The organism is Runella sp. (genome assembly GCF_027484545.1).
Lineage (GTDB): Bacteria > Bacteroidota > Bacteroidia > Cytophagales > Spirosomataceae > Runella.
Window position 1 is genome coordinate 1 of sequence record NZ_JAIXST010000021.1, and the last position, 45,686, is coordinate 45,686.

At 42.7% G+C, this 45,686-nt stretch carries 44 protein-coding genes; 20 read left to right on the top strand and 24 right to left on the bottom strand.

From position 1 onward, the window contains the following. Positions 1-102: 102 nt before the first annotated feature. The gene (locus Q0081_RS01635; RefSeq protein WP_298348531.1) at positions 103-861 is read left to right on the top strand and encodes a transposase; all 759 of its coding nucleotides are present in this window, start codon (positions 103-105) and stop codon (positions 859-861) included. 1 nt (position 862) lies between these two features. Beyond that, complete coding sequence (locus tag Q0081_RS01640; RefSeq protein WP_298348533.1) at positions 863-1,078, top strand: hypothetical protein; 216 nt, start codon at positions 863-865, stop codon at positions 1,076-1,078. 18 nt (positions 1,079-1,096) lie between these two features. On the opposite strand, the gene Q0081_RS01645 is transcribed toward Q0081_RS01640, so the two are convergent. From Q0081_RS01645 to Q0081_RS01680, 8 genes are all read right to left on the bottom strand, one after another. Beyond that, complete coding sequence (locus Q0081_RS01645) at positions 1,097-3,640, bottom strand: putative Ig domain-containing protein (RefSeq protein WP_298348535.1); 2,544 nt, start codon at positions 3,638-3,640, stop codon at positions 1,097-1,099. 22 nt (positions 3,641-3,662) lie between these two features. Then, positions 3,663-4,166, bottom strand: a complete 504-nt coding sequence (locus Q0081_RS01650) for a hypothetical protein (protein ID WP_298348537.1) — start codon at positions 4,164-4,166, stop codon at positions 3,663-3,665. Positions 4,167-4,369: 203 nt separating this feature from the next. Continuing rightward, positions 4,370-4,984 (bottom strand): DJ-1/PfpI family protein, encoded by a 615-nt coding sequence (locus Q0081_RS01655; protein ID WP_298348539.1) that lies wholly within the window; start codon positions 4,982-4,984, stop codon positions 4,370-4,372. An 85-nt stretch (positions 4,985-5,069) separates the two neighbouring features. Next, positions 5,070-5,981 carry an EamA family transporter gene (locus tag Q0081_RS01660; RefSeq protein ID WP_298348541.1) on the bottom strand — a complete coding sequence of 304 codons (912 nt, stop codon included), beginning with the start codon at positions 5,979-5,981 and terminating at the stop codon, positions 5,070-5,072. A 107-nt stretch (positions 5,982-6,088) separates the two neighbouring features. Continuing rightward, positions 6,089-6,856 (bottom strand): peptidoglycan editing factor PgeF, encoded by a 768-nt coding sequence (pgeF, locus tag Q0081_RS01665; protein WP_298348543.1) that lies wholly within the window; start codon positions 6,854-6,856, stop codon positions 6,089-6,091. After that, on the bottom strand, positions 6,840-8,183 hold the full coding sequence (locus tag Q0081_RS01670) for a Fic family protein (RefSeq protein WP_298348546.1): 1,344 nt from the start codon (positions 8,181-8,183) through the stop codon (positions 6,840-6,842). The genes pgeF and Q0081_RS01670 overlap by 17 nt, the downstream gene beginning before the upstream one ends. A gap of 39 nt (positions 8,184-8,222) precedes the next feature. Next, entirely contained in the window at positions 8,223-8,879 is a 657-nt protein-coding gene (gene pyrE / locus Q0081_RS01675) for an orotate phosphoribosyltransferase (protein ID WP_298348548.1), read from the bottom strand. A 90-nt stretch (positions 8,880-8,969) separates the two neighbouring features. Next, positions 8,970-9,782, bottom strand: coding sequence for a universal stress protein (locus tag Q0081_RS01680; protein ID WP_298348549.1), 813 nt, complete (start codon positions 9,780-9,782; stop codon positions 8,970-8,972). A 228-nt stretch (positions 9,783-10,010) separates the two neighbouring features. Here Q0081_RS01680 and Q0081_RS01685 point away from each other — a divergent pair, with 228 nt between their 5' ends. The 3 genes from Q0081_RS01685 (at position 10,011) to Q0081_RS01695 (ending at position 12,343) form a co-directional block, all read left to right on the top strand. Then, entirely contained in the window at positions 10,011-11,570 is a 1,560-nt protein-coding gene (locus Q0081_RS01685; RefSeq protein WP_298348551.1) for a bifunctional response regulator/alkaline phosphatase family protein, read from the top strand. A 180-nt stretch (positions 11,571-11,750) separates the two neighbouring features. Next, positions 11,751-11,990, top strand: coding sequence for a hypothetical protein (locus Q0081_RS01690; RefSeq protein WP_298348553.1), 240 nt, complete (start codon positions 11,751-11,753; stop codon positions 11,988-11,990). Continuing rightward, positions 11,969-12,343, top strand: coding sequence for a hypothetical protein (locus Q0081_RS01695; RefSeq protein ID WP_298348554.1), 375 nt, complete (start codon positions 11,969-11,971; stop codon positions 12,341-12,343). The genes Q0081_RS01690 and Q0081_RS01695 overlap by 22 nt, the downstream gene beginning before the upstream one ends. A gap of 96 nt (positions 12,344-12,439) precedes the next feature. Here the strand turns inward: Q0081_RS01695 and Q0081_RS01700 are convergent, their stop codons facing one another. The 3 genes from Q0081_RS01700 to Q0081_RS01710 form a co-directional block, all read right to left on the bottom strand. Then, positions 12,440-14,227 carry a gliding motility-associated C-terminal domain-containing protein gene (locus Q0081_RS01700; protein WP_298348555.1) on the bottom strand — a complete coding sequence of 596 codons (1,788 nt, stop codon included), beginning with the start codon at positions 14,225-14,227 and terminating at the stop codon, positions 12,440-12,442. 91 nt (positions 14,228-14,318) lie between these two features. Continuing rightward, positions 14,319-14,969: a DUF3226 domain-containing protein gene (locus Q0081_RS01705; protein WP_298348556.1), complete on the bottom strand. Its 651-nt coding sequence runs from the start codon at positions 14,967-14,969 to the stop codon at positions 14,319-14,321. After that, the gene (locus Q0081_RS01710) at positions 14,966-16,039 is read right to left on the bottom strand and encodes an ATP/GTP-binding protein (protein WP_298348557.1); all 1,074 of its coding nucleotides are present in this window, start codon (positions 16,037-16,039) and stop codon (positions 14,966-14,968) included. Before Q0081_RS01710 ends, Q0081_RS01705 begins: the two co-directional genes overlap by 4 nt. 181 nt (positions 16,040-16,220) lie before the next feature. Between Q0081_RS01710 and Q0081_RS01715 the strand changes: the two genes are divergently transcribed. Next, positions 16,221-16,751, top strand: coding sequence for a 5' nucleotidase, NT5C type (locus tag Q0081_RS01715; protein ID WP_298348558.1), 531 nt, complete (start codon positions 16,221-16,223; stop codon positions 16,749-16,751). An 88-nt stretch (positions 16,752-16,839) separates the two neighbouring features. Here Q0081_RS01715 and Q0081_RS01720 read toward each other — a convergent pair whose 3' ends face one another. From Q0081_RS01720 to Q0081_RS01745, 6 genes are all read right to left on the bottom strand, one after another. Then, positions 16,840-17,643 (bottom strand): acyl-CoA desaturase, encoded by an 804-nt coding sequence (locus Q0081_RS01720; protein ID WP_298348559.1) that lies wholly within the window; start codon positions 17,641-17,643, stop codon positions 16,840-16,842. 90 nt (positions 17,644-17,733) lie between these two features. Beyond that, positions 17,734-18,411, bottom strand: a complete 678-nt coding sequence (locus tag Q0081_RS01725) for a DUF4159 domain-containing protein (RefSeq protein WP_298348561.1) — start codon at positions 18,409-18,411, stop codon at positions 17,734-17,736. 78 nt (positions 18,412-18,489) lie between these two features. Then, entirely contained in the window at positions 18,490-18,930 is a 441-nt protein-coding gene (yiaA, locus tag Q0081_RS01730; RefSeq protein WP_298348604.1) for an inner membrane protein YiaA, read from the bottom strand. Between the two features lie 6 nt (positions 18,931-18,936). Next, on the bottom strand, positions 18,937-19,347 hold the full coding sequence (locus tag Q0081_RS01735) for a LytTR family DNA-binding domain-containing protein (RefSeq protein ID WP_298348563.1): 411 nt from the start codon (positions 19,345-19,347) through the stop codon (positions 18,937-18,939). Between the two features lie 128 nt (positions 19,348-19,475). Further along, entirely contained in the window at positions 19,476-20,222 is a 747-nt protein-coding gene (locus Q0081_RS01740; protein WP_298348565.1) for a 16S rRNA (uracil(1498)-N(3))-methyltransferase, read from the bottom strand. Next, a complete protein-coding gene (locus tag Q0081_RS01745; RefSeq protein ID WP_298348567.1) occupies positions 20,222-21,424 on the bottom strand; it encodes a VWA domain-containing protein in 1,203 nt (400 codons plus the stop codon). Before Q0081_RS01745 ends, Q0081_RS01740 begins: the two co-directional genes overlap by 1 nt. A 278-nt stretch (positions 21,425-21,702) precedes the next feature. On the opposite strand from Q0081_RS01745, the gene Q0081_RS01750 reads away from it, so the two are divergent. The 5 genes from Q0081_RS01750 to Q0081_RS01770 all read left to right on the top strand — a co-directional run bounded on the left by Q0081_RS01750 (position 21,703) and on the right by Q0081_RS01770 (position 30,202). Next, positions 21,703-22,149 (top strand): response regulator, encoded by a 447-nt coding sequence (locus tag Q0081_RS01750; RefSeq protein ID WP_298348569.1) that lies wholly within the window; start codon positions 21,703-21,705, stop codon positions 22,147-22,149. A 14-nt stretch (positions 22,150-22,163) separates the two neighbouring features. Beyond that, positions 22,164-26,750, top strand: a complete 4,587-nt coding sequence (locus Q0081_RS01755; protein ID WP_298348571.1) for a chemotaxis protein CheB — start codon at positions 22,164-22,166, stop codon at positions 26,748-26,750. A 164-nt stretch (positions 26,751-26,914) separates the two neighbouring features. Then, complete coding sequence (locus Q0081_RS01760) at positions 26,915-27,901, top strand: tetratricopeptide repeat protein (protein ID WP_298348573.1); 987 nt, start codon at positions 26,915-26,917, stop codon at positions 27,899-27,901. A 218-nt stretch (positions 27,902-28,119) separates the two neighbouring features. Beyond that, complete coding sequence (locus Q0081_RS01765; protein ID WP_298348606.1) at positions 28,120-28,818, top strand: sensor histidine kinase; 699 nt, start codon at positions 28,120-28,122, stop codon at positions 28,816-28,818. Positions 28,819-28,963: 145 nt separating this feature from the next. Further along, positions 28,964-30,202, top strand: a complete 1,239-nt coding sequence (locus Q0081_RS01770) for a serine hydrolase domain-containing protein (RefSeq protein WP_298348575.1) — start codon at positions 28,964-28,966, stop codon at positions 30,200-30,202. Between the two features lie 87 nt (positions 30,203-30,289). Here the strand turns inward: Q0081_RS01770 and Q0081_RS01775 are convergent, their stop codons facing one another. From Q0081_RS01775 to Q0081_RS01785, 3 genes are all read right to left on the bottom strand, one after another. Next, positions 30,290-31,132 (bottom strand): AAA family ATPase, encoded by an 843-nt coding sequence (locus Q0081_RS01775; RefSeq protein WP_409034037.1) that lies wholly within the window; start codon positions 31,130-31,132, stop codon positions 30,290-30,292. Between the two features lie 177 nt (positions 31,133-31,309). Then, positions 31,310-31,633 carry a type II toxin-antitoxin system PemK/MazF family toxin gene (locus Q0081_RS01780; RefSeq protein ID WP_298348579.1) on the bottom strand — a complete coding sequence of 108 codons (324 nt, stop codon included), beginning with the start codon at positions 31,631-31,633 and terminating at the stop codon, positions 31,310-31,312. Then, the gene (locus Q0081_RS01785) at positions 31,627-31,884 is read right to left on the bottom strand and encodes an AbrB/MazE/SpoVT family DNA-binding domain-containing protein (protein WP_298348581.1); all 258 of its coding nucleotides are present in this window, start codon (positions 31,882-31,884) and stop codon (positions 31,627-31,629) included. Before Q0081_RS01785 ends, Q0081_RS01780 begins: the two co-directional genes overlap by 7 nt. A 141-nt stretch (positions 31,885-32,025) precedes the next feature. Between Q0081_RS01785 and Q0081_RS01790 the strand changes: the two genes are divergently transcribed. Next, positions 32,026-32,691 carry a DUF3267 domain-containing protein gene (locus Q0081_RS01790; protein WP_298348583.1) on the top strand — a complete coding sequence of 222 codons (666 nt, stop codon included), beginning with the start codon at positions 32,026-32,028 and terminating at the stop codon, positions 32,689-32,691. A 59-nt stretch (positions 32,692-32,750) separates the two neighbouring features. Beyond that, positions 32,751-33,332 carry a Uma2 family endonuclease gene (locus Q0081_RS01795; protein WP_298348584.1) on the top strand — a complete coding sequence of 194 codons (582 nt, stop codon included), beginning with the start codon at positions 32,751-32,753 and terminating at the stop codon, positions 33,330-33,332. Here Q0081_RS01795 and Q0081_RS01800 read toward each other — a convergent pair. From Q0081_RS01800 to Q0081_RS01810, 3 genes are read right to left on the bottom strand one after another with little or no spacing between them, the layout of a single operon-like run. After that, positions 33,312-33,989, bottom strand: coding sequence for a polysaccharide deacetylase family protein (locus tag Q0081_RS01800; RefSeq protein ID WP_298348586.1), 678 nt, complete (start codon positions 33,987-33,989; stop codon positions 33,312-33,314). The genes Q0081_RS01795 and Q0081_RS01800 overlap by 21 nt on opposite strands. A gap of 43 nt (positions 33,990-34,032) precedes the next feature. After that, the gene (locus Q0081_RS01805) at positions 34,033-35,196 is read right to left on the bottom strand and encodes a glycosyltransferase (RefSeq protein WP_298348588.1); all 1,164 of its coding nucleotides are present in this window, start codon (positions 35,194-35,196) and stop codon (positions 34,033-34,035) included. Positions 35,197-35,204: 8 nt separating this feature from the next. After that, positions 35,205-35,666 carry an Lrp/AsnC family transcriptional regulator gene (locus Q0081_RS01810; protein WP_298348589.1) on the bottom strand — a complete coding sequence of 154 codons (462 nt, stop codon included), beginning with the start codon at positions 35,664-35,666 and terminating at the stop codon, positions 35,205-35,207. Positions 35,667-35,904: 238 nt separating this feature from the next. Between Q0081_RS01810 and Q0081_RS01815 the strand changes: the two genes are divergently transcribed. From Q0081_RS01815 to metH, 4 genes are all read left to right on the top strand, one after another. Next, positions 35,905-36,639, top strand: coding sequence for an OmpA family protein (locus Q0081_RS01815; RefSeq protein WP_298348591.1), 735 nt, complete (start codon positions 35,905-35,907; stop codon positions 36,637-36,639). Between the two features lie 102 nt (positions 36,640-36,741). Beyond that, the gene (locus Q0081_RS01820) at positions 36,742-37,380 is read left to right on the top strand and encodes a porin family protein (protein WP_298348592.1); all 639 of its coding nucleotides are present in this window, start codon (positions 36,742-36,744) and stop codon (positions 37,378-37,380) included. 248 nt (positions 37,381-37,628) lie between these two features. Then, positions 37,629-38,336: a murein L,D-transpeptidase family protein gene (locus Q0081_RS01825; protein WP_298348594.1), complete on the top strand. Its 708-nt coding sequence runs from the start codon at positions 37,629-37,631 to the stop codon at positions 38,334-38,336. Positions 38,337-38,370: 34 nt separating this feature from the next. Then, on the top strand, positions 38,371-42,201 hold the full coding sequence (gene metH, locus Q0081_RS01830; protein ID WP_298348596.1) for a methionine synthase: 3,831 nt from the start codon (positions 38,371-38,373) through the stop codon (positions 42,199-42,201). A gap of 84 nt (positions 42,202-42,285) precedes the next feature. Here the strand turns inward: metH and Q0081_RS01835 are convergent, their stop codons facing one another. After that, positions 42,286-42,786 (bottom strand): pyridoxamine 5'-phosphate oxidase family protein, encoded by a 501-nt coding sequence (locus Q0081_RS01835; RefSeq protein ID WP_298348598.1) that lies wholly within the window; start codon positions 42,784-42,786, stop codon positions 42,286-42,288. A gap of 195 nt (positions 42,787-42,981) precedes the next feature. Here Q0081_RS01835 and dtd point away from each other — a divergent pair, with 195 nt between their 5' ends. The 3 genes from dtd to Q0081_RS01850 all read left to right on the top strand — a co-directional run bounded on the left by dtd (position 42,982) and on the right by Q0081_RS01850 (position 45,577). Beyond that, positions 42,982-43,434, top strand: a complete 453-nt coding sequence (gene dtd / locus Q0081_RS01840; protein WP_298348600.1) for a D-aminoacyl-tRNA deacylase — start codon at positions 42,982-42,984, stop codon at positions 43,432-43,434. A 159-nt stretch (positions 43,435-43,593) separates the two neighbouring features. Beyond that, a complete protein-coding gene (locus tag Q0081_RS31775; protein WP_336912767.1) occupies positions 43,594-45,111 on the top strand; it encodes a carboxypeptidase-like regulatory domain-containing protein in 1,518 nt (505 codons plus the stop codon). A 1-nt stretch (position 45,112) separates the two neighbouring features. Next, positions 45,113-45,577, top strand: a complete 465-nt coding sequence (locus tag Q0081_RS01850; RefSeq protein WP_409034036.1) for a TonB-dependent receptor domain-containing protein — start codon at positions 45,113-45,115, stop codon at positions 45,575-45,577. Positions 45,578-45,686: the final 109 nt, after the last annotated feature.

Here is a 45,686-nt window from a genome sequence, read left to right on the forward strand (position 1 = left end):
TCGATAAACCTTTTCCATTTGGCGAGTTCAATGCTGAACATATTCGTCAAAAAGGGACGGGTTATCATGCCATACTATTTGATCCAAGCCATATTCGTAAAAGTGGCAAACACACCTTCGGAAAAGGTTATTTTTGCGGGGCCGCCCGTGCGGTCAGGCTGTGATAATGACACCAAAGCTGGATTGGAAATAGGTGGTATTGCCCTAGGCGATGTAATCAACCACACTGCCTTTCATTACGAGGCCATTCAAACACCTAATCAAGAAAAACTTAAAGAACAAAACACCAATTTACTGCAACACTATGCCCATTTATTGATAGAGCGAAAAGACGAGTTAGCCGCTTTTTCGTCGCTTTTGGCGGTTGATTGTTATTTCTCCAAACGTTCATTCGTTGATAATATCCTTGAAAAAACAGACTTTAATATCATTTCTCGACTTAGAGATGATGCCGTTCTTTACTATTTATATACTGGTCAAGCCACAGGCAAGAGAGGTCGCCCGCAGCTCTATGATGGGAAAATAAATGTAAGGAATCCTGCTCTTAATCATCTGAATATTGCTTACCAAGACAACCAAATCAGAATCTTTTCGGGGATAGTTTACGTCAAATCATTACAACGAAAAGTCAAGATTGCTATCGTTCACTATTTTGATGCTAATAAGACGCAAGCCAAGGCTGTCAAAACCTATTTTTGTACCGATAGCAATCTCTCCGCTTGGCATATCGTAAAAATTTACAAGCTAAGATTTCAAATAGAGTTCCTGTATCGAGACGCTAATCAATTCACAGGCTTAGAACAATGTCAGGCACGTACTGAGCAAAAACTTCATTTTCACCGCGCGGGCGGCCCCGTTTAACATGGCCTTAACCACAGTTTCTATTGCCAAGTCGGCTCACTATTTGAATCTGCCCATTGAACAAAGAGAGGCATTCTCAATGTCTGATGTGAAGACCATTTATCACAACAAATTATTACTGGATAGATTTTTTGACGTGTTTGGTATTGACCATGACAAGCATAAAAATAATCCCAAAGTCAAAGAACTATATCATTTCGGCACTATTGCCGCTTAAAGCATTACAAACTATTGATTATTGTTTCACCACCTTAAAAACACGCCACGTACCGTCTTCCTTTTGCAGTTTTAAAAAATAAATACCTGGATTAAGATTGAGAAGTCTCAGATTCAATGAAAGAAGCAAATCTGTTTTGAAAATTACCCGTTCACTGAGAGGGATTGTTTGCCCGGTGAGTGTTACCAATTGAATTTGAGGATAGACAGTAGCGGCAGGAAGTTTAACATTTAAAAAATCTCCCACGGGATTGGGATAAACCGCCCAATCGTCTATCGGAACAGGTTTCTTTGTAGTCGGGTCGGTAGGTATGATTTCAAATTTGTACGTAGTGGAAGCAATCAGTTCTTTCCTGAAATAAGCAGTACCCTTCAGAAAATACGTACCCGCCACTGTAGGAAACCCGCCATCGCCGTCAAAGAGTGAAAAAGGCGAACGGCTGGTTTGAGTTGTCTGAAAATTCGGCCCTGAAAGTTCTAAATCGAAGGCATCAAAAACCGCATCACAGGAAGCATATACATTCAGTAATGACGGAAGCTCTGCTCCCAACAAAACGTCATTTTTTTGTAATCGTTTGAGCAAAAAACGCTGCCCCGGCTTACCAGCCTGTATCAAATCAAACAGCACCGTAGGGTAATTGATGGTAATTTTAAAAACTGTCTGAACGACTGCCTCTTCATCATCGTACGCCTTGACCGTAATCAGGTATTCTCCAACGGCATCGGCCAATCCTCTGATTTCGCCACGGCGATATTGCGCCCACGAAGGCAATCCGGTTACTTCAATACGACTGATAAATCCGTCGGCGTCAAAAAAAGTACTGTCCGAAATGGGCAGAATAAGCGGTTGTTTATACAACCCAACGGCATTTGGGATTTGCTTTCGAACGGTGGGAGACCGATTAGACTTCCCTACATTGTCCACAATAATGGTAAACGACGTTTCTACCGAAGCAGCATCGTCATCCGTGGCGCGAAGCGTCATATTGAAAATACCCGTGCGAGGAGGTATTCCCGAAAAAGTAGTATTCGTAAATTTCAACCAATCGGGAAGCCCCCGTATTTCAACCGTATTGATGGCACCGTCTGAATCAATAAATACTTCGGGACTGAGGTGGTAGGAAAAATTACTGTTGACTCGGATGGTTTTGGTGGGAAGTGCATTTTTAACAAACGGTGCGCGATTAATAGACCCTTGCAAAGAATCGGCCAACAAATCTTCTACCATCTTTATGTCGACCGGTTGACGGTTGGATTCAGGCCCAGCACGATTGGCCCATTCGCCATAGACACCACCGCTGAAATACCCAAATTCCAACACCCGTGACAGACTGTAATTCATGGAAGCTTTTGTATTCACCTCCGTATAAGGTGTTTTCAGCCACTTCGTAACTGAGTTTTGAAGAATAGGGCGCATTACCTCCAATACCGCAGGTGTCCCAATCACGATGCTTATCCAACGGGCACCGTGTACAAAATTCTCATCAATTTGCTGAATAATATCTTCTGTTTTGTACTTAGTATCTGGAAATACCTCATTCAGCACCCATTGCCCCGGAAATACGTTGCTTCGTAAAATATCAATTGAAAAACGATTGTCATACAAGACATCATCGTTGATTTTCACTCCGTCCGTCGTACGGTTAAGGTCACGAAAGGCGAGGCTTCCCGAAATATTACTGAGTTGGTCAAAGACAGAACCAAAATCAGTGATAACCCGATAGGTGCTGTTTACCTCTTTGATGGTTTGGGTAGTTTGCTCAATAAATTGCCTGAGCATCGCGTGTCTGAAGACGTACCAATCCTTTCCTGATTCTCCCCAGAATACCTGCTCTCGATTGACGAGCGAAGTAGGTGGCATGACCGCGTCAAAACTTGTATATTCCGTTCCCCAAAATACGTTGAGACGGGCAATTTTTTTGTATTTCCGACTCAACCAAATCCGAAACTCCTGCTGCATCACGGGAGCGTAATCATAGACAGTTCCATAAACGGAACCCGCGGGAGCATTTTCAAAAAAGTAGCCTATTTCCTGCGTAGGTGTCGTACAAACCGATACCCACGAAATGACTCCCTGTTGTTGAAGGTTATTATAGCGTTGGCAAACTTCTTTCACAAAAGCCCTCACTTTTTCAACGGATGGCCGATGTGCATAGCTAAAAAATGTACTGCTGTACCCAGCTGCCAAGGCACGTCCCTGTTGGTCGCGTTGGCGGTCTTCCGCATTCCAAAAGCCTTGGGTACGCCCTTCGTTGCGGGCTACATAGATACGCAAGGCGATTTTCGCACCTAATTTTTGGGCAAGAGCGATTTGGTTGTCGTATTTACGCCAATCGGGTGTAGAAGTAGCGTTTGTATAGACTTGGTCCCAATGAATGGTAAGATGAACGGCATTACATCCTGCCTTAACTCCGCCCTCAAGCAAGTCTAAGTCAGCATCCAAGCTGCGATCCAGATTTAAAAGCAAAATGGCCAAATACCGTTGCTGGTCGTTGGCCATTGCAATTGGAGAAAATAAAATAGAAGCAATCCACAAGCTCCACAAACACCACCGCTGCCTCATCGTTTTCCGTTTAAAAGGCTGATTACAGCGCTTTTTTACCCGTCATCTTGAAAGTGTAAACGTAAGCGCGCCCCAATGAATCTTTTTCATTGGAAACCTCTTCAAAAGTAATGGCGTTTTTTCCAATTGTACCAATTTTCACACCCGTATCCAGCATATCAAACTCGCCAGGAGACGCATCAATTTTCTTTAATTCAATGCTGTTAAAAGCATCCGTAGTTTTCTGAGGAGCTTTGCCGGCAGCTGTATATTTTACAGTTTGTACAAAGGAGATAGTTACAATATTAGAGGCTGATTTTGCCACATCCAAAACGGCACTTAATTCATACCCCGTTCCTTTGATAGGCAAGGCTGTCGTGTAGGATTGTTCTGTAGTAGCCGTTGCGTATTTATAAGATTCTACAATTTTGTCCACTGTATAACTACCAATTACCTGTTCAGCAGGTTCAGGTTCCGGTTCAGCTTTAGAACATCCACCCAAAAGGGCTACCGCAAGAAATAAAGAGGCATAAATGTACTTTTTCATGGTGATTTCTAAGTTAAAAGTGGCGTTTTTAGCTTCTATTGAAACTTTTGTTAGTTTATCCCTTAAAAAGGGGGAGTTATAAATTCTATTTTAAATGTACTGTTAAAACTTTAGCAAAGTATCAAAACTTTGTAATATTTGCAAATGCTACCACTTTTCTTTACGATTTGTCAGCTCAGGTACACTCTCAGTGATTAGAAAAATCAAGACTGCCAATAATCGTACTGTGCATAACGTGCAGCTTCATTGGCAACCTCTTTTCCCAACAATTTACTAACCACGTAGTACGACATGTCAATTCCTGCCGAAACACCGGCCGATAAAATCACTTTTCCATTGTCTACATAGCGAACATTTTCCACTACCTCAATGGCAGGAGAAATAGCCCTTAACGAATCCAGTGCTTTAAAATGGGTAGTTGCCTGTAAACCCTCTAAGAGCCCGGCTTGTCCCAAAATGAGTGCACCTGTACAGACCGAAAGCACCAACTCAGCCTGTAAACTTTGCTTCTGCACCCATTCCAACACCACCGGATTATGCATCTCTCGTCGGCTGCCAAAAGGGGTACCGTCGGCCGTAATACCCCCACCACCCGGTATCAGAAAAATATCAGGCACGGGGCAATTGTCCAACAAAAAATCAGGAAGTACGGTCAATCCATTTCGGGCTACCACGGGCGATTTTTCGGCTACGGTATACACATTAAACGGTTTTTCGGGGAAAGTGCGAAGTCCTGTCACACTAAAAACTTCGTAAGGACCCGCGAAGTCGAGTACCTCAACTTCATCAAATAGAAAAATGGCTATGTTGCGAGACATGGGGAAAAGGGTCAAAGTGTAAAGTGTAGGGGTTAAAGTGTAAAGGTAAAAACCGTAAACTGATTGGGTGCTCCGTGTGAATTGTTTACTGTTTACTGTTTACTGTTCTTTTCCTGCCTATTGTTATTAAAACTACGCCTACTAAAACAACGAAAGAGGCAAGTAAAGAGCGGCTGCTAAGTTTTTCGTTGACAAAAATCCAACCCAAAATGACGGCTATCACGGGGTTTATGTACGCATAAGTAGCCGTGAGGGTAGGCGGCGCATGATGCAGCAACCACACGTAGGCCGAATAACCCACAAAAGACCCCATAATGATTAAATAAGCAAGAGCTGCCAGCGTTTTGTCGTCTATTCTTGACAAAGCTTCCACTCCGGTTGGTTCCAGTAACAAACTCAAGATGAGCGAAAACACACCGCCTCCCAACATCTGAATAGCCGTGGTTTGCATTCGGGGCGGCATTTCCAAATAAGGGGATTGCAACGAGCCCCAAGCCCAGGTAATAGAGCCGATAAAGACCAGAAACGCGGGGAACAAAGGTATTTCCCGGTTACTTAATTGGCCCGAAGGATTCAGCAATATGTACATTCCAACCAACCCTAACGCAAGTCCCACGACTGTAATCCAGGAAGGTTTTTGTTTGGCAAAAAAGTAGTAATCCAAGCCAACCATCCAACCCGGAAGTGTCGCTACCAGCAACGCCACCAAGCCCGACGGCATAAAACCAATCGCATACGCTACGGCACAATTGCCTACACCACTCAACAACAATCCTATCCAAGCCGCTGAAAGCCATTGCTTTAACGGGGGGATTTTATAGCCTCGAATTAAGGTAAACAGAAAAAAGACAACACCCCCCACTAAAAATCGAATGGCATTGGTCATCAAAGGGGGCAGGACTTCAATCGCATAACGAACCCCTAAAAAAGTAGAACCCCAAATGACGTATACTAAAAATAGATTGACCCAAAGTTTAACAGACGAAGGTTGTTGCATGCCGCGAAGGGACTTATGAAAATAGTTAATCAGCTATTCAATTCTACGTTACCGATTGCAAAACAGTTCCATAACACCGTAGGATTAAACACTGTCAACTCTAAAAATCACCCACACTGTTTTATCCCAATCACCGCCAACATTCGCCCCGTTTGGCCTTTTTCGAGGCGATAGGAGAAATAGTCTTCGTTATGGGTAACCGTTGAATAAGGTGAAATTTCGATTTGAGAGGCAGGAATTCCAAAAGCTGCTAATTGAGCAGCGTTAGCCCGTTTTAAGTCTATCAGATACTTCCCAAGGGCGGAATCAAAGCGCTTAAATTCACCGTCAAATTGTTCGGCTACCTCCTCTCCTACTTCAAACGAACACTCGTCTATGCATGTACCCACGTAAGCATAACAATCAGCAGGCTTTGTGCTATACGTTAATTGCATGGTTTGCAGGGTTTTCAATACAATTTGGGCTACCGTCCCGCGCCAACCGGCGTGTACGGCTCCTACCGCATTGTTCAGAGCATCATAAATCAAAATGGGTGTACAATCGGCTACCGTTACTCCTACGAAAACGTTGGGTTGATTGGTTATAAGCGCATCATACCCCTCGGCACGTCCTGCCTCCGTAACTACCTGAATTTTATCCCCGTGCACTTGATACGACGACGCAAATTGGGTCTCTGAAATGCCTAATTTTTCAAAAAAGATACGACGATTTTCAGTCACATTTTTACTGTCATCATTGGTGTTGATTCCTAAATTCAGGGAAGAAAAGGGAATTTCGCTCACCCCTCCATGACGCGTACTTTCACCTGCGATAAGGTTAGAGAACTGAGTAAAAATAGGCGGAATATAAAAACTTAATTTATTGATTTCCTGCATTTTGCTGAATCTCGTTGATTTTCGATTCGATAAATTCTTTGTGCTTTCTCAGCTCTTTCCTGACTATTAATTTTATCTCCGAATCTGTAAGTTGTTCGCTATATGGCTTTTCCAACTCATCATTAACACAATATGATTTGCTTTTAAAATCTATTTGTATGTTAGAATTGTAATTAAAGTTTCCATTTGCAAACTGGATTGGATTTGAAGTACTAAATTGTGAATGTAACGCAATAGAGTCTGTAAACTCTGTAATTTTTTCTTCAAGGATCTGTTCAAATGTATTATCAGGCGGAGGATAATAGAAAATTGCAGAATTTCTATTTACGTAAATATTATTAAGGAAATAAGGATAAAACCGCAAAAATGATTTTGAACCATCTATTATTTCATCAAACAATCTTTTCAAAGAACCATTACAAAGATTGAGAATAGCCTCCTTACTTTTAACTCCTTCATTGGTTTGATTAACAGCATTTTTCAGTCTTTGCTCCAACAACGCCAGTTCTTTATCTAAATCATCAGGGTCTTCGATGCTTTCTCCTTTTGCTCCTCGAATCATAATATCAAGCGAACGAATCTCATTTTGAGCAATATACTCAACGAAGGGCTCAAATAAACCGGCATCCGCTTGTTGTAAAGCCGAATAATAAGCTGCTTTATCTTCTGTCTTTATAATAACGGGAGGAAATCCGTATTGAATCAGAATCAAATTCATTAAAATACGGGCAAGTCGGCCATTGCCGTCATCAAAAGGATGTATCCGAATGAATCTGTAATGAAATTCAGCTGCTAATAGGACAGGACTCAAATCTGATTCGTTTTGCTTAGTCCTAAACCATTCAATCAAATCATGCATCTTTGCCGGCGTTTCCTCCGGAGTGGCAAAACGGAAAATCTCCCCGGTTTTAGTTAACACATGGTTAGGAGTGCTTTTATATTGACCAACTTGAATTTGCTTTTTTGTGGGTTGCCCGTCGGGTGTAATAGCACTGACTTCATACGATTCTTTCAACAAAAGGGTATGAAGTTGGCGAATAAAAGCCTCATTCATTGGAAAATCCTGATGAACTAACTCTTCTATCCATATAACGGCTTCATTGTGACCCGTTATTTCAATATGATCTTTCAAAGGTTTGCCCTGAGCAGTAATACCAAATAAAATCAGCGCTTTGGTTTCTCCATAAGAAAGACTATTCCCTTCGATTTTATTAGAATGATAATTCCAATCCAGTCGAAATTTCTGCATGACAATTGCCTCCTGTTCTTTATTGAGTGGACGCAGTTCATCCAATTTCAATTCAGCAACTTGTCTTAATGCTTCCATAACCAATTATTAGGCAAACTCTTACTGCATTGCTTTTACTCAAACTCCCCAACTCCCTGGATCTTCACGCCATTGGGCGAGTGTAGTCAATTGATCTTCGCTGATATAGTCCAGTTTAAGGGCTTCAATAATCATGCATTGGTAATCGCTCAAATACACTAATTCTACGTTTTTTTGCTTGAAATTTTCATCGGCCAAATGAAAACCGTAGGTGAAAATAGCGACCATTCCCAGCACATTCGCTCCCATGTCACGAAGTACATCCACGACTTTGAGCGAGCTACCGCCCGTCGAAATCAAGTCTTCAATGACCACGACTTTTTGTCCTGGCAAAATACGTCCTTCAATTTGATTTCCCATCCCATGTTTTTTGGGTTCCGGACGCACGTAAGCATAAGGTAAATCCAATAGGTCTGCTACCAAAGCGCCTTGGGCAATGCCTGCCGTAGCTACCCCCGCGATAATCTCCGCTGCCGGAAATTTATCCCTGATGGCGTCAGCAAGCGCTTTTTTGATATACGTACGAACTTCAGGATACGAAAGCGAGAGGCGATTGTCGCAATAAATGGGCGATTTCCAGCCAGAACTCCACTGAAAGGGTTGCTCGGGGCGAAGACGAATGGCTTCGATATTGAGGAGGTGCGCCGCTACTTGGCGCGATACTTCCGAATGATTTTGCATGAAAAATGAAAGCATTGATTTGTGCTACAAAACTACACAGAAAAAAAGAATGGCACGCTTAGCGCACCATTCTTTTCCGATTTGTACAATCAATACGCCTCCAAATCAGTGTCCTACCATCACGGCAACGTCTGCGTGATTGACCACATCTTCGGCTACGCTGCCATAAATAAAGTGTTCAAAACCTTTCCGTGCGTGCGTGTACATGACAATAATATCTGCCTCGACGTCCCTTGCATAATCTACAATTCCTTTTTCAACCGTGCTGCTTTCATGGATGATAAATTGATAATTGCTAAAACCCAGCTCAAGGGCCAATTTTCCCATTTTTGCCCATAACACATTACTGTCAAATTTCTTCATACCGTTATCCACATACACAAAATGCGGATCTATCTGCGCCTTATCAAGCAGTTCTAAAGCGGACTTCACAAATTGCGTATTCTGAAAATCTATGGCAAACACAACACGACGAAATGCATTAACTGGCGTTTTCACAACCAATACGGGACAGGAAACCTCCCGTACTACGTGCTCGGCGTTAGAGCCGTTTGTCCACTCTTTCCAGCCTGTAGCACCAGTAGAACCCATAACAATCAAATCGGCGCTTTGATTGGCCATTAGCTTTGCCAGAGATTCATTATCGCGTATTATTTTAAATCTAAATTTTACGTCCCGATAGCTTGGTTTATCCACCATATCCTGAAGACGTTCTTTGGATTCTTGCGTTAAATATTTATAAAACTCGTCTTTAGTGTCGTAAAATTCGTTTTCAATGATGGTGTATTCGATTGTTGGGAAAATGATTTTTTTAAGCAATACCACCGTTGCTCCTTTTTTCTTAGCGATTTCAACGGCTACGTCAAGGGCATATTCAGATACATCACTCAGGTCAGTCGGAACAAGTATTGTTTTCATTAGTTGAAAGAATAAGTTGGTAAACAGTTCAAATTTCCACCTTCACCTCCCTTAAAAATATGACAATTCGCACGTATGAATAGTGATAATTGTCAGTCCCTAACAATTATTCAACCCTTAGCGCGTTTAGGAAGGACACGTTTTTAAGTAATTTTTTCACCAATCCTCTAATAGTATCAGGCACTTATTTACTAATTCACAAATCACTAATTCACAATTTATACTTATATGGCAAATATCCTCTGGGCCGACGATGAAATAGATTTATTAAAACCGCATATTTTATTTTTAACTGGTAAAGGTTACAACATCACGGCCGTCAACAGCGGATCCGATGCACTCGAGAAAGTAGAACAGGAGCGTTTTGATGTCGTGTTTTTGGATGAAAATATGCCCGGCCTTTCGGGACTCGAAACGCTGGCCCAAATCAAGCAAAGTCGTCCTAATTTGCCCGTGGTAATGATTACCAAAAGCGAAGAAGAGCGCATCATGGAAGAAGCAATCGGCTCCAAAATTGCCGATTATCTGATTAAACCACTTAATCCAAACCAAATTTTACTTTCAGTAAAAAAGATTCTGGACAACAAGCGGTTGGTGAGCGAAAAAACGAACCACAACTACATGCAGGAATTTCGGCAATTGGCGATGCAGTACCAAGACCGCATCGGTTATGCTGAATGGGTGGAATTATATAAAAAGCTTATTTACTGGGAATTGGAACTCGAAAATACCCAAGACAAGAGCATGGAAGAGATATTTCTTACGCAAAAAGAAGAAGCCAATTCCAACTTTTGTAAGTTTATAATCGACCATTACGAAGAGTGGCTTAACGATCCTAATGCTGAAAAACCAATACTATCGCATCAGTTGTTGAAGCGCAAAGTATTTCCGTTGATGAAACAAACGGAACCGTTGTTTTTCATTTTGATTGACAATTTTCGTTTCGATCAGTGGAAAGTAGTAGAGCCGCTTTTGAGTGAATTTTTCACCGTAGAGGAAGAATCTTCGTATTATTCTATTTTACCTACTACAACCGGTTTTGCGCGAAATGCAATTTTTGCGGGGCTGATGCCGAGCGAAATTGAAAAACAATACCCTAATTGGTGGGTTAATGACGAAAACACCCCCGATGGCGAAGAAGGTCTCAACAAACACGAGGAAGATTTGCTTCGCAAGCAATTTGAGCGCAATCGGATGCAGGTACGGTTTTCATACAATAAAATCATCAATCAAAACCAAGGAAAAACCCTGATTGACAACCTCCCCAATCTTTGGAAAAATCACTTGAATGTCATTGTCTATAACTTCGTGGATATGCTCTCACACGCCCGTACAGACATGATGATGATCAAGGAATTGGCTCCGGACGAAGCGGCTTATCGGTCGATTACGAAATCGTGGTTTCAGCACTCGCCCATCATGGATTTACTTCAGAAAATTTCGGAGAAAAAAGGGCGTATCATCATCACCACTGACCACGGCATGACGCGGGTAAAGAAACCCGTAAAAATTGTGGGCTACCGCGAAACCAATACTAATTTGCGTTACAAACAAGGTAAAAACTTGGGTTTTGACGGCAACCACCTCTACGTTTGTCGCCGACCAGAGCGGTTGTTTTTACCCAAACTTAACGTTTCGACTGCTTATGTGTTCACCCTCGGCGATTACTTTTTTGCCTATCCCAACAATTTCAACCAATACGTCAATATGTACCGAGACACGTTCCAACACGGCGGTGTTTCGATTGAAGAAATGATTATTCCGTTTGCGTTCCTTAAACCAAAGTGATTTTTTTATGAATAGGAGTGACTTAAAACAACTTGCACGAATACGAATTGAGGAGGCCCAATTATTACTTAACAATAAACATATAGCGGGGCCTATTATTTAGCAGGTTACTCTATTGAATGTGCTTTAAAAGCGTGTATTGCTAAACAGATACGTAAATTTGATTTTCCTGATAAACATTTGGCTAATGATAGTTATACACATGATATTGAGAAGTTACTAAAAGTAGCGGGGTTATACAGTTTGCATAAAAAAGAATGCGATAGTAATGCTGATTTCAAAACAAACTGGGAAGTAGTGAAAGATTGGAGCGAGAAAAGTCGTTACCAAAAATTCGACAAAAAAGCGGCAAATGATTTATATTTGTCTATTATTGATTCAACAAACGGAATACTCCCATGGTTAGAACAGCATTGGTAGAAAGTGATATGGGTAAAGGGAGAGAAATTATCAGCAGTCTTGATGCGGTAAATCTTAACTTTCCTGTAGTTTTTTGGATGTACGATGAAGATGCGGACAGTTGGAAGCTTGTTTTCTCAAAAGACCAGATTAACAAATTAGGGAAACGCTATTTCTATCAAAAATTAATTGAGGCTTTATCAAAAGAACATTTAGATGAAGGGATTACCCTTACTTTAATTGACTACAATGATACTCTAATAAAATCTTTGAGAAAAGCTATTCATATTCCTAAAGTTAGCGGTTTCTGGTTTACAGGAAATTCAATCAACGGTAGAATGTTTCCGGACTCTTATATATATAGAGTTTCTTGAATCAATAAAATGAGCATTTCTCCAATTGTGTTTCGATTGAAGAAATGATTATTCCGTTTGCGTTCCTTAAACCAAAGTAACAAGTGTGCCTTTTTCCTAACGAATCAGTAACAGTTGACCCCGAAATACATGTCCGGCAGGTTCTGAACGAATCACGTACACGTACGAGCCTGTCGGCAATGTATTCCCATCAAACGGTTTTTGATAGCTCCCTTTGTTATAAAACACGGCCTGTCCCCACCGGTCAAAAACCGTAACTTCTGCCTCAGGATATTCTTCCAATCCTTTCAGTTCCCACGTATCATTTTGCCCATCGTTATTGGGGGTGAAAGCATCTGGTATATACACACCCGCAAAAACATGAATCGTAATGCTGTCTTCAGCCAAGCAACCTGATGCTTCTTTCGCCACGACTCGGTAGGTTGTAGTACGTTCCGGTGAGAATACCGGTCGGGCAGAATTCGGTTCATTTATACCCACTGTCGGGGTCCAATCATAGGTATAATCGCCTTTCAAATCAGTATCCAGCGTGAGGGAAGAACCTTTGAAAAGATCTCGATCAGCCCCTAAATCAAGCGTGGCTGGCGTACCGACAATGACCGTTCGTTTGGCTTCCCCATTCAAACAGGCTAAATCCCCCGTAACTGTATAGGTAATAGTATGCTGACCTACGCCTGCCAGCTTAGGGTCAAAAGTGGGATTCACCACTCCATTTCCTACAAAAACCCCTCCTGTCGGAGTGCCTTTTAAGGCAACAGGCGCAAAAGCAGTCCCGCAAAAGTTGCGTACGGAATCCAGCTTAACGGTAATTTTAGTGACCATTTCCAAACTCGTCAAAGGAGAAGTAGCTCGGCATCCGTTGCTGTCTATTACCGCTACCGCATAGTTGCCGGCTTTTGAAGCCGTGAGCACTTTATTGGTGTCACCTGCACTGTTTTGTCCATTTACTATCCACTGAAAATTTTTAAGTTTACGTCCGGTTGCCGTTAATTTCAAAGATGAACCCGGACAGAGTTGATTCCCCGTGGTTATTATGCTAACTACGGGGTCATCGTATTGCACAATGGTTATTGGCATTGATTCAGTAGAGCAGCCATTGGGAGCCGTTACTTTTACGCTATACACTCCGGGCTGTGCTACGGTGGCTACATTGACCCCACCATTGATTGGCTGCCCATCTTTGAGCCACTGATAAATAAACGTTCTTCCCGGGGTAGCGGTCAGTGTCACCGTTTTTCCCTTACAAAAACCACTGTTAGAGGTTCGTAAATCAACTTTAGGAGGGGTATTGGAAATGACCGTTATACTTCCCGGAGCATTGGCACATCCATCAACATCGGTTATTTTCAAGGTATAAATCCCCGTTTCAACGGCATCATACGTGTTCGTATTTGCTCCGGCAATGGCTTGATTCTCCCGAAACCATTGGTAGGTAAGCGCCCCCAGTTCACTCGTCGAAGCTGTTAATTTTACCGAGCCATCCACGCAACGAGTTCCTGTCGAATTACCAATGGAAACACTTACATTGGGTTTGGTTTTAAATACTATGGTAACGGGATCCGGCAGAATGGTTTCCGGACATACTTGCAGATTTTTAGCGATACACTTGTAAATTCCGCCTTGGTTTTTAGTAACAACGAAAGCCGAATCCGTGGCGTTTGGAATAGGAATATCATTTAAACTCCATTGAAAAGTGCTTCCTTTCATAAAATTGGTCAGGTTAAGTTGCACCAAACTGTCTTGGCAAACGGAATTGGCAGCTATTGTACCGGGCTTTCCACGTTTGGAAATACTGATAACGGGTTTTGTGAGACAATCTGCGAGGTGAGCTTCTGCCTGCAGAGTTACCAACAAAAACAACCATCCCAAGTATCGCCTGCTCATTGGAGTAAAGTAGAAGTATTATCAACAAAATAACAATAAATCAGGGAAATACTCAACTGAATGTGGGAATTGATTTAAGAGGGGGTATTTTTCAGGAATTAAAGAGCTGATTAAGCCAACTGACAAACTGTTGACATAATACAGTATTTGTATTCAAATAACTTTTCGTAATGGCAAGCCCCATCGGTGTGCCTGGGTCTTCCTGCCAAGCTAACCACGTATGTATACGAGCTTTTGCTTTATGAATGGAGTTATATTTGTGTAACTGCCCCTCTTCAATTTCTTCCAGAATTCGGTCGGCTTCTATTAAAAGTATATCATTTTCAGGAACAAGATACTTCACAAAATCTTCCAGCATCCCGGCGGCATTATTATCGGGCATCAGCCATATCCCAATGGTTGGATTTCGCTCTTGACTTCCGATAATTGTGCCTCCGAAAGCTGGGGCTTCAGGTACATCATAACCCAACTTTTCGAGGTTATATTTTATAGACTCCCAACGAGCATCCAAATCTGCGTCCGCATCAATTACAACCCCAATTGCCTCAACATTGGGCTTTTTTCTTAAACAATACGCTTCCAATTTTCCATACACGTTTGAAAACCCTTTACTGTCATCAATATAAAAGACAGAAGGTTGGTCTCCCACATACTCCTTCCAAATATTTGCGATGACGTGTACATCATCATTTCCTTCTACAACCAGAAATTTTTTAAAATTCTTAGGGTTCAAATTACTCATCGTGGGTCAACGTGTAAACGGGTAGTGTTTTGAATTTCATTGGCTTCATAAACCGTCGCTTCGATATTTCCTTCATAGTTGTCTAAGCGAACCATTACGCCCGGGTCTTTCGCATGTTTACCGCCGTTGAGAACTTCCGAAAACGCATCAATACAATCGTAACTGTGAGTTGTCACAAAAGCCTGAATATTAAGGCGTTCTGCCAAATGAAAGATAATTTCCCATAATTTTTCCTGTACCGAGTAGTGAAGGCCATTTTCAAATTCATCAATGAGTAAATACCCATTTTCACAATTGACCATTGCCAATATGATAGTAAGAATGCGGTTGATACCATCCCCCATAGAGCGAAGAGGAGCGGGCTCATCTTCCCCATCTAAAAGAACATAAGGTTTCAAACCACCTTCAAAATGTAGGTTCACAATTTGAGGTTGAATAATTTTTAATGCTTCAAAAACCTTATTTCTTTTTTCTGTACGTAGAGCCACTTTATCCCAAAGATTACCATTATCAGGAGCACTAATAATCGCAGAAGCAACTAATCCAAAAGGATAACGAGAAAATTCTTGACTCAATCGACGTCTGTATACCTTTTCAGAAAGAATTAGTGAAATAAAGTCATTATCATCTTTCTTCGCTAAGAGTTCAACAGAAAAAGGATTGGTTCCAATTTCCTCTTGAGAAGAGGCTATTTTCATTTCATCACCTTTTTGATAAATGGTCTTGATCAGATTAATAGATAAAGGATGCAAGGCATCTACTTCTCCAATTTTTATTGATTGTGTATCCTCAAAGTAAGAGATTTTTTTTTTATAAAAAAGTGACGATATGGTTTGTTCTTGTTTCTCAAACTCAATTCCCTCAACTAACTTTTCCCCTCTAACAGTCAAAAACCTATCAACCCAAGTAAAGAAATCAAGATTATCATAAGAAAAAAATAATATTAAGGCCTCCAACACACTCGACTTACCAGTATTGTTCTTCCCAACAATCAAATTCACTCGCCCCAATTTGTCAATTTTGAGGTGTTTGAGGTTACGATAATTGCGTATTTCCAAAGAATTAAGCATACCTTCTTTTCATTTTGTAATTAGTCAAAAGTAGCGTTTTTGCTCTGACACACCAAAACTTCACCCTCCTTTCCCAAACGTTACTGCCGTTTTGGGCAATGATTTAAACGAGTTTTCTCAAAACCCATGAATTTTTCGCAAAAATTTGGGGTTGACTTTATAAACAATCCTACGAGTATTCATGACAAAACCCCGCCTGATTTTAGACCAAGACGACGTATTGGCCGCTACCCATGGCAAACTTGCCCAAATTGTGTTAAGCGATTTTGGTACCAACCTAACGCACGAAGCCCTGCACCAAGGCCCACTCCAACAACATCTCTCTCCGGAAGACCAAAAACGATTGTATAAACTCATCCACGCACCCGGCTTTTTTACGGATATTCCCGTCATGCCCAACGCGTATGAGGCGGTACTTGAGCTGAGTAAAAAATATGACATTTTCGTGGCCACGGCAGCGATGGAGTTTCCCAATTCATTTCGTGATAAATACGATTGGCTGCAAACCCATTTTAATTTTATCCCTTGGTCAAATATTATCTTTTGCGGTGACAAAAGCATCTTAAGCGGCGATTATCTGATTGATGACATGCCCCGCAATCTTAAGACATTCAAAGGAAAAGGACTTCTTTTCAACGCGCCGCACAACTTAGAAGAGACGGCTTACGAACGCGTCAGGAATTGGGAAGATATAACGAAACGATTATTGTAATCCCCTAATAGTTACATAATTGCGCCATAAAAAAGGCAGGACGGTCAAAACCATCCTGCCTTTTTTAATATCAACTTTTTGAAAATTCTTACAGAGTATCCGCAGTAGCTTTTGAACGCGTCGGTTCTTTCGGTACTTCCACGCCTACTTTCGCCTCTTTCATAGTGATAATTTTGGTCCAACTCAACAGTTTTATAACCGGATAGGTTGGGTCAAATTCAAACCATTTTGCCCCGAAATTAACCCGGTTTGGCAATTTGTGGTGATTGTTTTGGAACAATTCACCCATCATCAAAATATCAAAAACCAACGAATTTTTAGATTCGTCTTTGTTGTCGAAGTTTTGGTAGCCGTACTTGTGTCCGCTCCAGTTCACGATAGCGCCGTGTACGGGTCCCATCAAATAGTGAATCGGCAACAACAGGAAAAACGCCCAGTGCATATCCAAGTAAATGAACGCAAAAACGTAAAACACAGAGTACAAAATGCCCCAACCAAGCCGTGACATCCATGAGTCTCCCAATTTTTCGAGTTTTTCCCAATACGGATAATCTCGCTCAAAACGAGCCTCCACTTTCATTTTCTGGCTCAAAACCGCATTATAAATATCCTTGGTTTTCCACATCATCGTAAACACGTTTTCGGTGTGGTGTGGAGAGTGTGGATCTTTGTCTGTATCGCTAAAAGCGTGGTGCATCCGGTGTAAAATGGCATACGCACGCGGGCTGAGATAAGACGAACCCTGAGAAATATAAGTCAGGGCATAGAAAAACTTTTCCCAGAACTTGTTCATAGTGAACATCTTGTGGGCAGAATAACGATGCAAAAAAAATGTTTGGCAAAACAAAGAAAGGTACCAATGCCCAACAAAGGCGGCCAATACTGCGTACATGAAGCGAATAGGTTATTTTGAATAATTACAAACTTGTACAAAACTAAGGAAACCTTTTGTCACAAACAATCTTTCAGAGCGAAATTTCGCTTACTGATTGACCGTTAATGCATATTGCACTAAGTTAGTGCCCATGCGCAATGCCTGTTGCCGCAGTTCTTCGGGGTCGTTATAAACGCTTTGATCTTCCCAGCCGTTTCCGAGGTCACATTCGTAACTGTAAAAGCACACCAAACGCCCCTGCCAAAAAAGACCGAAACCTTGAGGTGCCTTCGAATCGTGTTCGTGGATTTTAGGAAGACCGTTGGGGAAATTGAATTTTTGATGGTAAACGGGATGATTGAACGGAACTTCGACAAACTCCAATTCGGGGAACACCTTTTTCATTTCCCGACGAATGAATTTGTCAAGGCCGTAGTTATCGTCCAAATGCAAAAAACCGCCTGAAATCAGGTACTTACGAAGGTTACGGGATTCTGATTCGGAAAAGACAACGTTGCCGTGGCCCGTCAAATGGATAAAAGGATACGAAAACAAATCCGGACTGCCAGGCTCTACAATATCCTCTTCGGGAAACACATTCATGCGAAGGTTCTGATTGCAAAATTTAATCAGGTTCGGCATTGAGGTTTTATTGGCGTACCAATCACCTCCGCCGCCGTATTTGAGTTTAGCAATTTTGTACGCATACTGCGCATTGGCAGTCGTGAGTAACGAGAGGTGGGTAATGAGTAAAAGAGACAAAAGCAACTTTTTTGCGAGACTCATGATGGTGGTGTCTAAAAATGAATGAACCGTTGCACGAACTTAGCGCAAACGATTCATTAACGCAAGCCTGTACACCAATTACAACGAATCTTTATCAAATTTAGTACCCGCTTTTGTAGGCGTGCTGTCTTGACTGTCTCGCGTATTTTTTTGTACGGCAATTGCCCCAAATAGACCTAATAAAAAGGCGAACGCATAAAACCCTTTTTCGCTCGGCAACATGGTGGCATTCCACAAGCCAATGACCAACAAAGCAATGGCTAAAATGGTTGAAAACCAACTGATTCCGTAGTACACGTCCGTTACGGGAATTCCTTCCAATCTATCTCTCACGCTTTTTTGAACGGAGACCACCGAGAATAGTCCGTACATCAAAATGGTAAAATAATAGCCTTTTTCGTTCAATAACAGTTCGGATCTCCACAATCCGATGATATAACCTGCCATCCCGGCTCCTAATGCGACCCAAGATGCTCCAATAAATGCGGCTGATGGTTCATGGTTTAGTAGTGTTTTTATTTTTGATTAAATTGTGATAGTTGCGGTATTGGTGGAAATAGTCCACGATTTTACGAGCGTACGATTCTTTTTTAAGACCCGGCGCTTACGGCGCGAAATGGACAACTCCAATCCGTTGCGAAGCAAAACGTAGTCGGGAGTGATAGATACGATTTGTGAACGGTTAACTAAATAAGATTTGTGAATCCGAATGAATTCGGGGCCTTCCAAAACACCGCTAAAATGTTTCAAAGTCTTTGCTTCCAAATACGCCTTCCCATCTTTAAGGAAGATTCGTGTATAATTTACTTCTGATTGCAGATAGGCAATATTCTGAGTATCAATCATCCGCGCCATTCCGTTTACGTGTAAACAAAGGCGGTGATGCGTTGGAATTTCATTAACAACAGGTAAAAAGAGTAATTGTGGCTGTGACATAACGGGAGTAGATTTAGACGTTTTCGATACCCCAAAGGTCAGGCATCTACCCCCCTCCTGCAAAATAAGAAGCAGTGAGTCGTTATAAATAATGAATGAACCGTAGAGAAGGCCCAAATGAAGCGTTATCAGTAGCTCAACAGATTGGCCGTATGGAGCGTATGGCAAGCCATCAAAGCAGCCGTTTCAGTACGTAAACGCGTATTTCCCAAAGTTACCATTTGAAAACCGTTTTGCTGCGTCAACTGAATTTCGGCTTCGGTGAAGTCTCCTTCGGGTCCAATCAACACCGTACAATTTTGCCTGGGAAGCGCTTTTTTCAGTAAATGTTCAGGAACTTGGTCATTGGGTAAATGAGCGATAAATTTTTGAGTCGTTAACTTTGTCAAAGTTTGGCTGATAGGCGTTTCAAACTTTGACAAAGTTAAAATCCATTTTTCAAAATCGCCGACTTCAACGATTTCGGGCAAATACGCCTGCAATGATTGCTTCATGGCCGAAACGGCAATTTTCTGCAAACGTTCCAGTTTCATCGTTCGCCGTTCGGAATGCTTCGTGTAAAAAAAAGAAATTTTATCAATGCCGATTTCAGTCGCTTTCTCCACAAACCACTCGACTCTATCTAAATTTTTGGTCGGTGCCAACGCGATTTCGATGCGGAAAGGTCGCGACGATTGCTTCGTTTCCTGAACTATTTTCAGATCACAACGCTTTGGATGGGTTTGCTGCACAATCGCATCAAACCAACTGCCTTTTCCATCGGTGACGCGTACGGCTTCACCTTCGCGCAGACGCAGTACTTTGGCAGCATGAAAGGCTTCATCATCGGTTAAGGCAGAGATTTCAGAAAAATTGGGTTGGTAAAAGAGGTGCATTAATTTTCAAATTTCACTTTAGGATTTTTCAACGATTTCATGGCTTGGGTCAAGCCTCCGAGCGTAAGCGGGAACATCCGATTGTCGGACCACTCTCGGAGAATGTTGATGCTGTGGGTATATTTCCAGTAATCGGCCACGCTGATGGGATTAAGCCACACAAAATGAGGATATTGCTCTTTAAAACGATTGAGCCACATCAAGCCTGATTCTTCGTTGTAATGCTCTACGCTGCCTCGGGGATGAGTAATTTCATACGAAGCCATGGAAGCGTCGCCGACAAAAATCACTTTGTAGTCTTTGTTGTATTTATGCAGGACTTCCAACGTAGGCACTCGCGAACTGCGGCGAGTATTGTCGCGCCAAAGGGTTTCGTACACGCAGTTGTGGAAATAAAAATATTCAATGTGTTTAAACTGGTATTTGGCCGCCGAAAATAACTGCGAGCACAAATCAATGTGATCGTCCATGGAACCGCCCACGTCCAAAAGTAACAACACTTTGACGTTATTTTTCCGTGAAGGGTGCATGTGGATGTCCAATATTCCTGCATTTCGACTTGTGCCTTCTATCGTTGCATCCATGTCGAGTTCTTCATCCATGCCTTCCCGGGTCAAAATGCGCAATCGCCGCAAGGCCATTTTCATGTTGCGGGTATTGAGTTCCACGTCTTCATCGTAGTTTTTGTATTCGCGATTTTCCCACACTTTGGCAGCTGTCCGATTTCCTGCCGACGGGCCTTTGACTCGAAACCCTTCAGGGTTTTCGCCATTAAATCCAAAGGGAGAAGTTCCCCCTGTTCCAATCCACGTATTGCCTCCGTCGTGACGGTCTTTTTGTTCCTGAAGCAATTGCTGAAAGCGCTCAAACAACTTTTCCAACCCACCCATCTGTTCAATCATTGCCTTCTCTTCATCCGTCAACTCCCGAGACAGCGCATCTTTGAACCATTCGGGAGGCAAATCAACTTCCAAAATTTTAGCCTCGACGGTTTCCGCGTTTTTAAAATATTCGGCAAAAAGGCGGTCAAACAAGTCGTAATGCATCTCATTTTTGATGAGTACCGTTCGGCTGAAATAATAAAACTCTTCGGCGCTCATTTCCACGACCTGCCGTTTTAAACCTTCAAGCAGGTTGAGATACTCACCGATGGAAACGGGAAGAGCGTGTTTTTTGAGCAGCAAAAAGAAGTCGAGAAACATAGCGTGCTTTAATTGGACTAACAAAGTTGTTAAAAATCAGCTTTCATGCAATAAACAATTTTGTACTGCTTAAAATTTACATCCCAAAACAACCTTTTGATTTTTATCCTTAAAAACCTCTCCGAAAAACTTATTATCATAAAATAGACGCTTCCAAACTAATTAGTGCACTTATTATTGTCTTAATATCATGTCCTGTTAAGCCCTATGTTACTTTCCAACTATTTATGAGATTTATCATGCTTTTATCTCGTTATCTTTGATTAACTTTGACCTATATGAATTCCCGCCCCCTTCAACTCCTTCTTGCCGACGACGATCAGGACGATTGCTTTCTTTTTGAGGAGGCACTTAACGAGATAGAGGTTCCTACGCACCTTACTATGGTAAACAACGGCGAACAACTCATGCAATTGCTCGCTAAAACAACCGACGACCTTCCCGACGTTCTTTTTCTCGACCTAAACATGCCACGCAAAAACGGCTTTCAATGCCTTGATGAAATAAAACAAAACGAAAAACTGAAAAACCTTCTGGTCGTTATCTTCTCTACTTCCTTTCAGGAAAATATAGCTGACCAGCTTTACAAAAGTGGAGCACAGCACTACATCTGCAAACCTAATAACTTTGCGCAACTCAAGAAAGTAATTCACCAAGTACTTACCTTACCCGTTAAGGCAGCCCACTCCATTCAATCCACAAAAGAAAATTTTGTGCTTGCGTAACTCACCCCATTGCCATGAAAACCGATATAGGCAAGGCAGACACAGATAAACCGCTTATCAAATCTCCCAACCTGTTTCCAGTGGTGGGGATTGGGGCTTCGGCAGGCGGGCTGGATGCTTTTAAAAAACTGCTCAAAGCCATTCCCGAAAACTCTGGCATGGCGTATGTGCTGGTGCAGCACTTAGACCCCAACCACGAGAGTCTGCTGCCCGAACTTCTTCAAAAGGTTACTAAAGTGCCAGTATTGGAAATTACTGACGACATTAAAGTGAAGCCCGACCATATTTACATTCTCCCCAGCAATAAAATGTTGGTGGCAAATGATGGCGTTTTAGAACTTACCCCGCGCATTACAAAAAAAAATGAACTTAACCTGCCCATTGATCTTTTCTTTGCCTCGTTGGCCGAAATCCACCAAAGCCATGCGATTGGAGTGGTGCTGTCAGGCACCGGCAGCGATGGTACCAAGGGATTGAAAGCCATAAAAGATCATGGGGGCATCACCTTCGCGCAGGACGAAGCCTCGGCCGGTTATGATGCCATGCCCAATAGCGCGGTGCAGGCAAACGTGGTTGACTTTATCCTTTCGCCCGACCAGATTCCGCAAAAATTGTTGGAGATTATTCATGCCTTTGCCAAGAGTGATGCTGATCTGCAAAACCTACCGCAGCAGGAGGAAGAGGTATTTAAAAAAATTCTTACGTTGCTTCGCATCCGCAAAGGAACTGATTTTACCTATTACAAACAGACCACTATCCGCAGAAGAATACTGCGCAGAATGACCATTAACAAAAACGAGGAGTTGGGCGCCTATCTGCACTATTTAAGAGAGTATGTAACGGAACAGGACGTTTTATACCAAGATTTATTAATTCCGGTTACCTCTTTTTTCCGAGACCCTAAGGTTTTTGATTATTTATGCGAATCGGTTTTTCCCCACATTTTAAAAAACAAATCAATCGCTGCTCCTATTCGGGTATGGGTGGCAGGCTGCAGCACGGGGCAGGAAGCCTATTCCATTGCGATTTGCCTGAAAGAATTTTTAGCGGATAATGGCGGCGCAAAGGCAGAAACAATACAAATATTTGCCTCCGACTTGAGCGCACCGGCCATTGTAAAAGCCCGCACGGGCATTTATACCAAAACCGAATTGGAGGGGCTAACTCCTCAACGCCTGCGGCTATTTTTTACCAAAATCAATGACAGTTACCAGGTAAATAAACCGATACGGGAAATGTGTGTTTTTGCCGCCCACAATTTTTTAAAAGACCCGCCTTTCGGCAAAGTAGACTTTATAAGCTGTCGTAATGTGCTTATTTACATGGATTCTTACCTCCAAAAAAAGGCACTCACTACATTTCATTATGCCTTAAACCCCAATGGGTTTTTGTTGCTCGGCAAATCAGAAACCATCAGCAGTGTACCCGACCTTTTTGCTTCTGCCAACAAACACGATAAGTTATTCAGCCGCAAAGACATGCCCGGCAAGTTTATGCTTACCACAAGCAGGCGCAGCGAACAAACCTTACAGGATATAGATGCAAGTCCTACTAAAGAAAACCTGCGTACCGACTTTCAAAAAATGGCTGATGATATCATGCTCAGCAAATACACCCCTGCCGGTGTGGTGGTCAATGAGGCGATGGACATTGTGCATTTCAGGGGCAAAACCGGTAATTATTTAGAACAATTGCCCGGCAAGCCCACCCACAATTTATTACAAATGGCAAAGAGTGGTTTGGCTTTTGAACTGCGCAGCATTCTGCACAAAGCCAAAAAAGAGAAAATTACGATTATCAAAGAAAATATTCCCCTTGAAGTAAACGGCAGCCAGCGGAGCATAAACATTGAAGCATTTGCCTTGCCGGATACGATTGAGCCGCATTATTTCGTCATTTTTCATGATAATAATTTAATCAACAGCCAGTCATCAATCGTAAAAAAAAATAGCCGTACTGAGCGAAGTCGAACTACAAAGAAGGAAGATAAAGACCTTCTTATTCAACAATTAGAGAAGGAGATTGCGCAAAACCGGGAAGATATGCGCGCCATTACCGAAGACCAGGAGGCAGTGAACGAAGAACTGCAAAGCGCCAACGAAGAACTGCTGAGCGGCAGTGAGGAATTGCAGAGCCTGAACGAAGAACTGGAAAGCAGCAAGGAGGAACTGCAAAGCACCAATGAAGAGCTTACGGTGGTAAATCAGGAAATGAGAGGCTTAAACGAGCAGATATCTGAAGCCCGTAAGTACGCCGAAGCCATTATTGCCAACATCAGTACCCCCTTATTAGTGCTGGATAAAAACCTCCGGATAAAAACGGCCAACCGCGCCTTTTATAAAAAATTTCAGGTAGATGAACACGAAACCGAAGGCCGATTAATTTATCACATCGGCAACAGGCAATGGGATATTGAAGCCCTGCGCCTACTGCTTGAACAGATTTTACCAGAGCATTCGAAAATTTCAGCTTACGAAGTGCGCCATACCTTTCAATCCATTGGGGAGCGCATCATGCTTTTAGATGTGCATGAAATAAAAGAAGAAGACGATTCCGAAAAATTAATTCTGCTCTCTATTAATGATATTACCGAACAATCTATTGCCCGCAAAAAAGTGGAAGAGAGCCAGCATCGTTACCACAATATGATTTATACTTCGCCTTCGCTCATTGCTATTTTTAAAGGCGAAGACATGATAATTGAAATTGCCAACGATGCCATTATAGAAAGCTGGGGGAAGGGTAAAGATATAATTGGCAAATCGGTATTTGAAGTAATACCCGAAATGGTGGAGGAGGGTTTTGATAAAATGTTGCTGAGTGTCTATAAAACCGGTGAGCCGGTACGTGCTTACGAAATACCCATTACATTTGTACGCAATGGAAAGCCGGAGTTAATGCACTACACTTTTATTTACCAGGCCCAACGAGATGCCGATGGCGAAATAGACGGTGTAGCCGTTATTGCCAATGAGGTAACGCCACAGGTTTTAGCTAAGAAACAATTAGAAGAAAGCGAACAACGTTTTCGCAACCTTGCCGATGAAAGCCCCATTTTTGTATTTATTGTAGAACCAAATGCCGAAGCTACCATCAGTTATTGGAACAAAACTTGGTTAGATTATACCGGGCAAACTTTTGAAGAAGCTTTGGGTAGAGCCTGGGAGGGAATCATCCATCCCGATGATGTGCCGGGCGTGATGAATACCTATGTTCTCGCTTTTGAAAAACAGCAATCGTATTTTCTCCCGGGCATCAGAGTGAAGCGGCACGATGGCGTTTATAGGTGGCACATGGTAAAGAGCAATCCCCACTATTTACCTAATGGCGAATTTAACGGATACATAGGAGTGGGGGTTGATATTCATGATAAGCAACAGGCGGAAGATGCTTTGAAAGAAAGTGAATCCCATTTCCGATCGATGGCTGACCTCATGCCGGCAAAAATAAGCAATGCCAGTGTAGACGGCAATGTTACTTATTTTAGTAAACACTGGCTGGACTTTACTGGATTAGATTTTGAAGAATTAAAAGAATTGGGATACCACAAAATTATGCATCCTGATGAGTTGGAAGAATTTCACAAACGCCTTCAGAAAGCGGCAGAAACGGGAACTGATTTGGAGATGGAAATGCGGTTTTTGAATAAAGATGGTGATTACAAATGGCATTTAAACATTGCCTCGCCCGTGAAAGATGAAACCGGCCAATTTAAAATGTGGATCAGCGTTACCACTGATATTAGTGAGCAGATAAAAACCAGAGACAACAACTTAGAGGATTACGAAATACATTCAAAAGACCTGGAAGAAAAAGTAACCCTACGCACCCTTGAGCTGAGCGATGCCAACCAATTGCTCCTGCAAAAAAACGATGAACTTGGAAAGATGAACAAAGAACTGGAGTCGTTCAGCTACATCTCCAGCCACGATTTACAGGAACCGTTGCGCAAAATACAGGTCTTCGCCAAGCGAATACTCGAAAAAGAAGAGGCTGCTTTATCCGATAATGGCAAGGATTATTTTCACCGAATGCAAAGTGCGGCCAATCGAATGCAAACTCTCATTGACGATTTGTTGGCGTATTCACGGACCAACACGGCAGAGAGAAAATTTGAATACCTCCATCTGGCTAAAATCATTCAGGAGATCAAGGAAGAGCTCAAAGATGAGATACAGGAAAAACAGGCAATTCTGGAAGTGGGAAACCTGTATAAAATCCACATCATTCCTTTTCAATTCCGACAACTCATTCAAAATCTGGTCAGTAATGCCCTCAAATTCTCGGATGCCGAACGTCTGCCTCACATTCGTATACAAAGTAAAATGGGTAAAGGTAGCGAATTTGCCAACAGCAGGCTGTTACCCAAAAGTACGTATTGTCACATCTCTATCAGCGACAATGGAATTGGATTTGAACCCCAATACAGCGATCAAATCTTTCGGATTTTCCAACGCCTTCACGGCAAAGAAAAGTACGAAGGTACCGGAATAGGCTTGGCCATTGTCAAAAAAATTGTGGAAAACCACAATGGGGTTATCACCGCAACCGGCCAATTAAACCAAGGCGCTACCTTTGATATTTATCTCCCTCAGGACTGAAAAACGGTAGTCCGCCATTGCGGCATTTTTCAACCATTCACTAAATAATTTTTCAGCCATTTACTAAATAGTAGAGTAATTTTAAGCTACTCAACAGGTAGTTGTCTTGACAAAACGTAAATTTACTTTTAACTTTCGTTTGATCAAGAACCCGAAATTGCCTTATGAAAAACTGTTGCCTGTGTTTGGCTTTTGTTTTACTCACTCTTCCATTTACTCACGCCCAACGAACTGTACCCAAAAGTGAAGATTCATTGGCCGTTTTTCTCAAAACCCAACCCAAAGACACGCTGTACGTGTTGGCGATGCGTCCTTATGCGCTTATCCAAATTTACGAGAAAGCCGACTACAAAAAAGCCGATTCGCTGGCCAATGAAGTACGCACACTCTCTGAAAAGCTTAATTACGGGCACGGTATTTATTTCTGTTATCTTATCAAAGCCATCATTCACAATCAAAAAACGGAGGCTCGGTTATCGCTTACCAATTTCAGAAAGTGCTACGAAACCGTAAAAAAGTATAAACTCAGTAAATACCTCGAAGAAGCATCCCTCAATAATATCTCTGTCGCTTACGACCAATTAGGCAACAAAGACAGCACGCTGTTTTATGCAATTCAGGCGGCCGATGTTCAGGAAAAAGCCAATTTGCCAAAAATGGATTCTTCCCCTTATAATAGCATTGGCTCCATTTTGAAGGATTATAAAAAATACCCCGAAGCCCTTACGTATTACCAAAAGGGGCTTGCCATTGCTCAAAAAGCGAACGACTTTCAAAATATCGCAATCACCGAAAACAAAATTGGCAACCTATGTGACGATTGGGGTAAAACTGACGTTGCCATCACCCATTACAAGCGCGGGCTTGACTATGCCCATCAGGCAATCTATCCGCTGTTACAGACCGACTTATTGGTTAACCTTGGCCGAATGTATATTCAGAGAAAGCAATATACCCTTGCCGAACAGTATCTGAAAGAAAACGATAAGTTATGCCGACAGTTGGAATCGCCAACGGCCCTGTACACCTCTTGTGTGTCTTTGGGGAAACTTTACATGGAGCAAAAAAATACACTCTTGCCGAAAAATACTATCTGGAAGCCCTCCAACTTGCCAAAGAAACAGACAATATGGAAGATGTTGAAATCGTAAACAGGGCATTGGCGGCATTGTATAAATCGACCGATAACTTTAAAAAAGCATTTAGCTATCTGACCCAAGCCGAAATGGCTCATGACTCCATAACCACCTTAAATAACCACGAAAAAACGCAGGAATTGCTCACCAAATACGAAACCGAAAAGAAAGAGCAGCAAATCAAGCTGTTGGATCAGGAAAATCAAATTGCTAATTTTCAACGAAATGCCTTTATGGGGGGCGGATTGCTGATTTTTCTTTTGGCAGGTATTACCATTGTGTTTTTGGGAAATCGAAACAAGCTAAAAAACCTAGAAGAAAAGCAGAAATTGCGCAACAAAATTGCCGAAGACCTCCACGACGAAGTGGGCAGCACCCTGAGCAGTATTTCGATTTTGAGCAACATTGCCCAAAAGAACCTGCAACAAAATCAATGGGAGAAAACCGAAACCATTATCAACAAAATCAGCCGCGACAGCCGTACTACCCTTGATGCCATGGACGACATTATTTGGTCGGTCAACCCAGACAACGATTCGCTGCGGCTTGTCATTTTACGGCTCAAAGAATTTGCCAATCCCTTGTTGGAAGCCCAAGAGATAGAGTGCGTATTTAAGATTCCGACGGATACGGTTAATGTGGTCGTGGGGATGATTCCCCGACGAAATTTGTATCTGATTGCCAAAGAAGCCATCAACAACGCCGCCAAATACGCCCAAGCTTCTAAGGTAACGGTGGAGATTCAAAAACAGAATAACGAGCTGATTTTAAACGTAGAAGACAACGGAAAAGGCTTTGATACCGAAGCGCCTTCTTCGCGCAATGGCCTAAAAAACATGGAAAAACGCGCCAAAGAAATCGCGGGTACACTTACCATAAACTCAGTGATTGATAAGGGAACGGCAGTTCGATTGCAACTGCCACTTGCCTGATTTTCAACCGATTTTAAAAGCGTATAGCAACACCCTGGTATAACTACGCAGTGGCAAGTACGTAGTTTCCACATCGTATATTCCTACGATTGCGGGCAGTTTGAAGCGATACTACCTTTGTAGCATCAAATTAAACTTCCAAAAAATGAAAACGCTATTAAACTCTGCTCTTTTTCTTATCTTATTTATAGTAGCTACTTCGTGTGACAAAACGGTAGAAGTAGGCCCCAACAACGCTACCCTCAATACCGATGATTTGGTGAAAGCCATTGCCAAAAGATTGGATGGAAAATGCGTCGGTTATCAATTGGTGATTTCGGTAAAAGGCTCCCAAAAAAGCATTTATGCGTACGGCGATGCTCGTTTGGCGCAGGATGGAAACGCCCGTAAAATGAACGTTACCGACAAATTTAACTTGGCAAGTTGCAGCAAAACCATTACCGCTGCGGCTTTACTGCACGTACTCAATGCGCAGAAAAAAAGCGTGGATGATTTGATTCATCCCTATCTGCCTGCTCACTGGACGCTGAGTGCCGGGGTTAAAACCATCACATTCAAGCAATTGATGACCCACAGTTCGGGATTTTCGAACAAAAGTTACGGCTCAGATTACGCTAATTTGAAAAAACTGGTCGGTGAAAGTCTCAAAGACAGTTCTAAGCCCGAGGTATATAACAACGCTAATTATGCCCTGATGCGTTTTCTGATTGTTTCTCTGGCTGGTCATGCCATTACCCCAATGCCTGATAAAGTAACCACATTAGGAGCCCAAACCATTGAAGACACGCAAGCGCAGCAATATGCAGACAACTACATCAGTTATTGCCAACGCAATGTACTGGGTGTTTCGGGAAGTACGATGAGTTCTATCGTCTGTAAACCTACCGATGCAAGCCCCGCCCAATGTTATCAGTTTCCCGCCGACAATGGAAAAGGCACCGACTTTGGTGACATGACCCTCACCAACGCTGAACGGGGCTGGAACATGACATCTGTTCAAATGGCTGCTTTTTTCAGCACGCTGCATTACACCGAAAAAATCCTGCCCAAATCTTTGTCAGACATGATGAAATCTGACCGCGCTGGGTATGATATTAAGGGCCAAACGCCCACTGCGAAAGTCGGTTATTACGCTAAAAATGGCTTTTATCCTGGCAAGTTCGGTAACAAAGCCAACGACGGAGCTAATTTTGGTAAAATTTTCAACTCTGGTCAATTGGAATCCTGGTTTATCGGCTTTGACAATGATGTGCAAATCAGCTTCATTGCCAACTCTCAGGTCTTTGTTACTTCCGACAGCAAAACCCTACCCAACGGAGACTTAGCAGCCAATTCAATCATTGCGGCATTCGACGAATGGTACCAATCGGGGATAAAGAAATAAACTGCGTTTTTTAAACAAGCCTATACTAAAAAGAGCACACATCAAACTGTTTCGATGTGTACTCTTTTTGTTGAAATTTTTCAAAAATCAATACGGCTTGAACCCCTTTGCTCTCAATGCCTGATACAGATCATTGTCCTGTTCGTTTTTCAACAGCGAACCCATAAAAGGCGGCACTTCGGGAAGTAATTCGAGGTCTTTGAGGTCATCGGCGGAGACTTTGGCCCACAAAAGCAGTTTTATCCAATCAATCAACTCACTTGTCGAGGGCTTCTTTTTCAGGGCTTTTACGTCACGAACGGCAAAAAAAGCTTTCATGGCCCGTTCCAACAATTCTTTGTCCAAGTCAGGATAGTGTACCTGTACGATTTGCTGCATGGTTTCACGGTCCGGAAAACGAATAAAGTGAAAGAAACACCGCCGCAAAAACGCATCGGGCAACTCCTTTTCATTGTTGGACGTAATAATTACAATCGGGCGCTGCTTGGCAGCAATGGTACGGTTCAGTTCATAACAGTAAAACTCCATGCGATCGAGCTCCTGCAACAAATCGTTGGGAAACTCAATATCTGCTTTATCAATCTCGTCAATCAAAAGTACCACTTGCTCTTCCGATTCAAACGCCTCCCACAATTTCCCTTTTTTGATGTAGTTTTCTACTTCATATACGCGCTTATCGCCCAATTGCGAATCCCGCAACCGCGATACCGCATCGTACTCATACAGACCTTGGTGCGCATTGGTGGTGGATTTTACGTGCCACGTAATGAGCCGTTTACCGAGTGCCTTCGCCACTTCGTAGGCCAGCATGGTTTTACCCGTACCAGGCTCGCCTTTCAGTAACAGCGGTTTTTGTAAACTCACCGACGCATTGACCGCCACTGCCAACTCTCGCGTAGCCACGTATTTTTCAGTTCCTTGAAATTGCAGATTCATATTTTTAAATTATTGGGTTCAGACTGGAACACTGATTGTTATGATTATTATGATTTAATTCAAATCACATTTTAACATATAAAATCATCACTATGACGAGCCGAAATAATCAGATATCTATCTTTTCTTCGTTTAATTCAACTCATTTATTACCTGTTAAATTATTCCGTTTCAAAATGTAAATAAAGCCACTAACGTCTGACTAATTTGAAAGTTCGTCAACTCATCCAATTTCCCGACTCGTTTGAGTAAGCGGGATTTGTCAATGGCACGGGTTTGGTCAAGAGCCACCTGACCGTTTTGGCCCAAAAATTGGCAATTGACCCGTGTCGGATACGCTTTTTGCGTACTTGTCAGCGGTGCTATCATCACAGTATTCAGCATTTTATTGACAACATCGGGCGATACCACGACACAGGGCCGTGTTTTGGCAATTTCGCTCCCTTGTGTCGGGTCGAGCGATACCAGCCAAACTTCAAAGCGCTCAATTACCATTCCCAATCGGTGTTATCAAAGTCGTTGGCAATACCTTCCATTACATCATTTTCGGGCACTTCTTCGGCGGCTATCGCAGTTTGAAAAGCACCCTCCCACCCTTCTCGCGGATGCGATTTGTGAGGCATTAATACAATCGTATTTCCAACCACTTCCATTTCCACTTCCTTCTCAATTCCAACTTGCTCCAAAATGGTTTTGGGAATGATTACTCCACTCGAATTACCAATTTTGCGAATGACTTGTACCATTTTTTAGGATTGATTTGTTATAACAAACGTATAACATTATTTTAAGAAGTAAAAGCCCGGAAAGTAAAAACTACCTATAATTCACTGTTGCATTTCTAAACATTCGCCCCTATTCCTTAGTTTTGAACAAAAAAACTACCCATGAAACCTACCATTGAACAATTGCATACTTCTCCCAACTACGAACTCATTGAATCTTTCCACATTGATGAAATGGGGAAATTTTTGATGCGGGAATTGGGAATGAAACAACCCGAGAATTCGCCTAAAAAGTCTAAACTGACCCTAAACAGAATCATTTTTTTACTGATTTTTGCAGGAATAGGCGGGGCAGTAGGTTGGAGTATAGGGAAGTTTATTCCCAAATCGGAAGGCGGTTTTACTGTTCTTACCAGTCAATTCGGGTTGGCATTTCTTGCCTTTTTCGTGGTCCTGTTGCCTATTCACGAAGGGATTCATGCGGTCGTTTTTAAAGCATTGAGAGCCAAAAAAGTGGGGTTTGGATGGTCTACCAAAAGCATGATTGTCTATGCCTACGCTCAAAAATTCGTCATGACACTCCGTGAAAATTCATGGGTAGCCGCAATGCCTTTCATCGTTATCACGATTTCGTTGGTAATTTTGTGGTATTTGTTTCCGCAATGGCAGTTATTTTGGGGAACTTCCTTATTCCTGCATACTTCTGCCTGCATCGGAGATTTTATTCTGATTCAGTATTACCTAAAAAACAAAAACTACCTTATCTACACCTACGACGACATCGAAGGCGAGAAACGTTCTTATTTCTTCAAAGAAGTACGGCAATGAGGCAGTAGCACGGACAAAATTTCAGTAAAAGTGTTATTTTTGTCAAAAAACAAGCAAGGATGGAAGTAGTAGAAATGCACTACAAGCGCTTCAAATTCGACGATGACGAGTTTTACGCGTTTTGTCAGGAGAATGAGACATTGCGTTTTGAACGCGATGCTCAGGGAAATATATTTATTATGCCAAACACAGGAGGAAAGACGGGACGCCTTAATTCAAAATTAACTGCCCGATTTGAAATTTGGAACGAAAAAGCCCAATTAGGAGAAGTTTTTGATTCTTCTACCGCTTTCAAATTACCCAACAATGCCGTTCGTTCTCCTGACGTAGCTTGGATAAGCAATGAACGTTGGAATACACTCAGTGAAAAAGAGCAAACTCAATTCCCCCCTCTTTGTCCCGATTTTGTTCTTGAATTGGTATCTGCTACCGACGACCTGAAAGCTGCCAAATCCAAAATGCAGCAGGAATGGATCGCCAATGGTTGCCGATTGGCCTGGCTGATAGACCCGCACGGTCAAACGGTTCACATTTACCGCGAAAACGGCGAAATTCAGATTGTAATCGGCTTTGATAAAAAACTTTCGGGAGAAAACGTCTTAGAAGGCTTCGAGTTAGAGTTATCCCCACTGAAAATGTAGGTTTTCGAGTTTTTGATTGACCGGAACTTCCTGGGGCAAAGCTTCAAATCGATAACCCAAATTGGAGTAATGGTCCAATAGGTGCGGCAATACATAACTCATATTTCGCCACGCTTTGAGGCTGTCATGAAGCACAACGATGGAACCCGAACAGGTATGTTGCAGTGTTTTTTCGAGGCAACGCTCGGGTGAGAGGTATCTTTCAAAATCTCCCGTCAATACATCCCACATCACGATGTGGTAGTTTTTCAACAACGGCTTAGCCTGACTCAATTTGATACGGCCATAAGGAGGGCGAAAAAGATTGGTTTGGATAGGCAACACTTCACGGCATTGCGCTACGTTTTCCCAATACAGTTCATCTTCAGTGTTCCATCCTTTGAGGTGATTGAAAGTGTGATTCCCGATGCTATGGCCTTTTGCAATCAGCTTTGCAAAAATATCTGGGTGCTTTTGTACATTATCTCCGATGCAGAAAAACGTACCTTTCGCCCCAAAACTTTCTAATTTTTCCAGTACCCACTCGGTTACGTACGGAATCGGGCCATCATCAAAAGTAAGATAAATTACCTTTTCTTCGGTGGGAATATTCCACACAAAAGGAGCATAAAAGGCTTTTAACAAACGCGGTGATTTATGAACAAACAATGGGATCATAGCTGCGAACCATTAAAAATGCGTCAGTTGAGATTCTGTTTTTTCAACGTAGTCTTCTCCCTTTCCATTCATACCCTTTACGCTGAGCGGTCAATCCAAAAAACAACACATAAAGCGGATAAAAAAGTTGCACTAAAGGAATATAGACCACCAGTCTTTTTTTACCCAAAAATCTGATAATCAAACTTAAAAACAAAAATTCAGGCAAATATTTTATTAGTAGAATTGTATTAAAACCTATATTCATCCTATTTCCACTCACTGCTTTAATCAACACAATAAGAGTAATCAGATTCACCAGAAAGATAAAAACCGCCACCAACATCGTAGTCACTCGTTTGTTTACTGCCCACTTGCTTGCCCAACGAATCCTTTGCCGGTAAAACGCCTGCCAACTTTCCTGCGGTTTTGTACGAACGATGGCGTCTTTATGCTTTAAAAAACAGATATGATTTCCGTACCTCAGATGGATCTTTTGGAGCAAAAACTCATCGTCTCCCGAGGCAATGTGATCTACTCCCGCATAGCCACCCACTTCTTCAAAAGCAGTTCGTTCGTAGGCGAGATTGGCTCCGTTGCACATGGTAGGATGTCCCGCTTCGAGCAAACTTGCTCCTGCTCCTATCAAACTGGCAAACTCAATCGTTTGCAGCATGTTCCCTCCCCAAGTGGGGAGGGCCAGGACGGTCCGCCGCGCGGTGGGGCTATCCAAAAACGTAACGGGCCCGCTGATAAACTTGGCTCCCGTTTGGAGGTAGATTTGTACAATCGTTTCCAACCATCGCTCCCCTACTCGACAATCGCCGTCCGTAGTCACTATCAATTGTCCCGATGCCTTTTTTAAAGCTTCCGTAATGGCCTTTTTTTTGGGGGAACTGACGGGAACATCCGCTAACGAAATCAATTTTAAGTCAATCTGATTCAGTGCTTTATAGTGAATTACAATTTCAGCCGTTGAATCCGTTGAAGCATCGTCCACAATAATCACCTCAATGTGTTTTCCCGGCAATGACTGTTTTACCAAGTCATCTAACAGCACGCCGATGTTGGCGGCTTCGTTGCGAACAGGAATAATAACAGAAACTTTGAAATGCAAAGGCACGGGGACCGAAAGTGTTGGGCGGTTGGGAATACGAAGCCATTGCCAACACAGCCAAAAGCAGGCGAGAGCATACAGAGAAATAAAGAATCCAAAAGCATAAATCATACTTTGTGCTATACTTTCAGGGCGGTTTCGTGCTTAATTTCGCTCATTACAAAGATACTGTGTGTATTGCCGATACTATCCAATGCCCCCAATTTTTCCATCAGAAAACGCTGGTATTCAGGCATATCATTGACTACTACTTTAAGCATAAAATCATATTCGCCCGAAATGTTATAACATTCCATTACTTCTTCAAAAGTCATAACGGCCGAAACAAACTTTTCACCATTGGCGCGGCTGTGTTCTTTCAACGATACATTACAAAAAGCAATCAGGTTTCGACCTATTTTTTCTCGATTGACCAATGCCACGTATTTCTTGATTACTTCTTCCCGCTCCAGTTTGCGTACTCGCTCATACACCGGAGTGTACGATAAATTCAATTGAGTTGCCAACTCCTTGGTGGTCAATAGGGCATTTTGCTGTAGATAGCGTAAAATGCCTCGGTCTGTATTGTCTAATTTATACATAGTGGTAAAGCATATCAAGTAGAAACAATAAATAATTACTAACGAATACTACAATTATAGACATATAGTCTAACAATCAAAAGAATTATCCTTATTTTATCTACAAACGTCTCTACTAAAGGAATTGGTATTTTATCCTGACATTTCAGAAAAACCCCTCAAAGTGAGGAACATTTTCCCCAAAAACCCGTGAGGTATAGATTTTTTACTGTTAAAAGAAACCAATTTTCATACAACCATGAAAGTAAGAAGCATATTTTTAATCGCAGCCTATATCAGTGTTTTAACGGTTTCAACCATTGAAATGGCAGAAGCGCAGCAGTCAAGCAAGAAAAAAACGACTACTTCTAAAAAGGCTAAGCTAAAAAAATCACAGAAAGGCGCTTTGATTGGCGTAGGTGCAGGAGCAATCATTGGGGGGCTTATTGGTAAAAACAATAAAAATACCGCCATTGGGGCTATTATCAGCGCTACTGTCGGAGGAGCTACGGGAGCAATCATCGGTCAACACATGGACAAACAGGCCGAAAAACTTCGTGAAGATTTGGGTACCGTTGCCCGGGTTGAACGTGTTGGCGAAGGAGTAAAATTAACCTTTGACAATGCATTACTCTTTGACTTCGGTTCTTTTTTGCTCCGCACCGAAACGCAGGAAAGTCTCAAAAAGATGGCACAAACGCTTAATAATGACCCAAATACCCATTTATTGGTGGAAGGTCACACCGACAACGTGGGCTCAACAACTTTCAACCGGGAACTTTCGGACAAACGTGCCCAAGCTGTTTCCAACTTTTTAGTGTCTCAAGACGTAGCTACTACCCGTTTTAAAGTAGTTGGACAAGGCGAAGCAAGCCCTGTATCCAGCAATAATACGGAAACGGGTCGTCAGCAAAACCGACGGGTTGAGATTGCACTTTACGCCAGTGAAGAAATGAAAAAAGCCGCCCAAAACGGTGCCATCAGCCTTAAATAATATCTTGTAGAATTGACTTGTGAAGCTGATTATCAGCTTCACAAGTCAATTAAAATACTTCCTTTCTAATTCACACTAATTATTAATCAAAACAGTAAAACCATGAAAATCAAACCATTTGCATACACATTTGCTATCGCAGCAGGACTGCTTTGTTCAGTTCAATTTGTCCAAGCCCAAACAGAAGTAAGGGGGCGCACAGGTATCCGTGGTGGTTTCAATGCCTCCAATCTTTACGTCAAAGATGTGACCGATCGCAATCCGCGTTATGGGTTTCACGCGGGTCTTTTTACCCAAATACCCATCATTAAAGGATTTTTGTATCTGCAACCTGAAATAAACTATACTACCAAAGGAGTAACGGCCCGCTACAACATTCTGAATACATTCAGCGGCGAGAATTCATTTAAGTTGGATTATATCGAAGTACCGGTACTTGCTACCATTAAATTGGGCAATTTTGTGGACCTTCACGGCGGTGTGTACGGAGGTTTTCTGACAAATGCTTCTGTGGAAAGTAAGGGAGATGCCGGATTCGGTTCCACTACCCTCGACCGAGACAATTATAACAACTTCGACTATGGTCTTGCCGCCGGTTTAAGCATCTATTTCGGTCATTTTATGTTGGGAACACGCTACAACTATGGCTTACGTCCCGTTGCAAATACCACTGCCGCTAAACTATTTTTGGGCGATTCCAAAAACTCTGCCGCTCAGGTTTCCCTTGGCATAACGTTCTAAAAATAGATAGCTTTTGCCGAAACCCCTGTTCGATTCCAATTCGAGCAGGGGTTTTTCGTGTAGACAAAATATCTATTTACTAAAATTTTACAAAGCCGTAAACCAAAGAAGTTAAACAAAAAAAACGCTTCCCCCAACAAATTATCTGATTTTTACAAACAATTGCCAATAATCATCTACAACGATATATAATCCAGTCTATTTGTCTTAATTTTGTACGTTTCAAAGAAGTTCAGCAATCCGTTTCGATGACCAAAAGCGTACAGATACTGTTAATAAGCCTTATGAGTTGGGGAGCCATGGCACAACAAACCATTCCAAGCAGTTTTCGTTCTCGCAGGGTCGTTAAAAAGCAGAGTGTTATTCTGAAAGAAGAGTTTGAACAAAAAAAGTTAACCTGGGGCAGTCCGGTTTATCTCCGAATTTTTAAGGATAAGAGCACGCTGGAAGTCTGGGTAGAAACAGGCAATGCATATACACGCTTTAAAGAGTACCCAATCTGTTATTTTTCGGGCAACTTAGGCCCAAAGATGAAAGAAGGCGACCGTCAGGCTCCCGAAGGATTTTACGAGGTAACACCGGCCCAATTGAATCCAAAAAGCGATTACCATTTGTCTTTTAATCTGGGCTATCCAAATGCTTACGACCTTGCTCATAATTACACAGGCAGTGCGCTGATGGTTCACGGAAATTGCGTTTCGGTCGGTTGCTACGCCATGACGGATGAACGCATTGAGGAAATTTACACACTCGTGCAAACGGCCTTTCAACACGGTCAAAAAGTAGTGTCCGTCCATGCGTTTCCTTTTGAAATGACGGAACAAAATCTGGCTACCTACATTGACCGGCCTGAATATGATTTTTGGGAGAATTTAAGAGAAGGATACGCTTTGTTCGTAAAAAACGCCCTTCCACCCCGCGTGAACGTGAAAGATAAAAAGTATGTTTTTGAGTGAAACTGCTCCAAAAGAGCAAAATATAGTTCGTACAATGCAAAACACTGACATCCAAGAAATTCTCAAATCCCGTATCCTCGTGCTTGACGGCGCGATGGGTTCGATGATTCAACGTTATAATCTGACCGACGCTGATTATCGCGGGGAGCGGTTCAAAGATTTTCCGCATGAAGTAAAGGGCAACAACGACTTACTGTCGCTGACGCGTCCTGACGTGATTCGGGAAATCCACGAAGCCTATCTCGAATCAGGTGCCGATATCATTGAAACCAACACCTTCAGCGGTACGTCCATCGCCATGGCCGATTACCACATGGAAGATTTGGTGTATGAACTCAATTTCGAATCAGCTCGTTTGGCACGCGAAGCATGCGATAAATACACGGCCCTGAATCCTGATAAACCCCGCTTCGTAGCCGGTTCCATCGGGCCCACCAACCGTACTCTTTCGCTTTCGCCCGACGTAAACGACCCAGGCTATCGTGCCGTAACATTCGACGAGTTGGTTGAAGCCTACACCGAGCAGGTGCGTGGTTTGGTGGATGGCGGTGCGGATGTACTTTTGATAGAAACGATTTTTGACACCCTCAATGCCAAAGCCGCGTTGTTTGCCGTTGATTTATATTTCAAAAACGCAGGAAAGGCCCCGTTGCAGGTCATGATTTCGGGTACCATTACGGATGCCTCAGGTCGTACGCTTTCCGGACAAACCACCGAAGCCTTCCTGACTTCCATTTCGCACATCCCTTTGCTTTCAGTAGGGTTGAACTGTGCGTTGGGAGCCGATTTAATGCGTCCTTACGTACAGACATTGGCCCAAAAAGCTCCGTTCATGACGTCGGCGCACCCCAATGCGGGCTTGCCTAACGAAATGGGCGAATACGATCAAAGCCCCAAAGAAATGGCGGAAATTGTAGAAGGATTTTTGAAAGATAATTTTCTTAATATCATCGGAGGTTGTTGCGGAACCACACCTGCCCACATCAAGGCGATTGCCGAGGTCACATCCAACTACTCGCCACGTATCGTTCCCGAAGCCGACCATATTCAGAAATTATCCGGTTTAGAGCCGTTTAACATTACTGAAAACATCAATTTTGTCAACGTTGGCGAACGTTGTAATGTCACGGGTTCTAAAAAATTCGCCCGTTTGATTCGCGAAGGAAATTATGACGCGGCCCTTGCTATCGCGCGTGAACAGGTTGAAAACGGTGCCCAAATCATCGACATCAACTTGGACGAAGGGATGATTGACGGTGTTCAGGCCATGAATAAATTCTGTAATCTGCTCATGGCCGAGCCTGATATTGCCCGCGTTCCTTTCATGGTGGATTCGTCGAAGTGGGAAGTGATTGAATCGGGTTTGAAATGTTTGCAGGGCAAAGCCATTGTGAACTCCATTTCGTTGAAAGAAGGAGAAGAAAAATTCATTGAATCTGCCCAAAAAGTAAAACGCTACGGCGCGGCAGTAGTCGTGATGGCGTTTGACGAACAGGGACAGGCCGATAACTACGAACGCCGCATTCAGATTTGCGAACGGGCGTATTGGATCTTGGTCAACAAAGTTGGATTTGCCCCCCAAGACATTGTTTTCGACCCCAATATCCTGACCGTTGGGACAGGAATTGAAGAGCATAACAACTACGCGGTGGACTTTATCAATGCCACGCGCTGGATCAAAGAACACTTGCCGTACGCCAAAGTAAGTGGTGGTGTGTCCAATGTATCGTTTTCGTTTCGGGGCAATGAACCAGTACGGGAGGCGATTCACACCGTATTTTTATACTACGCCATCAAAGCGGGTATGGATATGGGTATCGTAAACGCCGGTCAATTAGGCGTGTACGACGACCTGCCTAAAGATTTGTTGGAACATTGCGAAGACCTGATTCTGAACCGCCGCCCGGATGCTGCCGAACGCATGGTGACTTTTGCCGAAACGTTCAAATCAAAAGGCAAAGAAATCGTGGTGGACAACGCATGGCGTGAGCAATCTGTTTCAAAAAGATTAGAGCACGCCCTCATTAAAGGTTTGACCGAATTCATTGATGAAGACGTGGAAGAAGCTCGTCAGGGCGTTGAAAAACCGTTGCACGTCATCGAAGGACCGCTCATGGATGGCATGAATGTGGTGGGCGATTTGTTTGGTGAAGGAAAAATGTTTTTGCCCCAAGTCGTAAAATCGGCGAGGGTAATGAAAAAAGCCGTTGCCTATCTCCTCCCCTATATTGAAGAGGAAAAATTAGCCTTTCCGTCGGAAACGGAGGTTTCTACTTCCAAAATATTATTGGCTACGGTAAAAGGTGACGTACACGACATCGGCAAAAATATCGTCGGTGTGGTATTAGGTTGTAACAATTACGAAATCATTGACCTCGGCGTCATGGTGCCGACCGACAAGATTTTGGCCGCCGCCAAGGAACACAACGTGGACATCATCGGACTTTCAGGTTTGATTACCCCTTCGCTGGATGAAATGGTGGGTGTAGCCAAAGAAATGGAACGCCAAGGATTCAAAGTACCGTTGTTGATTGGCGGGGCTACCACTTCGCGTATTCACACCGCCGTGAAAATTGACCCGCACTATTCAGGGCCAGTGATTCACGTCTTGGATGCCAGTCGTGCGGTGCCCGTAGCAGGGAAATTGACCCAAAACGAAACTACTTTTGCCGATACATTGGCCGATATTAAGAAAGAATACGCCAAACTGCGCGAAGACCACGCCAAACGTCAGCAGATAAAAGAAGCACTGAACATCGAAGCCGCTCGTGCCAACAAAACCAAAATTGACTGGACGTCGTTTCAACCCACGAAACCTAAATTCTTGGGAAACAAATACTTCTACGACTATCCGCTCGAAGAAATCGCAAAATTTATTGACTGGACGCCTTTCTTCCAAACGTGGCAATTGCACGGCAAATACCCTGCTATTTTCAATGACAAAGTCGTAGGCCAGGAAGCTAAAAAATTGTATGACGACGCTAACGCGATGTTGGCTAACATCATCAAAAATAAATCGTTGAAAGCCAATGCAGTCATTGGTTTTTATCCTGCCAATTCAGTCGGCGATGACATCGTTTTGCACGATTTTGAAGAAGTGGAAGTAGGTTTTGCAGGACAGGGACAACAGAAACGTACGGAATACCGAGTTACAAACCCAGAGACACAACATACCGTAGAGACGCAAGATTTTCGGTCCGCCGTTGCGGCGTCTCTACAACCAACGCAAACCGTATTGCATCACCTGCGTCAGCAAAACCAAAAGGCGGCCAATTTGCCTAATTTGTGTTTGTCGGATTACATCATGCCACTTAACTCCCTCCCTTCAGGGGAGGGTCGGGGCGGGGTTTCGGACTACATCGGGGCATTTGCCGTAACGGCAGGTACCGGAATTGAAGCCTTATTGGAGAAATACGAAGCCGACCACGACGATTACAACAGCATTCTGCTCAAAGCAATTGCTGACCGTTTGGCCGAAGCCTTTACCGAACTCATGCACGAACGCGTTCGCAAAGAGTTTTGGGGATATGTGAAAGACGAAACGCTTTCCAATGAAGAATTGATTGCTGAAAAATACCAGGGCATTCGCCCGGCACCAGGCTACCCCGCCTGTCCGGAACATACCGAAAAACGTACCTTGTTTGATTTGTTAGATGCGGAATTTCGTATAGGCATTCACCTTACGGAGAGTTTTGCCATGTATCCCGCAAGTTCAGTAAGCGGGTGGTATTTTGCACATCCGGATTCGCGGTATTTTGCCCTCGGCAAAATCGCCAAAGACCAAGTGGAAGACTACGCCGCCCGCAAAGGGATGACAGTCGTAGAAGCTGAAAAATGGTTGTCGCCCGTGTTGAATTATGATTAATTAAAACGGCAACGAGGTTTAGAAAGACACAACGTCGGCGAGGTTTAAAACCTCGCCGACGTTAATCGCCGACGTTAATTGATTTTACAGCTTGATTTTCCCGTACTCCCCTTCATCGTATTCTTCGCCGGTCACCAATGCTTTTGCCATGTTGAACAAAACTACCATTTTGCTCGACGAACTGTCCCAATATTCGATGGAATGAGGCGCAATTTTAATCAATACCAATTCGGGATCGTCTTTCCCTTCCGGAAACCATACTTTTACGAACGGATTCCATAATTCATCTATTTTTTTGCGGTCAGTGACAATTTTTGCGGTACCCATGGCGCACAGGTACGTATTATCATAAGGCTCAGAGTAACAGACACATACATTGGAATCGTCTTCTATATCGTCAATTTTCTGCGAAGATTCCCGAGAAAAGAACCAAATAGCTCCGTCTTTATCCACATCAGAAGTCCCCATTGGACGGCTGTGAATTTGTCCGTTGGCAGTATGAGTGCACAACATCGCAACGCGAATGTCCTTCACCATTTCTTTAAAATCGTCCTTTGTTTTCGTCGTTTCTTTTACCTTTTCCATGATTTTTGTGTTTACACAGTGGCACATTTACCATAGTCAGTAAAAGAAGTATGCCAATTCATTCATAGTTGCCTTTGGTTGAAAACCGGCTAAATTTGGGAAATACGTTCCACCATAAAGTCCAATGTAAATGACATTTAGTAGCTTTGCCAACTTCATTTTTCATTTATTTCCTCAAACCAAAAATTACAGTTCATGATTGCCGTTATCCAGCGCGTTTCCGAAGCTTCCGTTACGATTGAAGGCCAAATAAAAGGGAAAATTGGTTTAGGTTTTTTGATTCTGTTGGGCATTACCCACACTGATACACTCGAAGACTTAGAATGGTTGGCCCGAAAAATTGTAGGAATGCGAATATTTGGAGATGCCGAAGGAAAGATGAACCTTGACCTGAAAGCTGTCAGCGGCAACATTCTACTTATCAGCCAATTTACCCTTCATGCCAATACCAAAAAGGGAAATCGACCTTCATTTATCGAAGCGGCCCGCCCCGAAGTGGCTATTCCTTTGTACGAAAAAATGATTCAACAACTCTCTCAAGAGCTCGGACAGCCCATTCAAACGGGCGAATTTGGAGCCGATATGAAAGTAGCACTCCTCAACGACGGCCCGGTTACGATTGTGATAGATTCCAAAAATCGGATGTAAGTTTGAATGTCTAAAAACCACTTAATGGGTATTAAAAATCTCTACAAATACCCCTTCAATTTCTACACATCTATCTGTATATCTACACTTCCTTAAAATCTTGCAATGCTTGTTTTGTTCAGGACGTACTGTTGATTGAAAACCAATCAAACATGCGTAATGAACAAAATACTACCCATTATTCTCGCAGCCTGTTTTTGGGCTTTTAGCCAATCCGCTTGGGCTCAAAATCAACCCAAAAATGGGGAAATCATCATTAAAGATGCGTTTTATGACAACAAACGACTTGATGTCATTCTGCAAGACCTTCAAAAAAAGTACGGTTTTGCGTTTGAATACGACTCGGAAGCCTTAAAAAGGCTGAGTGTTTCTTTCTGGTTTGTCAATACAAAGATTACGGAAGGACTCAAAAAACTGATCAAACAGGAAAAACTTGATTTGAAATTTTACGTCAATGCCGTTGGTGCCATTGTATTTATTCCAAAAACACAGTTTGTGAGTGAAAAAGACATTGGCTTTACTAAATCGGAAGCGCAACCTACCAAAACCAATTTTACGCTTTCGGGGAAATTGACAGACGGCAAAACGGGCGAAAGCCTACCCTTTGCAGGGATCAGTTTTCGGAAAGCCAACAAATTGATGGGTGCGCAAACCAACGTGGATGGACTCTTTACGCTGATGAATGTTCCGTCTGATACCAGTACGTTGTTTATCAGCTACGTAGGCTACCAATCTAAGTATTATTACTTAAAGCCTGGTATATCTGTCACCGATTTGGCCATAACCCTTGAGCCCGAATCCCTGTCTTTGGAAGAAATGACGATTTCGGCCAACAAAACCGAAGTTTTGAAAGCCAACGAAGTGGTTGGGATGATAAAAATGACGCCCAAAAATATCGCTAAACTTCCCAACGTAGGCGAACGAGACCCTTTTCGGGCGTTTCAATTGATGCCCGGCGTGAGTGCCTCCAATGAATCCTCTTCGGGTTTATACGTACGGGGAGGTACTCCTGACCAAACCCTGGTACTTTATGACGGCTTCACGGTCTATCACGTAGATCACTTGTTTGGGTTTTTCTCGGCCTTCAACTATAACGCAATTAAAGATATTCAGCTTTATAAAGGCGGATTTGATGCCAAATTTGGGGGGAGAATCTCGGCCGTAGCCGAAATTACCGGCAAAGAGGGTAATAAGAAAGAAGTGAACGCTGGGGCAGACGTCAATATGTTGAGCGCCAATGCCTACTTTGAAGCTCCTTTGAACAAGAAAACAACGTTTCTTTTTGCAGGAAGGCGCTCGTGGAAAGGACCATTATACAAAAAAATATTCAACCGTTTTTCGAAAGAGGATACCCAAACCTCGGGAGGCTTTCCTGGGGGAGGCGGTGGTAGTCCCTTTGGGGCTTTCGCCCAAAATCAAACGGCCAACTCTTACTTCTACGACCTGAATTCCAAACTCACGTTTCGGCCCAATAAACAAGGACGTCTTTTCACTGAGTTTTTACAATGGTACCGACGACATGGACAACTCTACCAGTTCCAGCTTCGGAGGCGGCAGTCCTTTTGGGGGTTCGTCAGGTGGCGGAGATTTTGGGGGACTCAACAGCAACACGAGCGACGTATCTCGTTGGGGAAATTTAGGAAGCAGCTTCAAATGGTCGCGCAAATGGACCGATAAATTGTACAGCAACAGCCTGTTGAGTTATTCCAACTATTACAGCAATCGCGACAATAGCCGCAACATAAGCATTACGCGAGACAGCCAAACAACCAATATTAAAATAGGGCAAATTGAAGATAATAACCTGACCGATCTGACGGCAAAAATGGATTTTGAATACAAACTAACCCCTCATCATCAGCTTGATTTTGGCCTTCAGTACACCCTAAACCGCATTGAGTATTCGTACAGTCAAAACGACACCATTAAAGTCCTGGACCGGGACGACAGGGGAAGCACCTTAACAGCTTACGTACAAGACCAAATCAACTTATTGGATGGTAAAATCCAACTCAAACCGGGTCTGAGACTCACCCACTTTGACGTGACCAATAAAAACTACCTTGAGCCCCGGTTCTCGGCCAATTATCAACTCAATGACCGAATCAAGTTAAAAGCCGCCACGAGTATTTATACTAAATAAGAATTAAGGTGTCGTATATTTGCGAAATGGACTATGTATCAAAAATAAAGGAAGACGTTGAAATTCTTTTGGAGTCGGAAAAAAAGTGTAGCATGGCCTTGTTGCGCGA

Coding starts and splice junctions, on each gene's coding strand:
- Q0081_RS01710 (WP_298348557.1), bottom strand. CDS start 16,039: ATGCTTAATTCTTTGGAAATACGCAATTATCGTAACCTCAAACACCTC.
- Q0081_RS01735 (WP_298348563.1), bottom strand. CDS start 19,347: ATGTCACAGCCACAATTACTCTTTTTACCTGTTGTTAATGAAATTCCA.
- Q0081_RS01820 (WP_298348592.1), top strand. CDS start 36,742: ATGAAAATCAAACCATTTGCATACACATTTGCTATCGCAGCAGGACTG.
- metH (WP_298348596.1), top strand. CDS start 38,371: ATGCAAAACACTGACATCCAAGAAATTCTCAAATCCCGTATCCTCGTG.
- Q0081_RS01660 (WP_298348541.1), bottom strand. CDS start 5,981: ATGCAACAACCTTCGTCTGTTAAACTTTGGGTCAATCTATTTTTAGTA.
- Q0081_RS01795 (WP_298348584.1), top strand. CDS start 32,751: ATGGAAGTAGTAGAAATGCACTACAAGCGCTTCAAATTCGACGATGAC.
- Q0081_RS01815 (WP_298348591.1), top strand. CDS start 35,905: ATGAAAGTAAGAAGCATATTTTTAATCGCAGCCTATATCAGTGTTTTA.
- Q0081_RS01800 (WP_298348586.1), bottom strand. CDS start 33,989: ATGATCCCATTGTTTGTTCATAAATCACCGCGTTTGTTAAAAGCCTTT.
- Q0081_RS01670 (WP_298348546.1), bottom strand. CDS start 8,183: ATGGAAGCATTAAGACAAGTTGCTGAATTGAAATTGGATGAACTGCGT.
- Q0081_RS01640 (WP_298348533.1), top strand. CDS start 863: ATGGCCTTAACCACAGTTTCTATTGCCAAGTCGGCTCACTATTTGAAT.
- Q0081_RS01715 (WP_298348558.1), top strand. CDS start 16,221: ATGACAAAACCCCGCCTGATTTTAGACCAAGACGACGTATTGGCCGCT.
- Q0081_RS01705 (WP_298348556.1), bottom strand. CDS start 14,969: ATGAGTAATTTGAACCCTAAGAATTTTAAAAAATTTCTGGTTGTAGAA.
- Q0081_RS01720 (WP_298348559.1), bottom strand. CDS start 17,643: ATGTACGCAGTATTGGCCGCCTTTGTTGGGCATTGGTACCTTTCTTTG.
- Q0081_RS01790 (WP_298348583.1), top strand. CDS start 32,026: ATGAAACCTACCATTGAACAATTGCATACTTCTCCCAACTACGAACTC.
- Q0081_RS01805 (WP_298348588.1), bottom strand. CDS start 35,196: ATGATTTATGCTTTTGGATTCTTTATTTCTCTGTATGCTCTCGCCTGC.
- Q0081_RS01725 (WP_298348561.1), bottom strand. CDS start 18,411: ATGAGTCTCGCAAAAAAGTTGCTTTTGTCTCTTTTACTCATTACCCAC.
- Q0081_RS01755 (WP_298348571.1), top strand. CDS start 22,164: ATGAAAACCGATATAGGCAAGGCAGACACAGATAAACCGCTTATCAAA.
- Q0081_RS01770 (WP_298348575.1), top strand. CDS start 28,964: ATGAAAACGCTATTAAACTCTGCTCTTTTTCTTATCTTATTTATAGTA.
- Q0081_RS01780 (WP_298348579.1), bottom strand. CDS start 31,633: ATGGTAATTGAGCGCTTTGAAGTTTGGCTGGTATCGCTCGACCCGACA.
- Q0081_RS01785 (WP_298348581.1), bottom strand. CDS start 31,884: ATGGTACAAGTCATTCGCAAAATTGGTAATTCGAGTGGAGTAATCATT.
- Q0081_RS01685 (WP_298348551.1), top strand. CDS start 10,011: ATGGCAAATATCCTCTGGGCCGACGATGAAATAGATTTATTAAAACCG.
- Q0081_RS01740 (WP_298348565.1), bottom strand. CDS start 20,222: ATGCACCTCTTTTACCAACCCAATTTTTCTGAAATCTCTGCCTTAACC.
- Q0081_RS01650 (WP_298348537.1), bottom strand. CDS start 4,166: ATGAAAAAGTACATTTATGCCTCTTTATTTCTTGCGGTAGCCCTTTTG.
- dtd (WP_298348600.1), top strand. CDS start 42,982: ATGATTGCCGTTATCCAGCGCGTTTCCGAAGCTTCCGTTACGATTGAA.
- Q0081_RS01810 (WP_298348589.1), bottom strand. CDS start 35,666: ATGTATAAATTAGACAATACAGACCGAGGCATTTTACGCTATCTACAG.
- pyrE (WP_298348548.1), bottom strand. CDS start 8,879: ATGCTTTCATTTTTCATGCAAAATCATTCGGAAGTATCGCGCCAAGTA.
- Q0081_RS01655 (WP_298348539.1), bottom strand. CDS start 4,984: ATGTCTCGCAACATAGCCATTTTTCTATTTGATGAAGTTGAGGTACTC.
- Q0081_RS01835 (WP_298348598.1), bottom strand. CDS start 42,786: ATGGAAAAGGTAAAAGAAACGACGAAAACAAAGGACGATTTTAAAGAA.
- Q0081_RS01745 (WP_298348567.1), bottom strand. CDS start 21,424: ATGTTTCTCGACTTCTTTTTGCTGCTCAAAAAACACGCTCTTCCCGTT.
- Q0081_RS01825 (WP_298348594.1), top strand. CDS start 37,629: ATGACCAAAAGCGTACAGATACTGTTAATAAGCCTTATGAGTTGGGGA.
- pgeF (WP_298348543.1), bottom strand. CDS start 6,856: ATGCAGGAAATCAATAAATTAAGTTTTTATATTCCGCCTATTTTTACT.
- Q0081_RS01700 (WP_298348555.1), bottom strand. CDS start 14,227: ATGAGCAGGCGATACTTGGGATGGTTGTTTTTGTTGGTAACTCTGCAG.
- Q0081_RS01645 (WP_298348535.1), bottom strand. CDS start 3,640: ATGAGGCAGCGGTGGTGTTTGTGGAGCTTGTGGATTGCTTCTATTTTA.
- Q0081_RS01750 (WP_298348569.1), top strand. CDS start 21,703: ATGAATTCCCGCCCCCTTCAACTCCTTCTTGCCGACGACGATCAGGAC.
- Q0081_RS31775 (WP_336912767.1), top strand. CDS start 43,594: ATGAACAAAATACTACCCATTATTCTCGCAGCCTGTTTTTGGGCTTTT.
- Q0081_RS01695 (WP_298348554.1), top strand. CDS start 11,969: ATGGTTAGAACAGCATTGGTAGAAAGTGATATGGGTAAAGGGAGAGAA.
- Q0081_RS01760 (WP_298348573.1), top strand. CDS start 26,915: ATGAAAAACTGTTGCCTGTGTTTGGCTTTTGTTTTACTCACTCTTCCA.
- Q0081_RS01765 (WP_298348606.1), top strand. CDS start 28,120: ATGGGGGGCGGATTGCTGATTTTTCTTTTGGCAGGTATTACCATTGTG.
- Q0081_RS01680 (WP_298348549.1), bottom strand. CDS start 9,782: ATGAAAACAATACTTGTTCCGACTGACCTGAGTGATGTATCTGAATAT.